Source organism: Microbispora sp. GKU 823 (assembly GCF_002027145.1).
Lineage (GTDB): Bacteria > Actinomycetota > Actinomycetes > Streptosporangiales > Streptosporangiaceae > Microbispora > Microbispora siamensis.
On sequence record NZ_MWJN01000024.1, the window covers coordinates 1 to 54979 of the forward strand.

Sequence of the window (54979 nt, forward strand, 5' to 3'; positions counted from 1 at the left end):
CCGTGACCTGGCGTGGAGCCGCCGTGGCAGCTGCCGGAACCGTTGCCGCACACGTCGCCGGCGTGGTGATCGGCGCGACCACCTGGGTGCCGCTGCCGGCCGAGTAACGGCCGTCGGTGTCGTGACCGGTCGAGCCGGGACGGTGCCAGTGACCGCCTCCGTGGTGGCCCCCGTGACCCCCGTGACCGCCGTGACCGCCGTGACCCCCGTGGCCGCCGTGACCCCCGTGGCCGCCGGAGCCGCCCACGGACGAACCGCCGCGGCAGCCCGAGAACGCCTCGCCGAGGACCGCGACGGAGTTGCCGCAGACGTTGATGGGCGCCGTGATCGGCGCGACCACCTGGTTGCCGCCCAGGATCGAGCCATGGCCGCTGGTGCGGTTGCCACCGGCGCGGACGCCGTCACGACCGCCGCCGACGAAGGCGCCGCCACGGCACCCCGCCGTGGCGTCGCCGAAGACGGCGATCGAGTTGCCGCACAGGTTGATCGGCGCGGTGATCGGCGCGACCACCTGGTTGCCGCCCCCGATGCTGTGCACCCCGCTGGTGCGGTTGCCGCCCGCGTTCCCGCGCCGTCCCGAGCCCTTGACCGCCGCGCCGCCCCGGCAGCCCGCGTCGGACCGGCCGATGACGGACACCGCGTTGCCGCAGGCGTTGATCGGGGCGTTGATCGGCGCCACCACCTGGTTGCCGCCGAGGATGCTGCCCGCGCCGGAGGTCCTGTTCTGCCCGGCGCCCACGCCCGCGCCCTGCGCGGTCGCGCCGCCCAGGGAGGAGGCCCGGGAGTCGCCGACGACCGCCACCGCGTTGCCGCTGATGTCGATCGGCAGGGTCACCGGGATGTCGACCTGGTTGCCGCCGAGCACCGAGTGACTGCCGTCGGTGTCGGCGAAAGCCGTACCGCTGCCAAGGGCCATGACGCCGGCGGCCAGAAACGCCGCGGAGGCCGAGCCCTTCGCCCACGTTCGCATGATGAATGCTCCTAGTGGTTCTTCTAGGGGGTTACCTGACAGCTCGCGACGCGTGTCCAGACCGCATGAGCACAGCGGAGCGGTGGACGTCACGAGGATGGGAGATTCCGCGTCACCCGCGGGAGCCTGCCGCTCGGGCACCACGAGCGAGGGCAGGCGTCGGCACCGGTCGCCGTACGACGGGGACCGGCACGAAGGCGGGATCAGTCAGGAGAGAAAGACGGGTCGTCCGCCGCTGTGCGGACCACCGGGGGAACAACCGCCGCCAGTGGGGCGGGCAGCTTGGTGAAGCGCGGTTCGAACACATCCCGCGCGACATCCCCGAACAGGATGTTTCCACCGCTCGACTGCGGGACCAGGCCCTGGTCTGCGGGCGCGTGGTCCGCGGTGGAGGGCGGAGGGAGCAGAGGCTTCGACTGGCTGGTGAGCCCGTCGACCGTGCGTCCCGCCATCGCCTCGGCGTTCACCGAGACGTCGTCCGCCGCCGTGGGGAAACCGTCGGTGCTCTTCCCGTGGGACTCGACCGCGCCCGGAGAGGGCGGCAGACCGAGGTCCGGACCTGAGAAACGATCGGGAAGAACCGACCCGGCGACGTCATGTGAGGGTGCGGTCCCGGCCACGGACGTCGCCGTGCCGAAGACACCGAAGATCACGCCGAGCAGCCATCCGGCGGCGATCAGCCCGCCGATGACCAGCAGGCGGCCCAGACGGGAGCCGGCCGCGAACCGCGCCATCCGGCTCCGCTCCGCAGAGCCGGGAGACGTGACGCGCACGCCGGGAACGGCGGCGGGCGAACTCGCCCTCCGCTGCTCCTGCGACGTGCGCGTCACGCGACCTCCCCAAACCGCTGAGTCAACAGTCCGCTGGGTCCACCCGGTGCGGATCCAACCCCCAACGGAGAGTTACTGTAGCGGCACGGCACGTGATCGCAAGGGCTTTCTCAGCAGTATTCGAGGAAACGGTCAAGGACCCGGACGCCAAACCGGAGCGAATCAACCGGAACGCGCTCGTCGACGCCATGGAACATCCCGGAGAAGTCCAAGTCTTCGGGAAGCCGGAGGGGCGCGAAGCCGTACCCGCTGATGCCGAGCCGGCTGAAGGCCTTGAGGTCGGTGCCGCCGCTGAGCGTGTACGGAACGGCCCGGGAGCCCGGGTCCTCCTCCTGCAGCGCGTCGGCCATCGCCTTGACCAGCGGGCCCTTGAAGGGGGTCTCGACCGCCACGTCGTGGTAGACGAACTCCCGGGTGACGTTCGGCCCCAGCAACTCGTCCACGGTCTGGAAGAACTCGTCCTCGTACCCCGGCAGGAACCTGCCGTCCACGTGCGCGGTCGCGATCTGGGGGATGACGTTCGCCTTGTAACCGGCCTGGAGCATGGTCGGGTTGGTCGTGTTGCGGAGAGTGGCGCCGATCATCCGGGCGAGCGGCCCGAGGGTGGCAACCGCCGCCTCCGCGTCCTCCGCCTTGACCTCCGTGCCGAAGACCTCCTCGAAGAACGCCTGCACGGTGGGCGTGAGCCGCACCGGCCACTTGTGGCGGCCGAGCCGGCCGACCGCCTCGGCGAGTTCGGTCACGGCGTTGTCGTCGTTGAGCATCGAGCCGTGCCCGGCCCTGCCCTTGGCGGTCAGGCGCATCCAGGCGATGCCCTTCTCCGCCGCCTCGATCAGGTACAGCCGGCCCTTCTCGGTGGTCACGCTGAAGCCGCCGACCTCGCCGATGGCCTCGGTGCAGCCCTCGAAGACCTCCGGATGCCGCCCGGCCAGCCACTGGGCGCCGTAGTGGCCCCCGGCCTCCTCGTCCGCGGTGAAGACCAGGACGACGTCCCTGGGCGGCCTGCGCCCCTCGCTCAGCCGCCGCCGCACGACGGCGAGGATCATCGCGTCCATGTCCTTCATGTCGACCGCCCCACGGCCCCAGACGCAGCCGTCGGCGATCTCGCCGCTCAGCGGATGGTGGGTCCAGTCCGCGGCGTCGAACGGCACCACGTCCAGATGACCATGGAGGACCAGGGCGTCCCTGCTCGGGTCGGTACCCTCGACCCGGGCGACCACGTTCGCCCGTCCGCGGTCGGACTCGAGGATCCTCGGCTCCAGGCCGACCTCCGACAGCTTTCCGGCCACGTACTCCGCGGCCTCGCGTTCCCCGGGCCCCGCGTTGTCCCCAGCGTTGACCGAGTCGATGCGGATCAGGTCGCGGCACAGCTCGGCGACCTCGTCCTCCCCGTAGCGTGGGGTCATTACGCCTCCTCCTGCCGGGCGGGCCCGTCAGTGGCCCCGCCCTCTACGTCGTACGGCTCGCGCCTCCATCCTGCCGCCGTACAGGCGTGACGTTCACCCCCGGGCTGCCGCGAGCCGATTCTCGGTATGAAGCACGGCCGAGAGAGTGCTAACCTGTATCAGCCGACGCGGGATGACGATCCCGCGTGAGGCACCACGTCCGGGTGGCGGAATAGGCAGACGCGCTAGCTTGAGGTGCTAGTGCCCAGTGATGGGCATGGGGGTTCAAGTCCCCCCTCGGACACAAAGCTTTTGCACATGTGGAGGCCAGGGATCACCTGGGCCTCCACAAGTTGTTTCTGGGGTCGGTACGTCAATCTGAGCCCTATCTGTGGGTAGATGTCGGCCTTGTCGACCGGATCGGCTTCTTGGAGAACCTTCACAAGGTCCCCGAGTGCTGTCACCACCGCATCGATCTCCTCCTTGCTCATGCGGCGTCGCCCACTCGCCTGGCGCAGCTGTGCCTGTGCGGCGACGCGCTGCGTCTGGGTCTCGGCAATCCATTGGGTGACCAGCACCGGGTCGGCTCCCGCTTCGAGCGCCGCTCGGTGCTGAGCAAGCTTGCGGTCACATTCGGCGATCTTCATTCGAGCCGTCTCGCTCACACTGTCGGGGGCGTCCTGGCCGTGGTCGGCGAGTGTCTGAATTGTCTGCTCACGCCGCTTGGGTGCGAACGCCAGTGTCAGCCAGGCATCGAGGTGATCGAGCCACGTCGGCCTCGCGTAGGTAGACGACCTTGGGGTGATCGACGTCGTTGGCCAGGGCGTACTCGGCCGGGTACCGGCAGCGGTAGTAGGCCTGGTCGTTGTTCCAGTTGCCCTGCATGCGGCGGTCGCAGTAGCCACAGAACAGTACGCCACGCAGGGCGTAGGGTCGGCGGGTCGGGTGGGGCCTATGGGCGGTGGGACCGCGTCCCCGGCTGGCGAGGATCGCCTGGGCCTGTTCGAAGTCCTCGGGGTTCACCAGCGGTTCGTGGGTGAGCCGGTCCGACCAGACCCATTGGTCGCGCGAGTTCCATCGCTGCTTGGTCATGTGACCGAGCGCGACATCCTGCACGTCGATGAGCACCTCGTCCTTGCGCTGCGCTGTTTGTTCCACACCTGACGGCCCGTGTAGCGCGGGTTGGTCAGGATCACGCGGATGGCACTCTTGGACCAGGCCATCGTGTTGCGATGGCGGTTCCTACCGGGATCGTAGGCGGACGGCGAGGGGATGCCTTCTCGGGTGAGGTCTTCCGCGATGGCGTAGATCCCCTTTCCGTTGATGAACTCGGCGAAGATCCTGGCCACGACCGCGCTGGTGTAGGGGTCGGGTTCGAGCCCGTGGAGCCGCTTGCCATCGAACGCCTTGGTCGGGTTGGGGTGCGGGCCGAGATCCTTGAGGCGATAGCCGTACGGCGGCCGACCTCCGAGGAAGCGCCCTTCCACCTGTGCGAGGGCGGTCATGGACGACCTCACTCGGATCTTGATCCGGTTCCGCTCCCCTTTGCTGATGCCGCCGAACATGGACATGATCAGTTCGTGGGCCTCGTTCGCGGGGTCGATCGGACCGCCCACCTCTGGCACCCACAGCGGCACGCGGTAGTGCTCGAACAGCGGGAAGGTCAGCCCGAACTGGTTGCCGTAGAACGCGCGTTGCGGCTCTCCGACGACGACCGCGTCGAAACCGCGGTCGGGATTGGCCAGGTCCGTCAGCAGCAGACTCGCCTGTGGCCTGCGAGCAGGCGGAATGGACCTCGATTTGTCCACATCGAAGTACTCGACCACGATCGTCCCGCCTCGCGGTTCGACCAGTGCCCTCGCCCGGCTCATCTGCCATGCGCCAGCGAGAGGTGACAGTCTCGCAGCCCGCACCGTCAGCTCCGGCGATGAGCATGTGCTACTTCCAGCGCCAGTCAGCCTGAGGTCCAACCGGCGACACCTTGGGCTTACACAGGCACTGCACCCCAAGCCTGCCGCCGTTGTGCATCAGAGTCACGGCCTGCGCGACGACGTTGCCGTTCGCCTGCTTGACTTGATAGATCTTCTCCACGGAGGCCAGGGTGGAGTACCTTTGGCCGTTGAAGGTCGGCGCGCCCTCCCTGGAGCGAGCCAGCCCCTCGGCCTGAACAACGCTGTACGCCATGGCATCCCGCGCGCCATGGCCGGCGTCGGAGGCCGTCTGACCGCCTTCATCCTTCTCGTGGGCCTGGTCGTGGCAGGGCTCGGCGCAGCCCTGGCGGCCTCGATCGCCGCGCTGACTGTGACCAAATGGGTCGGCGTGGCCTATCTCGCCTGGCTCGGTCTCCCTAGCCTGCGCAGTGCGCGGCGAGCGCGCTCCGGCGGCGCCTCCGCTGCGACTCCCGTCGTCCGCAAGGGGCTGTGGCCGCTCGTCGTCAACGAATTCGCCGTCGGGATCAGCAATCCGCAGGCCCTGCTGCTGTTCGCCGCACTGCTCCCGCAGTTCGCCGACGAGACGGCGGACGGGTTCGGCCTGCAGATCACCCTGCTTAGCGCGGCGTACGTGCTCATCGAGTTCATCCTCAGTCTGGCCTATCTCGCGGTCGGCTGCCTCATCGGCGCAACCGCCTTCTCCGCGCGCGCTGCGCCGCGTCGACGCCGCCAGCGGCATCTGCTTCCTCACCCTTGCCGGCCTGCTCGCGCTGGACGAGGCCGTCCCGGGCCCATGAACGCGACTGCGGGACCACATCACCTGCCCTCGCAAGTCCGATGGGTGGATGTGACACATACCGGACAGCGAATGAACTGTTGTGTGAGCGATGGAACGGCGGATCCTCTCTCAGGCACCTGGCACGCGCCGCACCTGCCCTGAGCGGAGGCGAATGATGACGAAGGAGGCTGCGCACCTCACGGACATCACGCAGTGACGCGGTCTCACGAGGCATCCCCGTCCGTCCCGCCGTCCAACACGGCGAGGGGGCGGACGGGAGCGCCCGTCGCGCCGACGACGGGGAGCGGGGCACATACGAACAGGAACTCCGTGGCCCCGCTCGCGCCGAGCTCCTCCAGGTTCATCACCTCGATGAGGTTGATGCCTCGCTCCGCCAGCAGGATGCGGTGCACGGGCAGCATCGAGTGGCCGGTCTCCGCCTCGATGCGCTCCAGGGCGATGGTGTCACCGCCGACGGCGCGTACGCCGCGCTCGGCGAGCCAGTTCGCGCCCTCGGGGACCAGTCCTGGCACCCCGGTGCCGGTCCCGACGTACGCGCAGGGGTCGTGCCACAGTTGCGGCCAGCCGGTACGGATCAGCGCGACGTCTCCTGGACGCGGCTCCACTCCGGTCGCCACCAGGTCCGCCTCGGTGACGGCCTCTGCGGGGGCGAGCCGGGCGACCCGCCGCAGGCGCGGGATGTCGAAGAGCACTCCCCGGCACACCATGGGAGGAACCTGGTCGATCCCGTGGACGCGGTACCGCCCGCCGGTCACGGCGGTCGCCGCCTCGATCCCGCCATACATGAGGCCGTCGGCGGCGACGTGGCACAGGGCGTCCATGTGCGTGCCGACGTGTCCGCCGAGCACGATCAGCTCGGCCGAGCCGGTGATACCGTCGGGGCGCGGCGGCCCGTCGCCGTGGCGCTGGGTCAGCGCGAGATGAAAACCCGGGTGGGTCGGTGAGCACGGCATGCCCGCCTGCAAGGGTTGCGCCAGGTCGATGACGGTCGGTTCGCCCTTAGCGAGGACCTCCAGCAGTTGCATGTGATCTCCCGTGGCCTCAGCTCAGGTCCTTGGCCCGCGTCTCCGGCAGCGTGACGACCGCCACGCTGGAGGCGACGAGCATGAGCACGACGTAGGCGGTGAACACCGATCTGCCGACATGCTCGCCAACCCATGTTTGCAGATAGGGTGCGGTGCCGCCGAAGAGGGCGACCGCGACGGAGTACGGCACCGCGAGCCCGAGCGTGCGGATCCTGGTCGGAAACATCTCGGCGTACACGGCGGGCAGGATCGAGACGCCCGCGCCGATGAAGACCATGGCACCGGCCATGGCGAGGCCGAGCTGCCACGCGCTGTCGCGGACGAACGCCTGCAAGGGGAACAGCAGCGCGGCGGTGCCCACAGTGGAGACGAGGAGCACCGGTTTGCGGCCGACGCGGTCGGACCACCGGCCCCACAAGGGCATCACGGCCATGAACAGCACGCTGGCGCACACGCTCGCCAGCAAGGCCGCGCTGGAGGGGATGCCAAGCGAACTGATCGCGTAGGCGGGGGCGGAGATGACCCAGGCGTAATACACCACGGTGAACCCGACCGACAGGCCGACCACCTGGAGCGCCTGCTTGCGGTACCGCACGATGTCCCGCCACAGTCGAGGCCGCTCGGCCTGGTCGCGCCGTTGATGGGTGTACGTCTCACTCTCCTCCATCGTGCGGCGCATGTAGAACGCGACCACACCGAGCAGTCCCCCGAGGATGAACGGGATACGCCAGCCGAAATCGCTCATTTGCTGGGGCGTGAGCGTGAGTGACAGCAGGAGCCCCAGCAGCACGCCCACGGTGTTGCCGAAGACGCTGGCGATGTAGATCAGGCTCGACCACTGGCCGCGCCGCTCGGCGGGCGCCGACTCCGACAGGTAGGTCTGCGCCGAGGGCAGCTCGCCCCCGCACGCCAGGCCCTGCGTGACCCGCGCCAACAGCAGGATCAGCGACGCCCATGCGCCGATGGCGGCGTAGGTCGGTGCGATGCCGATCACCAGGCTCCCGGCCGCGATGCCACCCACAGTCAGCGACATGGTGAACCGTCGGCCGGCGCGGTCGGCGAGCCAGCCGAACAGCAGCCCGCCGACCGGCCTGGCGACGAACCCGGCCGCGAACACGGCCAGGCTGGACAGCATCGCCGACAGCTCGTCGCCCTGGTCGAAGAACTGGGTGGCGAAGAACGGCACGAAGATCGCGTAGATGCCCCAGTCGTACCACTCCAGCGCGTGTCCGAGCCCCGTGCCGACGAGCACTCGGTTGCGGGCGGCGGAAGAGGGAGTGGGCCGTGCGGCAAGGTCGGTCATGGCAGGTCCTTGGAAGAAGCGGGAACGCGGTCGAGCCGGTGCCGGGCGAGTTCGGCCAGCAAGGCGGCTCCGTCGGGCACCACGGCGTCGTCGAACACCGCGCGCGGGCTGTGGTTGAACGGTGCCGTCTCCGGGTCGGCCCCGGGAGGCAGGGCGCTGAGCGCCAGGAAGGCTCCCGGCACCTCGGCGAGCACCCGTGAGAAGTCCTCCGACCCGGCGATGGGGTGTTCCATGGCGACGTGCCGCGCGCCGTCGAACGTCTCGGCGATGACGTCACGGGCGAACCCGGTCTCCACCGGGTCGTTGACGGTCGGCGGTCGTTCCGGGATGTACTCCACCTCGGCGCCGACCCCGTGCGCGTCGGCGATGCTGGTCAGCAGCCGGGGCACGAGATCGCGCGCGCGAGCGGCGGCGTCGGCGGAGAAGCTGCGGATCGTCGCCTCGAACCGGGCGGTCTCCGGGATGACGTTGCGCCGGCTGCCTGCCTGCACCACGCCCACGGTCAGCACGACCGGGTCGAAGACGTCGAATCGCCGGGTGACCATCGTTTGCAGGGCCGTGATCATCTCGGCGGCCGCGGCGACGGGGTCGTGCGCCCGGTGCGGTGTCGAGCCGTGGCCGCCCTCACCGCGCACGGTCACCAGCAGTGACGCCGAGGCCGCCAGCATCGTCCCTGGCCGGCTGGCGAAGCTCCCCGCCGGCGCGAACGCCGGGAAGACGTGCAGCGCGTACGCGGCATCGGCACGGGCTCCGGCCGCGTCGAGCACGCCCTCGTCGATCATGGCTCGAGCGCCCTCCCAGCCTTCCTCGCCGGGCTGGAACATGAACACCACGTCGCCCGCGACGCGTTCCCGGTGCGCGCAGAGCAGCCGTGCCGCGCCGACCAGCATCGCGGTGTGCAGGTCGTGCCCGCAGGCATGCATCGCGCCGTCCACCGTCGACGCGTAGGGCAGCCCGGTCGCCTCGTGCACCGGCAAAGCGTCCATGTCACCGCGCAGCAGCACCACACCGCCGTCGGCGCCCGCCTTGTCCGCGCCCGCCTTGTCCGCCTGCCTCGCCCTTCCCGCTCGGCCCCGCAGCACCGCCGTCACCGACGTCGTCCGGCGCCCGGTCGTGATCTCCAGCGGCAGCCCCGCCAGCGCCGCGAGCACCTTCTCCTGCGTCCGCGGCAGATCCAGCCCGACCTCCGGCTGCCGATGCAGCTCACGCCGCAGCCGGACCAAGTCGTCCACCATGTCTCGGGCATCCTCGACCAGCGACAACCCACACCTCCCTCAGTAACTCACCGCACATGAGTGTGCGATCCTGACCGCAGCAAGCCCGAAAATCACATGATTCGTGCATCAGAGGCGAGAAAGGAGGTCGATCCGTGCATTCCGTAGACCTCGACGAGCGCGACCTCGAGCTGCTGCACGGCCTGCAGATCGCGCCCAGGGTCGGCTGGGCCGAGGCGGCCCGCATCCTCGGCACCACCCCGGCGACCCTCGCGGCGCGGTGGCGACGGTTGCGCTCGGCCGGTCTCGCCTGGGTCACAGCGCATCCCGGCGGCGACTACAGCCGGGTCGTGCTCGCCCTGATCGAGGTCGACTGCCTGCCCGGCGCGCGGGCCGAGGTCGTACGCGCACTGTGCCTCGACCCGCGCGCGGTCACCGTCGAGGAATCCACCCGTGGCCGCGATCTGCTGCTCACGGTCATCACCCCCGACCTCGCCGCCCTGGCCACCTTCACCCTCGACGACCTGGACCGGCTGCCCGGCGTCGAACGGCAGCGCACCCACCTCGTCACCGCCGTGCATCGAGACGGCGGTGCCTGGCGGCTGAACGCGCTCAGCCGCCCGCAACAGCAGGCGTTCGCCGCCGCGGCGGCGGCGACGCGACCGATCCCCGGCGTCACCCCGCCGCCGAACGCCGGGCCGCTGATCGAGGCGCTCGCCCACGACGGCCGCCGCACTGCCGCCGACCTGGCCGCGCTCACCGGTCGTAACCCCGCGACCGTACGCCGCCAGCTCGGCCGACTGCTCGCCTCCGGTCTGCTGTCGTTCCGCTGCGAGATCGCTCAGCCGGTCTCCGGCTCCCCAATCAGCTGTACGTGGATGGGCCGGGTCGCCGCCGCCGAGCACGAGCGCACGGTCGCCGCGATCGCCACACTGCCCGAGTTGAAGATGTGCGTGTCCACCACCGGTGACACCAACATCGCGTTCACGGTGTGGGCCCGGTCGGTGTCCGACCTGCTGCGGCTTGAACGCCTCATCGGCGAGAGGCTCCCCTGGCTCCGGCTGCACGAGAGCGGCGTCAACCTGCGCACGCCCAAACGCATGGGCTGGCTGCTGAACGCGGCGGGCCACGCGACCGGCGAGGTGGTGCCTCCCGCCGGCCACTTCAGCCTGGGCGCGGGGTGACGTGATGAAGGTGGTGGCCTACCTGGTGTCCAGGTCGCCCCAGAACACGACGTCATCGATGAGCCGGTCGCTTCCACCGTCGTCGGTTTCCTCTCGCGCGTAGCCCAAGCGGTGAAACTTCGCCCTGTTGTACGAACTGTTCAGATAGAGGGCCAGGTGCTCGCGAACCACGGCGCGGGCTCTGGCCGGGGCGGTCTCGAACAGCACCGCGTGCTCGACGGCCAGGAATGCCTCCGTGTATCCGGCCTATCGTGTCGCCGTCGTGATCACCGCCCTCGTCACGGTGACTCTGGCCCGCGAGCTCTTCCCGATCTCGGTGGGGCAGCTGCTGGCGAACCTGACGATGTTCCAGGCCGTGCTGGCCGTGCTCGGCGATGGCCTCCACCTGCCGGTGCACCATGACCTCGCCGAGCTCGTACCTGGCCATCACTCCTGGAACTCACAGTGCCACAGGTCTTTGCAGATGCGGTCGATGCCGGCGGTAGGAGGTGAAGGGCAGCCCGAGCCCCTCGGCCGCGATCTCCTGGGCGGGCGCGCCGCGCAGGGACGTGACGGACAGGGCGCGGTGGAGCCTGTCCGCCCGCGGAATCGCCTCGCAGAGCCTCGATCGTCAGCTCCGCCGGCATTTCCCTGATCATTTCGAGCGAAGCGGTCGACGGTTGCGACTCGGCGAGGCATCTCTCAGGCGTCGGCACAGTCGTGGTCGCTTCGCTCTCCGCTGCGCGGGAGCGAGCTGCTCTCCGGGACGGGGACGAGCGGGACGGGGACGAGCGGGACGGGGACGAGGCGGTGGACGTCGCCGTACGACTGCACGTGCCCGGCGGTGGGCGGAGGGAAGTGGGTGCCCAGGACCAGGGTGCCGGTGTCGGCCAAGGAGGCGAGCAGTGACCGGCGGGTGGCCTCTGCTCGCGCGGGGTCTATATCCACACAGCTTCCGATCCACGGATAGGGCATCTGGACGGGGTGGTGGACGCAGTCGCCGGTGATCAGCGCCGTCTCCGTACGGCTGCGCACTTCCACCGCCACATGTCCGGGCGTGTGACCGGGCGTGGGCAGCAGGCGCAGGCCCGGAGCGACGTCGACGGCCCGGTCCTGGACGTCGACGAGGTTGAGTAGCCCCGCCTCTCGGATTGGCTGCACCGAGTCGCGGAACATCTGCCGCCGCGGTTCGTCCATGTCGTATCCCGCCCAGAAGTCCCACTCCGTTTGGGTGGCGAGGTAGCGCGCGTTGGGGAAGGTCGGCACCCAGGTGGTGCCGTCAGCGCGGGTGTTCCAGCCGACGTGGTCCGTGTGCAGGTGGGTGAGGATCACCAGGTCCACCGACTCCGGCGGGAAACCGGCGCGGTGGAGCCGGTCCAGGTAGCCGGTGTCCAGGTCGTGCCAGGCGGGGTTCGCTCGTGGCTTGCCGTTGCCGATCCCCGTGTCCACCAGGATCCGCATGCCGTCCACCGTCAGGGCGAAGCTGTGGCTGCTCAGGCGAAGGACCCCCTGGTCGTCGGCGAAGTCGGGGGCCAGCCACGTCTGCCCCTCCACGACCTGCCTGGTGGCCCCGGGAAGAAGCCACGGTCCGGTCTCGGGCGGAAGGATGATCTCGTCGACCCGGTGGACGACGACGTCACCCACGTTCCAGGTCGAAGCCTCCGGATTGTGCGCGCGCCTCATCTGATTCTCCTTACTTGCAGGTGGCGGGAAGTGATTTGCCGGCGACGCGAAGACCGGCCGCGACCGGCGCGGCGCGCGGGGGGGCGCCGGCGTGTTCCTCGGCTGGGACGGACGAGTGCCGCAGCGCCGCGAAGAGCCTGGCCGCCGCGGTCACCGAGAGCAGGACGACGACGGCCGCGTACAAGTGAGCCGCCGTCCGCAGCCCGTAGAGTTCCGTGAGGAGACCGACGCCCACGGCAGGCAGACTCATCGCCACGTAGCTGAGCACGTAGTACGCGGCCAGCGTCGCGCTGCGGCCCGGCTGTGGAACCGGTGCGAGCACCAAGCGCAGCGAGCCCTGTGACACCGCGCCGAAGGCGACCCCGGCCAGTACGGCCGCGGTGAACACCGCGACCAGGCTCGCCAGGTGCATGCCGGCCAGGGACAGGGCCATGGAAAGGGGGGCGGCACAGCAGCCGAGGAGAGTGGCGGTCACCGGGCGCAGCCCGCGCGTGGTCCCCATGGTGACGGCCGCGGACAGGGCCAGGGTGAAGAAGACCATGCCACCCGCCGCCTGCGGAGAGCCGGGAGCCGCCAAGTGGACGAAGGCCGGTCCCAGAGACGAGTAGAAACCGCCCAGCGCCCAGACCGCGGCGACGCCTCCGCCGCAGAGCAGCAGGGCGCGGCGGGTCGCAGGCGGCATGGCGACGCGCGGGCGCAGGGAGCGCCATGCGCCCGGGTGAGGGCGGGCCGTCTCGGGGACGGAAAAGACGGCGATGGCCTGCGTGACGAAAAGGATCATCAGGGAGACGTACACGGTGACGGTGGGGCCGGGCGCGTAGCGCACGAGCAGTGTGGCCGCCAGGACTCCGGTAGCCATGCCGGCAGCCGGGGCGACGCTGTTGGTCAAGGCGGACCGGCCGGGCCGTACCGGGTCGTCGAGATCCACCAGCACGGCACCCGCCGCGCTGGTGGCCCCGCCGGTGGCGGCTCCCTGCAGGGCGCGGGCGGCGATGAGCGCACCCGTACCGTCGGCGGCGGCGAAGGCGGCCATCGAGGCCGCTTCGAGGACCAGCGCGCCCACCAGGACGGGGCGCCGTCCGACATGGTCGGACAGGCCTCCCGTGGTGAGCAGGGCCGCCAAGAGGGCCAGGGCGTACGCACTGAAGACCAACGTCACGGCCAGGGCCGACAGCCCCCAACGCTCCTGGTAGATGGGGTAAAGCGGAGTGGGCGCACTGGAGGCGGCCAGCAGGGTGACCAGGATCGATGCGTACAGGACGAACGGCAGGCGCGTCGCGGTGCGGGTGCGTTGCACTGGTGCGCCCGTAGGAGCGCTGTGCATGAGACTCCTCACTTAAAGCAATTTGTTTGCGTTAAGTGACGGTAGGCCCTATCGTCAGCTAAAGCAAATCCTTTGCTTTAGCGTGTGATGCCGCCGCATGGGACGCGAACAGCTCCCGCGCGGCGCACCCACCCGACAGAGAGGGCGTACATGACCGCCACCGATCTCACCCCGCAGGAGGCCGCCCGCTGGGCCCTGCGGGCAGGACTTCCACTGGGGCACGAACGCCATGCCGAGGTGGCCGCCACGGCCCAGCACATCCACAACATCATCGGCATCCTGCGAGAACTGGACTTCGGGGACGCGCCACCTGCGGCGGTCTACTGCCCCGGCTCCTCCACCCCGCCGGGGACAGGCACGTCACCGGAGACGGGCAACCGATGGGGGACGGGCGACCCGTCCACACCGCGGGACGGGCACGACTGGCTGTACGGATCCCAGGCGAAGGCGACGAGAGGACGGGAGCAGACGGATGCAGCCGTATGAAATGACCATCGCCGGCGCCTCGGCGGAGGTGCGGTCCCGGCGACTCTCACCCGTGGAACTGGTGGACTCGGTGCTCGACCGGATCGAACAGGTGGAACCTCGTCTTCGGGCCTACACCACCGTGACCGCCGACCGCGCACGCCAGGCGGCGCGCCTGGCCGAGCGCGAGGCGGCGGCTGATCGGTTCCGCGGTTCGCTGCACGGCATCCCCATGGGCCTGAAGGACCTGATCGACGTCGCCGGTCTGCCCACTACGGCGAGTTCCCTGGTCAGGGCGGACCACCTGGCGGTTGCCGACAGCGCCGTCGCCTCCCGGCTAGCCGACGCCGGCGCGGTCCTGGTGGGCAAGACCCACACCCACGAGTTCGCCTACGGTCTGATCACGCCGCAGACGAGCAACGCCTTGGACTACGGCCGCATCGCCGGTGGATCGAGCGGAGGCTCGGCCGTGGCTGTCGCCGCCGGCGCCGCGATGTTCGCCCTGGGCACCGACACCGGTGGGTCGATCCGCGTCCCCGCCGCGCTCAACGGCGTCGTCGGACTCAAACCGACCTACGGCCTCGTCCCCCGGCACGGCGTTACCTCGCTGTCCTGGTCCCTAGACCACGTCGGCCCCATCACCCGGACCGTCGAGGATGCGGCGCTGGTGCTGCCGGCCCTCGTGGGACACGACCCGCGCGACCCGGCCAGCCTGCGGGCGCCTGCGACGTCCTACGAGCCGCACGCGGACCCCGACCTGAACGGGCTGCGGGTCGGCGTCCCCCGCAACTACTACTTCGACCGGGTCGACCCCGAGGTCGAGGCGGCCGTACGGCGCGCGATCGAACAACTCCAGAGCCTGGGAGCGGAACCGGTTGAGGTCGAGATCCCCATAACCCGCTACATCCAGGCCACCCATTGGGGCCTGATGGTCCCCGAGGCGGCCTCCTACCACGAGCGAACGCTGCGCTCGGCCGCCGAGCTGTACGGCCCGGACGTCCGCGTGCTCCTGGAAGCCGGCGAGCTGGTCCTCGCCGGCGACTACCTCCGCGCTCAGCGCGCACGGACCCTCATGCGTGAGGCCTGGATGCGCATGTTCGACCAGGTCGACGTGATCGCGGCCCCCACGGTCCCGGCCACCGCGGCTCACGTCGGCCAGGACGCCGTCACCTGGCCGGACGGCGTCACGGAGAGCCTCGCCGACTGCTACGTCCGCCTGTGCGCACCGGCCAACATCGCCGGGGTGCCGGCACTGACCCTACCCGTGGGCAGCGACCAGGGGGGAATGCCGATCGGGATGCAGCTGATAGGCAGGCCGCTGGACGAGACCACTGTGCTACGCGTCGGCCACGCCTACGAGCGAAGCACCACCGCCACACCAGCCTCCCCGGCGGAGGCTCGTCCGGAACCTCCGGCCGGCCTCGCCCCCGCGGCCGGCGACCTCACCCCCACGGCCCGGTGACCACCCCCAGGGTGAGGCGCACACCTATGGGCGGGTCACCTCGCGCCCATAGCCCAGTGAACGAGGGGTGTGGCGTCCCGCCCTGCCAGGACGCCACACCCGTCGGAGCCGGTCCTCCCGGATGCCGCGAGCCACTCCGCGCGTTCTCCCGCGCCATGCACCCTCCTCCCGCGCGCCGCAGCGAGGAGGCACGGCGAAAATCCGGCCCGTCCACACAGCCGGCGCCCCGGCGACCGGTGACACACAACACTAGACGCAATGGCTTTGCTTTAAGGTGTGAGTTATGGGTCGCAAACCGAGCGTACGTCCCGGCGGTCGCAGCGCCCGCGTCCAGGCGGCGGTCCACGCCGCGGTGCGCGAACTCGAGGCGGAAGTGGGACGCCCGGCGCTGACCGTCCCTTTGGTGGCCGCCCGTGCGGGCGTCACCCCGTCGACGATCTACCGCCGCTGGGGCGACCTGCAGGAGCTGCTGTCGGATGTCGCCGTCGAGCGCCTGCGTCCGGAGGCTCCGCCGGAGGACCACGGGCGTCTGTCGGCGGACCTGCAGAACTGGGCCGAGCAGTTCCTGGAGGAGATGGCCTCGCCTCCTGGCCGCGCCTACATCCGTGACGCGCTGCTCGGGGATCCGGACGGTGACAATGCAGGCCAGTGCTCCGCGTACGCGGCGGAACAGATCGGGATCATCCTGGCCCGGGCTGCCGAGCGCGGCGAAAACATCCCGGATGTCGAGACGGTGATCGACCGGGTCGTGGCGCCGATGATGTACCGCATCCTCTTCCGCCCCGGCAACCTCACGGCGGCATACGCACACACGCTGGTACGCGAGACGCTGGACGAAAGCGTTGCATCCCGCTGATCGTCGGGCACGGTCGCCGGATGTGGACGCGGCGCTTCGTTAAAGCGAAATCTCGGCACGTCCGCACAGTGGCGGCACGGGAGGCGTCTTGACCTTCGCACTGCAGATTGACCTCGAGCTGATCCACCACACGGTCTATCTGGCTGGCCCTTGGAAAATGAAGACTGTGTCGGCTTTTACTGCACTTGCATGCCCATAACCGCGGACGACAACAGACTCTCCGTCGTCGATAAGGTAGGGATCTCGGGGAATGATCACCTCGACTGCTACCGCCCCCCGGTCGTCGGCTTGAGTCGTCCTGAGGGTCTCCACTGCGTTGAAGGCGTTAGCGCGCCAGATGATGTCTACTTGTTCGCCAGGTTCGAAGCCTTCAGCTGTGAAGACTGTCTTGGTGCCGCCACGGCCGATGTCAGGTGCCAGCTTTGCAATCGGAGCGGTCTTGCTGGGCTCACTATTAGAAGGGAGGGAGTGAATAACGTTCCTCCCCGGCTCGCCGGATTCCTGCCGGGTACTCGCCGCAGTCGTCGGCGTAGCCTTTTTGTCGGAGTCCGATTCACGTCCAGAGGCCAAAGTCGCTGCAGCTCCGATGACCGCCGCTACCACCGCCCCCGCGACACCAATCCATGCCACCTTGATTGCCGTGTCGCTCGTCTTAGGCATGCCCGCTCCTCCCATCAGCAATGATGATGTCGAAGAGCAGGAAATTCTGCAATGATCTTTTCTTGTTGAGTTTCAGCTGATCCGGCCATCGTTCGAAGTGCATCAGAACGGGGGGCGGCACGGACGAGGTCGCCATTTCGGCCGGGGCTGAGCGTGGCGTGCTGGAGAGCGGTCCAGTGTTCGGCGGGGAGGGCGAAGCCCCGCTCGCCAAGACTGCGAAGCGCGCGTCGCAGGGCGTTGTGAGTGCGGTTGGTCAGCCTGGACCTGCGGCGCGTTGCCCAGCATCGACGAGCCCCACGTCGGAAAACCGTCCGTCCTCATCCCCCTCCTCCCCGCCGCTGGACGGGCTTTGTCGTTCCTGGCCGCATCAGCGGCCCGTGACACTGCTCTGATACTTCAGCTCCCAAAGCCGCTCCCATCCATGATCGCGGCGAGCTTCGCGACCGCCTCCCGCTGCCTGCGCGGCGTCCTGACCCCGTTCACGTCCACCCAGAACGTCGCACTCTCGTGCGGCGGGATCGACCTGGTCGAGGTGGTGCACCGGCATCTGCCGTTCGAGGGTTACCTGTGTATCAAGGAGGTCGCGGCTTGAGGCACATTGTCACCGAGTGGTTCCGCATCCCCACCGTGTGGTCGGGAGCGTGCTGCACAGGGGAAGAGGCCTACAGCGCGCGATCCTGCTGCACGACCATGGAATCCAAGGGCACGTACTCGCAAGCGACCTCGACCCCCGACCTGTTGGCGATCGCCACGTGTGGCGTCACCTCAAGCCCCCTGTGCAGGCCCGGTTGTCCCGCGAGGTGCACGAGGTGCTGTCGGCCGAAGGCGTCTCGGGCTGGGGTGGGGGCGACCTGGTCGCGTTTGTCATGAGGTTCTGAGCAGCCCGCAGAGGCCGGTACGGCTCGCGCCACCCTCCCGGGCGCGAGCCGTACGCTCGTCAGCTCTTCTTGAAGGACCAGACGCCGTCAGCCTTGATCGTGACGAGGATCGTTCCGTCGGGGAGCGGGACTTCACCGTGCCAACTGCCGATCTCGTTGATGAGCAGTTCCCTGCTCGACTCGGTCCAGGCCTCCACGATGAAGTTCTCGCTCCCCGAGTGCCGCGCGTTCACCGTCGTGAGGCCGGAGCTCTGCGGCGAGACGATGGCCACCTCGTCGCCCCGACCCGTGAGCGAGTCGCCAGACCAGACGCGGGCCATCGACAACGGCTTCAACGTGATCGTCCACGCCCCATCGGCCTGGATCTTCAGCGCGGCGGTCTCCTTGCCGTCGTCCTCGTTGAGCAGGACGCTCCCCTTGTAGTTGCCGATCTCGTTGACGATCGCGCCTTGCTCTGCGCCGCCGGAGTCGAGCGGGGAGACGATGAAGTTCGAGCCTCCGCGATGGGTGAGGGTAACCAGCCATACGGCCGACCAGTCGCTCTTGCGCAGCTTGAGGACCTTCGCCCCGGTGCCGCTGTAGGTGCGCGGCTTGGGCTCCGGGCTGGGCGTCGAGGATGGTTCCTCGCTCGCGCTGGTCTCCTCGGCCGACGTGGCGTTGGAGTCGGCCGGCGCGCTCGACTTGCGGGCCTTCGCGACGGGGCTCGTCGTGCTCGACGTATTGGAGGCGAGGGAGCCGATGGTGGCCATGCAACCGAAGAGGAGGACGAACGGCAGCCCGATCACCAGTAGCCAGAAGACGGGCCCCTTGCCCTTCTTCCGGTGAGGGGGTGAGGGTTGCCAGGCGGGCGGCTGCTGAGCAGGCCCGCCGTACGGAGGCTGGTGGGGATGTCCGCCGTATGGGTGCTGGCCGGCGGGTGGTCCGTAGGGACCGTTCGGGGGGCTGGGCTGCTGGTGCATGCCGTTACTCCAGAGGCTCGGGTTGCTCTGTGCGGTAGGGGACGTGCTCTCAACGGGGAGGGTTGGCGGCCGAGATTGGACCGTTGCAAAACCTCGTTGAGCGCCGCCCGGGAGCGCACGGAACGGGGGGAATGTCGGGAACGGGTCGAGTGCGGCCTGCTCGAGGCGTCCTCGACGGGCTGCTCGTCGAGGACGCCTGCCCTGACCCGATCGGCCGCAGGCGGGAAGTCGCCCTCGGCCGCCCAGCCGTAGAGCGGCGTAACACCAGGCGACACAACCACGGGCGTCGCTGCGGCGATTGCCTGGGGACGCTCAGGGGCGCGTCGAGGGCGCGAGTCCGTCGCCGAAGGCCACGCGGTCACGTACGAGCGGCGCGGGCGGCCTCAGCCGAGCGCCAGCTCGGCGACCCGGCGGGCCAGCAGGCGGGCGGGATCGACGACGGGGACGGGGACGCGGGAGCCGTCCAGGGCCAGGACGATCTCGGTGCACGCGGCGACGACCCGCTCGGCGCCGCGGTCCGCGAGGGCGCGGGAGACCTCCTCGAGCGCTCGCCGGTGGGCCGGGCCCGCGGCGCCGCTCTTGACCGCGCCGATGGCCGCCATGACCCGCCGCTGGTCGGGCTCGCCCGGCTCGATCGCCGCGACGCCGCGACGCCGCAGCGCCTCCGCGTACAGGCCCGCGCGCAGGGTGCCGGATGTCGCGAGCACGCCCGCCGCGCGTACGCCGTCGGCGGCGAGGGCGTCGGCGGTGACCTCGATGATGCTCGCCAGTTCCAGCCCGGCCTCGTCCGCGAGGCGGGGGACGAACGCGTGGGCGGTGTTGCACGGCACGGCGAGCACCTGGCACCCGGCCCGTTTCAGGCCCTCGATGCCGCGTCGCAGGTAGGGGGTCGGGTCCTCGCCGTCGCCGACCAGGCTCAGGGAGCGGTCGGGGACGCGGGGGTCGCCCCAGATGACGACGGGTACGTGCCCCTGGTCGCAGGTCGCCGGCGTCTCCTCCACGAGCTTGCCGTAGAAGTCGACCGTGGCCGCCGGTCCCATGCCGCCCAGGACGCCGACCAGACGGGCTCCGCTCACCGGCCGCCTCCGGCCGCGCCGCGGACCCGCCGGGTGCCGCAGAACCGAGTCATCGAGATTCGTCCTCATCCCTCGTGCCGCCCCGAAAGGCCCCTTCGCGCCCGGAAGTCCGGACGGCCGGCCGGGACGGCTGCCCGCACAAGGATCGATCTATAAGGTGATTTCGGCGTACGAACGCAGCAAACAGCCATCGAAGGGGTGATTGTGCAGGATTCCGGCACAGAGTCGCCTCGGTTGCTGTCGGAGGCCGACCTCGAACTGATCGACGCGCTCCAGATCAACCCGCGCGCGAGCTGGGTGGACATCGGGGCGGCGATCGGCGCCGACCCGGTGACGGCCGCGCGCCGCTGGCAGCGGCTGAACGCCTCGGGCGAGGCGTGGACCACCGTCGCCCTCGGGCAGCGCCAGATGCACGCGATGAGCATGGCGTTCCTGGAGATCGACTGCGAGGCGGGAGCCGCGGTCGAGGTGGCCGAGCGGCTCGCCACGGCCGGCCACCTCATCACCGTGCAGCACGTCGCCGGGGGCCACGACCTGTTCGTCATCGCCGTGGCCGCGTCGATGCCGGCGCTGGCGGACTACCTGCTCACGGACCTGCCGCGGGTGCCGGGCGTGGCGAAGGTGCGCACCCACGTCGCGACGCGCGTCTTCGAGGCCTCGTGCCGCTGGCGGCTGCGGGTGCTCCCCCCTCGTGCGGCGGCCGCGCTGGCGCGGCGGCCCGGCCCGCCGGAGTCGACGCGGCGGATGGACGCGCTCGACCGCCTGCTGTTCAAGGCCCTGCTCGCGGACGGCCGGGCCGGTTACTCCGAGCTGGCCCGGACCGTCGGCGCGTCCGAGCGCACGGTGCAGCGCAGGCTGTCGCGGCTGGTCGCGACGGGCGACATCGACTTCCGCTGTGATCTCGCGCGCTCGCAGGCGGGCTGGCACTCCTCGGCGATCCTGTGGCTGCGGATGCCGGACGGCCGGTTGGAGGAGACGGGCCGGGCGCTGCTCGGCTGGCCCGAGACGCGCACCTGCGCGGCGCTCGCGGGCACCCGCAACATGCTCCTCACCGTGGGGCTGCACGGGGTCTCGGACCTGCACCCGCTGGTGGTCCGCCTGGAGGAGCGGTTCCCCTACGTCAGCGTCGCCGACCGGCAGATCGTGCTGCGGCAGACCAAGCTGTACGGCCGGGTCCTCGACCGGCTCGGCCGCTGCACGGCCGTCGTCCCGGTGGACCCGTGGACCCTGCCGCGGCACGCCTGAAGGGTCAGCGAGGCTCGGGGACGCCGCCGCCCCGCGCCTCCCGGCAGAGCCCGGCGCGCAGGACGTCCGCCTCGCGGCGTCCCACCATCTGCAGGTCGCCGACCGCCAGCGCGGGCAGGCCGAGCGCGGACACGACGGCGGTGAGGCGGCCGACCTCGCCGCGTACGGCGGCCTCGTCGCACCCGAAGCGGGGCGCGGGTCCGCCGAGCGTCGGCATGATCAGGAGATCGACCCCGGACATCTCCGCGGAGAACCGGGCCCGGATCGCGGCGAGCTCCTCGACCGCCCGGCGGTACTCCCGGTGGCCGATCCCCGCGGCGCGGTCCAGCTTCCGCCGCACCCCCTCGCTGTAGCTCTCGGCCGCCCTCGGATAGGTGGCCTCGTGCGTACGGCGGGCCTGCGCGCCCACGATCGTCCAGTACGGCGGGAGGATGTCGTACGGCAGCGCGATCTCGCGGACCTCGGCGCCGAGGTCGGCGAACTCCCCGGCCTGCGCGCACCCCTCGGCGACGCCGACGACCAGCCCCGGCAGCGAGTCCGGCGGCTCGACCGACTCGCCGGAGAGCACCCGCCACACGCGGGCGCAGTCGGCGACCGAGGTGGTCATCGGCCCGACGACGTCGAACATGGGGGCGAGCGGCGCCACGCCCTCGGACGGGACGGCGCCGGCTCCGGGGCGCAGGCCGACCACGCCGCAGCAGGCCGCCGGGATCCGTACGGAACCGCCGGTGTCGGTGCCGAGGCCGAACCGGGCGATGCCCGCGGCGAGCGCGGCAGCCGTGCCGCCGCTCGATCCGCCGGGAGACAGGTGGGCGTGGCGCGGGTTGCGCACGTCGCCCCAGTGGGGATTCTCGCTGGTGACACCCCAGGCGAACTCGTGCTGGTTCGCCTTGCCCACCAGCAGTGCCCCCGCGCGTTCCAGCGCCTCGACGCAGGGGGCGGTGGTCAGCGCCTCCTCGCTCCCGTACAGGGCGGAGCCGCGGGTCGTGGGAAGCCCGGCGACGTCGATCATGTCCTTGACGACGAACGTCCAGGCCCACAGCTCCGGCGGGACGTCGGGGGCGGGGCGATCCTGGCCCGCGAGCCGCTCGATGACCGGCTCGGCGCCGGCCTCGATGAGGATGGCGTGCCCGCTGTGCTGGCGGATCGCCTCGGCGGACCGGGCGATCGCCGCCTCGCGTGCCGCGGCCGCCTCGGCGGATCCGATGATCGCCGCCTCGCGTCCCATGGCCGGGGACCTCCTCACACCTGCTCCGGGAGCTGTCCGGTGGGGACGGCGCGGCGGTCCTCGCCGGCCGCGCCCACGATCCGGCAAATGGTGACAGATCCCCCGTTCCGCGTCGAGCCCCCGGGAATGCCGCCGTACGGTCAGACCGCGAGCGCGTCCAGCAGAGACAGCAGGCGGGCGGTCTCCCGCTCAGGGCGGGCGAGGGCGAAGATGCTGCGGCTGGTGTTCAGCCAGGCCACGTCGGCGACCACGACGCCCGGGCCGTGCCCGCGCAGCGCGAGGTCGGGAATGAGCGCGGCCCCCATCCCCGCCTCGATCATCCCCAACGTGATCTTGAAGTCGTCGGAGTAGCCGGCCACCCGGGGGTGCAGGCTCCAGCGGGCGAACACGCCCTCGAAGAAGGAGGCGTCGCTGCTGCCCGGGTGGTGCATGATCCACGGCAGGTCGACGAGCTGCTCGGCCCGGTACGGCGCCAGGTCGCCCCAGCGGGCGGGAAGGACGACCTTGTAGCGGTCCTCGGCGATCCAGCGGCGGCCCAGCGCCGACGGCCACGAGAGGCCGGAGTTCCCCACCTGGTAGACGATCGCCGCGTCCATCTCGCCTCCGGCGCCGAGACGCGGGATGAGCTGGGAGGACTCGCCGACGGTGACTCTGACGCCGGCCCGGTCCCTGTCCTCCATCCGCCCGAGCACGCCGGTCAGCATGTCGGCGAAGCTGGGGAAGATCCCCAGGTGGATCCGCCGCGAGCTGTTGCGGTGCACGGCCTGGACGGTGGCGATCATGCGTTCCATGTCGCCGAGCACGGTCGCCGCGTGCCTTGCCAGCACCTCGGCGGCGCTGGTGGGCAGCACGCTGTGCGCGGACCGCTCGAACAGCCGCACGCCGATCTGCCGTTCGAGCGCGGCCATCTGCTGGGAGACGGCCGACGAGGTGTACCCCAGCCGGTTGGCCGCGGCGGCGAAGGAGCCGAGCTGAACCACCTCGCGCAGAGTGCGGAGGTGTTCCGGCTTGAGCATCAGCGTTCCTTGCTCTCAGGGCTGCTAAATGTCGTGTTTATAGCGCTTCCGCCTTTTTTTCGCCACTCCTACAGTGATGGACCACCGTTCTCCGAACCCCTTTTGAGAGTCACATGAGCATCCGCGTGTACCGCAACGCCGCCATCCACACGGGAGCCGGCGGCACGCCACCCGCCCAGGCCATGGCCGTGGACGGCGAGACGCTGCTCGCCGTCGGCACGGAGGCGGAGGTGCGCGAGGCCGCGGGCCCGGGAGCGGAGCTGATCGACCTGGACGGCGCCGCGGTGCTCCCCGGCCTCTACGACGCGCACATCCACACCGCGCAGTACGCCCAGAGCCTCGGCGCGGTGGACCTGCGCGACGTGCGGTCCCTGGACGAGGCCCTCGCCGCGGTGGCCGCGCACGCGGCGCGGCTGCGGCCGGGCGCCTGGCTGTTCGGCGGCCGGTGGAACAGCAACACCTGGGATCCACCCGCCCAGCCGGACCGGTACGCCCTCGACTCGGTCTGCCCGGACCTGCCGGTCGCGCTGCCCAGCGTGGACGGCCACACCGTGTGGGCCAACTCGGCCGCGCTGCGCCTGGCCGGCATCGACGCGGGCACGCCGGACCCCGTGGGCGGCGAGATCGTCAGGGACGCGAGCGGGGAGCCCACCGGCATCCTGCGCGAGGCGGCGTCCTACCCGCTGCGCGACCTCATGGTCTCCCCCGACCTGCGCGACCTGCTCCGCGCGGCGCAGGAGGAGCTGCTCGCGCTCGGCCTGACCAGCGTGCACGACATCGACGGCGAGGACTGCCGGGCCGCCTACCTGGAGCTGCGCGACGCGGGCGAGCTGAAGCTGCGCGTCCACAAGGCGATCCCGATGGTCCACCTGGAGGCGGCGATCGCCGAGGGCCGCCGCACCGGGCAGGGCGACGACTGGTTCCGTACCGGCCCGGTGAAGATCTTCAGTGACGGGGCGCTGGGCTCGCACACCTGCCACATGAGCGAGTCCTTCGCCGGCGAGCACGGCAACACCGGCATCGCGGTCACGCCGTACGAGGAGCTGGTCGCGCTGTTCTCCCGGGCGGCGGGGGCCGGCATCGCCGTGGCGACGCACGCGATCGGCGACCGGGCCAACCACCTGGTCATCAACGCGTACGAGGCGGTCGGCCCCACGCCGGGGCTGCGGCACCGCATCGAGCACGCCCAGCACCTGCGGCCCGGCGACCTGGCGCGCATGGCGCGGCTGGGCATCGTCGCCTCGATGCAGCCCGTGCACTGCACCAGCGACATCGACCTGGTGGACCACCTGCTGGCCGGCCACGAGCTGGCCTCCTACGCCTGGCGGGGGATGCTGAACGTCGGCGTGGCGCTGGCCTTCGGCTCCGACGCACCCGTCGAGCACCCCAACCCCTTCGCCGCGCTGTACGCCGCGGTGACCCGCACCCGGACCGACGGCACCCCCGCCGGCGGTGGCAGCCGGAGCAGCGGCTGAGCATGGCCGAGGCCGTCACCGCCCACACCCTGGGCGCGGCCTACGCCGCGGGCGAGGAGGAACGCAAGGGCGTCCTCGCGCCCGGCAGACTCGCCGATTTCATCGCGGTGGACACCGACCCCTACCTGGAGTCGCCCGAGGCGGTGCTGCGCACCAAGGTTCTGACCACCGTCGTCGGCGGCGAGGTCCGCTGGCGGCGAATCTGAAGGAGCACCCCCCTTTGAACACCCGGATCCTCACCATGCTCGCCGTCGGCGGGCTGCTCACCGCGACCGCCGCCTGCGGTGCCCAGTCCCTGGACGCCGGAGACTCCGGCGACTCCGGCGCGGCGGCCTCGGCGCCGGCCGTCGTCCTCGACCAGGCCCCCGCCGAGGAGAAGGCGGCCGACGTCATCAACGCCATCACCCCCGACCAGGAGCTCGCGGCCAAGGCACCGGCGAGCCTGAAGTCCGGCGGCCTCAAGGTGGTCTCCTCGATCGGCTACCCGCCCATGGAGCTGTACGCGAGCGACGGCAAGACGCCGATCGGTTTCGACCCCGCGCTGGCGCGTGCCATCGCGAGGAAGCTCGGCGTCAAGGTGACCATCACCGACGAGGAGTTCAACTCGCAGATCCCCGGTGTGCTCACCGGCCGCTACGACTTCGTCATCTCCTCGATGAGCGACACGCCCGAACGGCAGGGCCAGGTCACGTTCGTCGACTACGTGCAGGCCGGCGCCGCGCTGCTGGTCAAGAAGGGCAACCCGGCGGGCATCACCGGGCCCGGGGACCTGTGCGGCAAGACGGTCTCCGTCGTCGACAACGGCTCCTCGATGGAGCTGGCGAGAGCTACGACGCCGCCTGCAAGAAGGACGGCAAGCCCGCCGCGGACATCCTGAAGTTCCCCGGCGACACGGAAGCCATGCTCCAGGTGAGCAACGGCCGCGCGCAGGCGAGCGTCACCGACTACGTGGTCGCCGCGTACAAGGCGGCCGACCCCAAGCTCGCCATGGAGGCGATCAGCCTCGACGGGACCGCGAGCCCCTGGGGGATCGGGATGAAGCCGGACAACAAGCAGCTCATCGACTCCGTCAAGGGCGCGCTCGACTCCCTCATCAAGAGCGGGGAGTACGGCAGGCTGCTCAAGGCGTGGAACCTGGACGCCCTGGCCGTCGAGTCGGCCGTGGTCAACGGCGGTAAGTGACGTGCGCACCGAACCGATCGCCGACGGGTCCGGCACGCCGGTCCCCGTCGCGCGCACCTGGCACTGGGGCCGCTGGCTCGCCGCGGCCGTCGCGCTCGTGGTCGCCGGCTGGCTGGCCTACCTGGTGGTGGTCAACCCGCGCCTGGACTGGGGCAAGGTCGCCGAGTATCTGTTCAACGAGCGGATCCTGTCCGGCGTCTGGGTCACCATCGAGATCTCCGTGCTGGCGACGGCACTCGGGCTGGTGCTCGGCGTCCTGGTCGCGGTCATGCGCCTCGCGCACAACCCGGTGCTGAGCGGGCTGGCCACGTTCTACATCTGGTTCTTCCGCGGCACGCCGGTGCTGGTGCAGCTCATCTTCTGGTACAACCTGGCGTTCCTCTTCCCCGAGCTGGTGCTCAAGATCCCGTTCACGATGATCGGGCTCAAGTGGGACACCAACCAGGTGATGACCGGCTTCACCTCGGCCATGCTGGGGCTGGGATTGAACCTGGCGGCGTACTTCGCCGAGACCGTGCGCGCCGGGATCCAGGCGGTGGACCGGGGCCAGACCGAGGCGGCGTACGCGCTGGGCATGACGCCGGCCAAGCGGATGCGGGTCATCGTGCTGCCGCAGGCGCTGCGCATCATCATCCCGCCGACCGGCAACGAGTTCATCTCCATGCTGAAGACCACCTCCCTGGTGTACGTCGTCGCCGGGCACGACCTGATGACCAACGCCAGCCAGATCTACAAGGCGAACAACCGGATCATGGAGCTGCTGATCGTGGCGAGCGTCTGGTACATGGTCATGACCGCCGTGGCGACCTTCCTGCAGGGGCGGCTGGAACGCCGCTTCGGCTCCGACGCCGTACGGCTGGTGCGCGGCGGCGGGGTCGCGGCCCGGGTCCTGCCGAAGGTGGCCGCGTGAACGCCGGGACGGCCCCCGTGGTGGTGGCGACGGACGTACGGATGGGCTACGGCGGCGTGCAGGTGCTCAACGGGGTGGACTTCACCGTGGCCTCCGGCGAGGTGAGCTGCATAATCGGGCCGTCGGGCTCGGGCAAGTCCACGTTCCTGCGGTGCCTCAACGGCCTGGAGCCGGTGCTGGGCGGCAGCCTGCGCGTGCTCGGGGAGGAGGTCGGCCACACGCTGCGGGACGGCAGGTATCACCCCTGGACGCCCAAGCAGTTCGCCGCCTTCCGCAGGAACATCGGCATGGTGTTCCAGCGATTCAACCTGTTCGCCCACCAGAGCGCGCTGGAGAACGTCGCCTGCGGCCCCGTCCACGTGCTGGGCACGCCGCCGGACCGGGCTCGTACGCTGGCGATGGAGCACCTGGATCGCGTGGGCCTGGCCGACCACGCGCACAAGAGGCCCCACCAGCTGTCGGGCGGTCAGCAGCAGCGGGTGGCCATCGCCCGGGCGCTGGCGATGAACCCGGCGCTGATGCTGTTCGACGAGCCGACCTCCGCCCTCGACCCCGAGTTGGTGGACGAGGTGCTCGAGGTCATGAAGGGCCTGGCCGCCGAGGGAATGACGATGATCGTGGTGACCCACGAGATCGCCTTCGCCCGCGAGGTCGGCGACCGGCTGGCCTTCTTCGCCGACGGCGTGGTCGTCGAAGAGGGCCGCCCCCGCGAGGTGCTCGCCGCCCCGGAGCACGAGCGCACGCGCGCGTTCCTGTCCAGCGTTCTCGGCGCCCAGGAGGGCCCCTCCACGAAGTGAGCGAGGGCCACGTGATCGTGGCCGGGCGGAGGTCCGGGCGCAGGCGGCGGGCGTCGCGAGGCCGTTCGGCAGCCGGGGGATCCTCTCCGTTCCGGGGAAAAGCGCGCTGCTAACCTAAGTCAGTCACTTGATTTAAATACGCGCACCCACCCCGACCGCGCACCGGAGACCCGCGCATGTCCCCTACCTCCGTCGCTCACGCGAGAACGGCGCGCAGGCTCAGAAGCGCCGCCGCCGTCGGCGTGGCCGGAGTGGCGCTGTTCGCCCTCAGGGACAGGGTCCCCGACCCGGACGCGGTCTGGGCTTCGGTCCGGAGGGTGAACCCGGGATGGCTGGCCGTCGCCGTGCTCGCCGAGGGCCTCTCGATGAGGCTCTTCGCGGGGCTGCTGCGCCGCCTGCTCAGGAGCGGCGGCATCAGGCTCACCCGGCCGCGCTCGATGGCCGTCACGTACGCACGCAACGCCGTGTCCGGCTCCCTGCCCGCCGGACCGGTGCTCTCGGTCGCCTTCACCATCCGTGAGCTCGGCCGGCTCGGCGCGTCGAAACCGCTGTCGGTCGCGACACTCGTGCTCAGCGCGGTGTACTCGACCGCCACCTTCGCCGTGCTGGGGCTGGTCGCGCTGCTGAGCGGCGACGCGACCCGGGTTCCCGCGCTGATCGCGCTGGCCGCCGTCGTGGTGGCCGTCCTCGCACTGGTCCGGCTGTGCCGGCGGCCCGGCGGACGTCGTTCCGGCGCCTCCCGCCGCATCCTCGCGGCCAGGGACGCGATCAGGCCGACCGGCAGGGACCGGCTGGTCCTCGCCGTCCTGGCGCTGGCCAACTGGCTTCTCGACGTGGCCTGCCTGGCCGCCGTGTGCGCGGCGGCGGGGGTCGGGCTGGGGCCGCACACCGTGCTGCTCGGCTACGTGGCGGGCAAGATCGCGGCGACGATCGCCGTCATCCCCGGCGGGCTCGGCGTCACCGAGCTCGGCATGGCCGCCACCTTCGTCGGAGCGGGTGTCACCGGCAGCGTGGCGGCGGCCGTCGTCACGCTCTACCGGCTGATCTCGTACTGGGCCGTGATCGCCGTCGGCTGGGTCTCCTGGCTGCTGCTCCGCGACGGGGTCCAGGCCCGGCTGGCCGCGGCCGGGCGGTGGCTGCTCGGCGTAATCGGCCGCGGTGAGGACGAGGCGGACGTGCGCCCGGCGGGGTGAAGCTCACGAGTCGCCGGAGACGGGTGCCAGCCACAGCCCGACGAGCGCGTCGATCAGCCCGGTCGCCGTGTCGCGCCAGCTCGATCTGGGCGTGGGGGCGCCTTCGGCGAGGGCGCGCTCGCGTTCCGCGCACACGTGCGTGATCAGCTGGCGCGCCATGTCGCTGCGCTCCGCCCGGACCTCGGCGGGCAGTTCGGGCAGACAGCGGATGAAGCCGTCCATCGCCCGTCGCAGCGAGGCGTGCGTCTCTTCGGCGATGACCGCGCGCAGCGAGGGATCGGTCACCACCTGGGCGATGAAGCGGGCGTACCAGGTCGGGTTGCCCTGGGCGGCCAGATGCTCGGTGACCGGGCGGACCAGGCAGGCCACCCAGTCGCGTACGTCGGCGGAGTCGCCGATGTCGGCCAGCATCTGCTCGCGTATCCGGTCGACCGGCTCGGCGTGCCTGCGCGCGATCGCGCGTACGAGATCCGCCTTGGTGCCGAAGTGGTAGCCGACCGCGGCGTTGTTGCCCTGCCCCGCGGCCTCGCTGACCTGGCGGTTGGACACGGCGAACACCCCGTGCTCGGCGAACAGCCGCTCCGCCGCCGACAGAATCCGCTCGCGGGTCACGCTGACCCGTTCGGCTCGCAACTTACCGGTCATCCTCACCAGCGCACCGGAATCGATGCGGTAAGTCAAGCAATTGATTTAGAACGTCTCCCGGCGCTCGCGGGCGCGGGTCGCCAGGGTCACGGGTATGGCGTGGCCCAGCACTCCGACGCCCCAGCCCAGGATCGGCCAGATCGGCCACGGATACCAGAAGTCCGTCGCCCGCCCGACGACCAGCCAGACGACCACCATGAGAAGCGAGGTGCCGGCATAGACGCCGGCGTGGATGCGCACTCCGAGCCTGGCCGCCCTGGCCTTGCGGGCCCGGCGCCGCGCCCGGTCCCTCGACGTACGCAGCTTGGGCGGCAGGTCGTCGAGGAGGGCGTCGAGCTCGGTGCGGTGCCGCGCTCGCGCGGCGACGTCCAGGCGCTCGTCGAACTCCTCTTTGGTCAGGTAGCCGGCGCCGAACGCGTCGCCGAGCAGCTCCACGGCACGGTCACGCTCGGCGGCGCCGACCCGGGGCGCGGCGGCCGGGGCGCCGGCGGGCCTGGAGTCCAGCGCGGTGCCGGAGTCGATGCTCAAGGGGGCCTCCAGGGGATCGGGCGGACGATGACCGCGCGAATACAGGTAACAGGAGCGTCGCATAGACGCGTTCGCTAATGCAAGACGCTACAGTTAACAGGTGACAACACACGATGGGAGACAGACCGATGGAGGCGTCCTCGACGGCCAGTCCTTCACGACGCCAGAGGGTGCGTGACGCGACGCTGCGCGAACTGATCTCGGTGAGCCGCGAGATCCTGACGACCCAAGGTGTCGAAGCGCTGACGATCCGGGCGGTCGCCCGGGAGATGGGGATGACCCCGCCCGGGGTCTACCGCTACTTCGACAGCCACCGCGCCCTCCTCGACGCGGTCATCGTGGCGATCCTGGACGAGCTCACCGAGTTCGTCGCCGCCAGGGTCGGCGAGGTGGACGAGGCGGACACGGCGGGCAGGCTCGTCGTCGCCAGCAGGGCGTTGCGGCGCTGGGGGGTCGACCACCCCCGGGAGTTCCACCTCTCCCTGGTCGTGTCGCCGCCGGAGGAGGAGAGCCAGGCGGTCGTCCGGAGGCGAGGCCAGGTGGGCAGGCTGTTCGGAGACATCTTCGCCGGAGTCTGGCGGGACTACGGCCGCACCTCCTCCGCTCCCTGGCTCCGCGAGCCGCGGATCGAGCCGCTGGCCGAGCGGCTCGTCCAGATCCTGGAGATCACGATGCCCTCCACCACCGCCGCGACCGCCTTCACCCGCTGCTGGATGCGGCTCTACGGAATGGTCTGCCTGGAGTCGCTCGGCCTTCCGCGGATCATCGGCGACGAGGCGGGCGATCTGTTCGAGGCGGAGCTGGCCGACCTCGCGCGGGCACTCGGCCTTCCCGAAGCCGCCTTGAACAGCGGTCGCTGACGTCCCCCCCACCACCGTCCCCACCAGGAGTGCCCAATGACCCCTCTGCAGCTCGGTCAGCCGACCCAGTTGATCGCCGGAGCCGTCCTGCTGACCGTCGTGACCATCGAGTTCGGCGGGTGGTTCCTCACCCGGATCGTCCGCGGCGCGGTGCCGATGACGCCCTTCCAGCAGACGTTCGCCCGCGCCGGGCACGCGCACGCGGGGGTGCTGGTCACCCTCGGGCTGGTGTGCCTCCTTTTCGTCGACGCCACCGGCCTCGACGGCGTCGCACTGTGGACCGCCCGGCTCGGCGTGCCGGCCGCCGCCGCGCTGATGTCCGCCGGGTTCTTCCTGTCGTCCCTCGGACGGGACGTGACCCGGCCGAACCGGCTGATCATCCTGCTCTGGCTCGGCGCGCTCTGCCTGGCGGCGGGCGTGCTGACCCTCGGCATCGGCCTGCTGACGAGCTGACCGGGCACACCGGCTGTGCATGAGACCGCTTTCCAGGGGTAGGCGAGAGCGGGAGAGTGCGCTACGGGGCCCGTGCGGGACGGCGGCGGACAGGTCATCCGTCACGTCCCGCACGGGCCTCGCTCACCTGTCGTGGACCGTGACCGCGTACCCGTCGGGGTCGCTGAAGGAGAACGTCCGGCCGAACGGCCCGTCGACCGGATCGGACAGGATCGGCACCCCCGCCGCGGCGAGCTCGTCATGGAGCCGCTGGGCGTCGTCCGTCTTGAACCACAGCGCCACCCCGAGGCCCGGACGCGGGACCGACTCCAGGTCGACGCCGGGCAGCGGCTCGCGTACCGCGAACGGGATGGGCTCGGTGGCGAACACCACGGCGTGCGGCGGCCCGGCCGGGTTACGCCGCAGCCCGAGGCGCTTCTCGTAGAACGCCGCCGCCGCCTCCAGATCGCGCACCTGCAACGCCACGAAATCCACTCCGGTCATGGTGACGACCGACCTTCCTATGTCAGGGGTTTGACATTAGGACCCTATGTCAGACTGTTGACATGAGGCAAGTGAGCAATGGCGCGGACCTCGGCCGCCTGGTGGGCTACCAGTTGAAGAGGGTCCAGGCGGCCCTGCGCTCGGCCATGGACGCCGCGCTGCGCCCCCACGACCTGACCACTCCGCAGTACGCCTGCCTGGAACTGCTCGACCAGCGGCCGGGGCTGTCCAACGCCGAACTGGCCAGGGGCGCCTTCGTCACCCGCCAGTCGATGAACGTGTTGCTCCGCAATCTCGAGGACGCCGGGCTGGTCGAGCGACCGGCGTCCGCGCCGCAGGGCAGAGCCCTGCCCACCACGCTGACGGCGGAGGGCAGAGCTCGGCTCGTCGCCGCGCGGGGCGACGTGCTCGAGATCGAACAGCGGATGACCGCCCACCTGGACGCGGAGCAGGCCGACCTCCTGCTTGGCCACCTGGAGCGGATGACGGACGCCTTGGACCCCCGCCCTCGGGATTCACCTAATCTGACGTGAGAGTAGGGTGATTCCGGTCACGTGGCTCTCCCGGCCGACGCGCAGCCGTCCCGCGACATCCCCGCGCCCCGCGTCGTGGCCGCCGGGAGGCCAGGGATCCGGGCGGCCTCGCCGCTCGCGACAGCCGTCGCGCGCGGCGGATTTCTCCGCGGCGGGTCCGGCCACACGAGAGACCGCACGTGGAAGAGGGAGGACGATGTCCGTCTACCGCGTCAGGATGTACAGCGGGTTTCAGCGCACCCTCACCGCCGACCGCGTCGTCGTCAACGGCGACAACATCTGTTTCGAGCGGAGCAGGAACGGGTCCTGGGTGGCGGCGCTCCAACTGCCGACCCAACTGGTCACCCGGGTCCGCCGGCGGTGCGTCCAGCCGGACGGCACGGTGACGTGGAACGTCGAGAGACCGGGGCCCAGCACCTACTGACCTCGAGCGCCCGCTCCCGGCCGCCAATGGTTATTGCTCTATAACCTTCCGTGAGAGTAGAGTCTGCCCCGCTTGCGGTGGGACTCCGCTTCGCCGCGTGCTCGCCCATCGCAGGCGTCAACGCCACCGGACGGCCCGCCTGGCCCTTCCCCCTCGCCGGGCGCGCCGTCGCGGTGGGAGCATGCGCTGCCGCCTGGCTCCGCCGGGGTGAGCCCTGAGCCTTATGCTTGTCCTCCCCTCCAGCCGGACTCCCGGACGAGAGGTATCGTCGCCGAAGAGTTCCAGGGAGCTGTTCTGCGAAACCCTGCCCTCACGTGAGGGTAGGCCGCGAGTGGTGACGGTACCCGCACGGGCGCGGTGACCACGGGGTAGGAAAGGTGAGCGGAGCGATGCCTGAAGGTCGGGTGCAGATCGGCGAGGTCGCCGAGCGGCTCGGGCTGTCCCTGCGCACCATCCGCCATTACGAGGAGGTCGGCCTGGTCGTGCCCGCCCGCACGCAGGGCGGCTTCCGGCTCTACAGCGAGGAGGACGTGCAGCGCCTGGCGCTGATCAGGCGGATGAAACCGCTGGGGTTCACGCTGGAGGAGATGCGCGACCTGCTGGAGATCACCGACCGGCTCGCCCGCGGTGACGACGACCCCGGCCTGCTCACCCGGCTGCAGCTGTTCGAGAAGACGGTGGCCGAACGCGCCGACAGACTGCGCGAGCAACTCGCGATGGCCAGGGAGTTCGCCGAGCAGCTCCGCCGCCAGCGGATGAACGGCCCGAAGGCCGTGTCAGCCCGCTGATCTGTTCCTCCCCGTCAGCCCGCTGACCTGTGTCTCCCCGTCAGCCCGCTGACCTGTCTCCCCCGTGCCCAAGTCCGTCCCAAGTGCCGGCTAAGCCCTGGCGCCTAATTTCACCGGCGTAAGGAATTCCGCAGCGAGGGAGCTTGGGATGTCCCTGTCGCCCACGTCCGGCACGGCCGGGCGCACGAACTGGCCCGCCGAGATCCTGCCGGTGATCGAGAACGCGCTGACCTGCGAGTACGCCTCGCTCACCCGCGCCGGCGCGCCGATCACCTGGCCTGTGGGGCCCTACGTCGCCGAGGACGGCCGTACGGTCGACGTCTCGACGGGCCTGACCTATCCGTCCAAGGCGGAGCGGGCCAGACGCGACCCCAGGGTCGCCCTGCTGTTCTCCGACCCCACGGGGTCACCCGTCTCCGATCCTCCCGTCGTGCTCGTCCAGGGCCTGGCCACCGTGCGGGACGCGGACCTGCAGGCCAACACCGATCTCTATCTGCGGCGGACGCTGGCGAAGTATCCGCAGGCGGTCGCGCGGCAGCCGTGGTTCCTCCTGCGGCGCCAGGCCTGGTACTGGGCGAGGATATGGATCGGGGTCACTCCGCTGCGCGTGCTGTGGTGGCCGCACGGGCGGCTCGACGCGCCTCCTCTGCACTGGGAGGCGGCGCCGGAGGTGACCGCGCCGCCGTCGGACCCCGCCCCCACCGGAGCCGGCGCTCCGGGATGGCTGCAGCCGCCCGCCGACTGGCGCCTGCGCGCCGACTACGCCGTCCGCCTCGGCGACCCCGTGCTGACCGTGACCGGCGAGGACGGCTGGCCCCTGCCGCTGCGTTCGCTGGGCGCGACCCGCGTGGACGACGGCTTCCTCGTACGGACCGGCCCGCCCGGCGTCCTGGCGCGGGGACGGGCCTGCCTGACCTTCCACACCCACGGCGCCGACATGAGCGGCCAGGACAACGTCGTGCTGGTCGGCGAGGCCACGCCCCTGCCCGACGGGGTCCACGTGGGGGTCGAGCGCGCGCTGGCCGACTTCAGCCTCAGCGGGAGCCGCTTCGGACAGGTGCGGAAGATGATGCGGACCGCTCGCGGCCTGGCACCGCGACTCGAACGGGAGGCCGCGCGGCGCGGGCAGCCCGTTCCCGTGCTCCGGCGTCCCGGCTGATCACAGGCGTGCGAGCGCGTCACGAGCCGCCTTCTCCCAGTGAGGAGAGCCGACCTGCCGGGCGACCTGTGCCGCACGGCCGTAGTGTCCCGTCGCGGCCTCGGATCTGCCGAGGAAGACGGCGAGGTCGCCGAGCGTGTGGGCCACCGGGCCGAAGGTGACCGACGCGGTGCTCATCCCGGCCATCTCCCCCTCCACGGGGAGGAGCTGGTGGTAGCACTCTGCGGCCGCCTCGCGCTCCGCCAACGCGATCGCGGTCGCCGACCGCGCCGCCATCATGCCCACCCAGGAGAAGTCACGGCGCGGGAGGGCCGCCGGCCACACGGCCCTGGCCTCCTCCAGGCGGCCGGCCGCCACGAGCGCGCGGGCGTACAGCTCTACGACCTCCTGCGGGATCCGCTCCCACACCGGGGCGAGCGCCTCCACGCACTCGTCGAAGCGTCCGGCCGCGAGACGGACCGCGAAACAGCCCACGGCGCCCATGAGGGACGATATCGACGCCCCCGACTCCGCCATCCGCTTGCCCAGCGTCGTGTACGCCTCCTCGGCCTGCTCGAACTCTCCCCGCAGGAGCAGATGCAGGGCGTCGAGGAACGCGAGGATGCCGAGGGCGTGGCCGAGCTGGCCGCTCGTCGAGTGCTCCGCCGCCTGGTCGGCGTGGTGCCGGGCGCCGGCCCAGTCGTTTCGGCTCAGCGCGACCATGCAGAGCGCCGCGTGGCCGAGCGTCTGGTAGCCGAGCAGCCCGGCCGACGAGGAGATCCGGAGCAACTCGTGCCCCAGTCCTTCCAGCTCCTCGCGCCTGTCGGGGGCCTGGCAGGCCCAGTAGCGGGCGTTCAGCGCCATGCACAGCAGGTGCGGGTCGCCGATGCCGCGGGCGATGGCGACCGCCTCCGTGCTCGCCGTCTCCACCCGGGCGGCGTCGTGTCCCTCGACGGCGTGGCACAGCGTGACCAGCAGAAGGCAGCGCAGCTCGCCCGTCTCCCGGGGGAGGGCGTCCTCGACGGCGTGCACCAGATCGCGATCGAGCCTCCGCTCCGGCTGGATGGTCCAGATGACGGGCGCGTCGAAGGCCACCGCGGCCCGGGCGACGGCCTTCGGATCGGCGGTTCTCCGGGCGACGGTCAGCGCCTTCGCCCGGGCGTCGAGCGCCCTCTCCACCTCACCGGCGTGCGCCAGCGCCGACACCAGGCGGCACATCAAGTCGAGTCGCAGCGCCTCGGGCGGGTCGGGCGCGAGATCGAGCGCACCCAGCGCGCCGTCCAGGAAGGCCGCCGCGTCCCGGTGGGCGTACAGGGCGGACGCCTGGGCCGCCGCACGCGACGCGTACTCCGCCGCGGCCGGCGCGGTGGCGGTGGTCGCGGCGGCGAGGGCGTGGTGCCCCAGGGCTCCGACGTCCCCGGGCCGCACGGTCTCCAGGGCCGTCACGACCTTGCGGTGCATCCGGGCGCGCCGCAGCCGGGGAATGTCCTCGTAGAGGGTCTCGCGGACCAGCACGTGGGCGAAGCGGACCCGGCCCGGCCGGGGCTCCTCGAGCAGCCCGGCCAGCACCCCCGCCTCCAGCCCGTCGAGCACGGTCTCCTCGTCGCCTCCCGGCATCGCGATGAGCACGTCGGCGTCGACCTCCCTGCCGAGCACCGCGGCGTTGCGCAACGTCACCTGGACCGCGCCGGGGAGGCGGGCGACCCGCCGCCGGATCAGGTCCCGCACCCCGGGCGGCAGCACGTTCACCGCGGAGGGGCCGTCGATCGCGAGCAGCCGCGCCGTCTCGCTCACGAACAACGGGTTGCCGCCGGTGCGCTCGCTGACCTTCCGCGCGGTCGCCCGATCCACGTCCATGCCGGACCGCTCGGTGAGCAGCCGGGCGACCTCGTCCGGTGCGAGACCGCTCAGCTCCAGGTTCTCCACCGTCTGGACGGCGAGGGCGGCAGCGGTCGCCATCAGGTCGGCGCCCGACTCCCCGGGCCGGTGCGTGAGCAGGACGAGGACGGGTGTCGCGGCCAGCCGTACGGCCAGATGGCGCAGCAGCTGAAGGGTCTCCTCGTCGGCCCTGTGGACGTCCTCCAGCACGATCAGCAGCGGCCCCGGCACGCCGTCCACGTAGTCGCCCACGGCCCTGGCCAGCCAGAACTGGCCGACCGGCGCGGCGTCGTCGGTCAGCAGCGGCGCCAGCCGCGCGGCGGTCTCCGGCGGGGGCGGCGTGGTCGCCGCGAGATCGCGCAGCACCTCGCTCCACGCCCACGCGGGCGGCACCCCGCCCGTCGTCTCCGGGCACCGGCCGACGACGGTCCGCCAGCCCCGCGCCGACAGGTGCCCCACCAGGGCGTCGGCCAGGGTGCTCTTGCCCAGCCCGGCCTCCCCGCCGAGCCACGCGACCCGGAACCCCTCCCCGGCCTGCTCAGCGGCGGCGACCAGGCGGGACAGCTCCCTCGTACGGCCGACCATCCTGCCGGGAGCCGGCGGGCGCGGCCGGTCGGGCGGCACGACCAGCGGCGTGGGCGCGGGCTCCCGGACGATCAGGTCGAGCGAGGGGGCCTGGGCGAGGATGTCCGCCTCCAGGCTCCGCAGCGCGGGCCCGGGATCCACGCCGAGCTCATCCGCCAGCAGGGCCCGGGTGCGGCGCAGGACCGCCAGGGCGTCTCCCTGACGGCCGGCGCGGTAGTACGAGAGCGCGAGCAACCGGACCGCGTTCTCCCGCAGCGGCTGGGCGGCGACGTGCCGTTCCAGCTCGGGGACCAGTTCGGCGTGGCGGCCGAGCGCCAGGCCCGCCTCGGCGCGGTATTCGATCGCGACCGCCCGCAGCTCCAGCAGGTGGCCCACCTCGGGCACGGCCCACTCCTGGTCGGCGAACTCCGCGTACGCCTGGCCGGTCCACAAAGACAGCGCCTCACTGATCGTGTCGAAGGCGCCGGCGGGATCGCGCCGGGCGAGGAGGCCGGCGGCGGCGTCGACCAGTTTGGGGAAGCGCCAGGCGTCCACGTCCTCGGTGTCGAGTGCGAGGCGATATCCGGGCGGCGCGCTCACCAGCACGCGGGCGGCGGACCGCGGCGCGCGATCGGGCTCAAGGACGCGGCGCAGATTCGAGACGTACACCTGGAGCGCGCCGAGCGCCTTCGGCGGCGGCTGGCCCTTCCACAGGTCGTCGATGAACCGGTCGGTGGACACGATGTGCCCCTGTGCGCAGACCAGCCGGGCCATCACGGCCCGGTGGAGTGACGTGCCGAGCTCGACAGGGCGGCCCGCCACCTCCGCGCCGATGTGGCCCAACACCAGAACTCGCACCATAGCGGGTAAAGCATAGGTCTGTTTCCTTTTACGTCGACGGCTCATTAGGGTGAGCGCTCGATTCCCGATCGATTTCCTCCTCGATTTCCTGGATGACTCCGTGCGCCACTATCAGTGGGGTGTTCCCGCCCTGGTCGCCGCCGCCGGATATGGCGCGGTGGTCGCAGTCGCCGCCGCGGTCGCGACGGCCCGCGGCGACATCGGGTTCCTCTGGCGGTCGACCCTCTTCGCGGAGGTCAACGAGGACGTCACGGCCGTATGGCCGAACGCGCTCGTCCTCCTCGCGGCGGGCGGGCTGTGGGGGCTGGGCGCTGTGGCAGGGCCTGCGAGGCCCGGTCGCGGGGGCGACCGCCGGTGACGGACCGCGGTGTGCTGCGGTTGCGCGTGGCGTTTTACGCCGCGGCGGGGTCCTGGATGGTATGCGCGGTCGCACCGGCCTGGCCGTGGTGGGCGGTGGTGATCGACTCGCTGGTCATGTCGACGCTCGTGGTGCTGTTCCACCCGGTGCTGCGCCGCACCGTGGGGTTCACCGGGCTCGCCCTGGCCGCGGGCCTGCTGAGCAACACGAGCACTGCCGCCGTCGAGGTGTTCGACGTGCTCGACTGGCGCGAGGCGCGGCGAGTGGCCGACATGCCCGATCTCAGCGCCCTGGCGGGCCTGATCTGGACGGCACTGGTGTTTCTGACGCAGTGGCGGGACGGCCGCTGGCGGCGGGCGACCGTCGGGTACGGCATCGCCTCCCTGGTGGCGCCGCTCGTGCTCCTGCTGATGGCCGTCCCGCTGGAGATCGCCGGGATCTCCGGGGGCGTCTACGTCAGCGCGATCACGGCGACCGACGCCCTGTCAGTGATCTGGCTCGCCCGTTCGGCCCACGAACTCACCGACCCATCCGCCTCACCCGCCCCGATCGCCCCGGCCGGACCGCCGCCCGCACAGGCGTCCGGGTAATGGTTCGTTATGCGGATACCCGCCCTCGCCTTGGGGATAGCGAGCCTTCGTATGGCCTGCATAATCTGCGATAAGTGACGCTCTTTCCGACCGTATGACGCGCAGCGTACGGAGCGTCGGGGCGCTTCTCGACAAGAGTCCCCGCCCGCTGGTGACCAAGGAGCACGACACGATGAACTCGCAGACCATGGACCGCGCGGACGTCTGCACGCCCGAGGCGGTCGTTTCCGAATACACGTGTCCGGTGCCGCACACTCCTCAGGCGGTCGGCGACGTGCGACACCGTGCGCTCGGCGTGCTGACGGCCTGGGGTACGCCCGGGGCCGCCGCGCAGGAGGCCGTGCTGGTGATCTCCGAGATGGTGACCAACGCCGTACTCCACGCCCTGCCACCGGCCGAGCTCCGGCTCCTCCTCTGCTCGGAGGATGACCGCGACGTCATCCGGGTCGAGGTCACCGACGCCGGCGAGGCACCGGTGTGGCCGGGGACCGGGACATGCCCGGACGAGAGCGGGCGCGGCGCCCTCGTCGTCGACGCCCTCGCCCTCCGGCACGGCTCCCTGAGCCGTCCCTGCGGGACCACCACCTGGTGGGCGGACCTGCCGGCCCGCTGAGCCGGCCGTACGCCCGCGGGCTCAGCGGCGCAGGGTCTCCGACGGCGACTCCCCGAAACGCCGGCGGTAGGCGAGGGCGAACCGCCCGAGGTGGACGAACCCCCAGCGGTAGGCGACGTCGGTGACCGTGGTGGCGCCCGGATCCTGGACCGTGAGTTCGGCACGCACCCGATCGAGGCGCACCTCCCGCAGATAGCTCGTGGGCGTCGTCTCCAGCTGACGCCGGAACCCCTCCTGAAGCGCCCGCGCGCCGACGCCCACCGCCTCGGCGATCTCCTCCACCGTGAGCGGTTCCGCCGCCCGCGCCTCGATCAGGTCCACGGCCCGTTCCACCGCCGTCGGCGCGACGCGGGGCTGCCCGCCCGTCAGCGCATCGCTGTAGTTGCTGGGCTGGGCCAGCAGCAGCTGCGTCATCAGCAGCCCCTCCAGCTGCCTGAGTGCGATGGGCTGCTCCAGCATGGCGCCGCCGGTCTCCGCCTCCCGCCTGAGCAGGTCGACGACCGAGAGCCACGATCGGACGGGGGGGCCGGGTCAGGTCCATGCCGAGAGAGAAGGTGAGCGGCCTGCGCGGCGTGCGCCCCATGAGCTTGGCGAGGTGGGCTTCGAGCGCGGCACGGTCGAAGCGGGTGATCAGCGACGCGTGCCCGGGGGGCCACCGCATGCACATGGGCCGCGTCAGCGACAGTACGGCGGCGAGTTCCGGCGTCGCCGTGATCCGTTCGCGCCCGTGGGACACCTCCGCGGCGCCGGTCAGCGGCATCTCGACGAGCAGGTAGCTGTCCAGCGGCTGCGGCGTGATCAGCACCTCCGTGCCGTAGCCGAGGGAGTACAGCCCGATCCCGTCGAGCGTCACCCCGTTCATGCGGACGTCGAGCCGGCCCTCCGGATTCACCGGGCGCAGCCCGTGGTCGCCGAGGTCGTTCCCGACCCTCTTACGGGCCTCGTCGACGTCGTGCGTGTGCAGCCGCTGATGTGCGGCGAAAGGTAGCGAGTGTTCGGCCATTTTCGCCTCCCCAAGCGGGCAGGCCCCCCGTTCCCGCAGCTGGCGGGCGTGATACAAGCCTACGACCCTCCCGGCGGCACCTCGCCGGGTGAGGACCGGGCCGGACGATCAGATCAGGCGGCGGGAGACGATGCCGGTGCCGACATCGTGGCCGCACCAGAGGCGGAACCGTTCCCCGGGGCGCAGATACTCGACGGCGTCGTCGTCGGTGGTCGCGATGGTCACCACGTGCAGCCAGTCTCCGGGGGACAGCGGCTCCTCGTCGTCCGCGGTGATCGCCACCTGGAACGGCCGGCTGGGCCCCTCGCCGTGCTCCCCGGTGCCGGCGCAGACCACCAGCGACTGCGTGCGGAAGGGAAGTTCGTGCGGCAGACCGCCCTGGTCGGAGGGCAGGAGCGTGATCAGTGCCTTTGCTTGGACGGTCATCGAGACCACCGACTTTCACGCGTCAGTTGCACTGCGTTCTATTGCATTGTGCAACGTTCGACCCGGCCGTCTGCTTCCCCAGGCCTCACCCTCCAGTGTGCGCCGGTGCGGTCGAACCGCGCACCACCAGTTCCGTCGCGAGTTCGACGTGATGCGACTCGATCTGCTCCCCGGCCGCCAGGCGCAGCGCCGTACGCACCGCGACGGCGCCCATCTCCCGCAGCGGCTGCCGCACGGTGGTCAGGGGCGGCGAGGCCATCCGGGCGACCTGCGTGTCGTCGAAGCCCACGACGCTGAGGTCCTCGGGCACGCGCAACCCCCGCGCCCTGGCCGCCTCCAGCACCCCGAGGGCGATGTCGTCGCAGCCCGCGAAGATCGCCGTCGGCGCCTCGGGCAGGTCGAGCAGGGCCGCCCCGCCCGCCACGCCGTCGTGGTAGTGGAAAGTTCCGGTCCGCACGTACCCCGGCAGGACGGGCGCACCCGCGGCCTCCATGGCGGCTCGGTAGCCGTGCAGCCGGGCCTGGTTGCAGGCCGCGGTGGCCGGGCCGCCGAGATAGGCGACGCGCCGGTGGCCGAGCGCGAGCAGGTGCTGCGTCGCGGCCATGCCACCGGCGAAGTTCGTCGAGCCGACGCTGGTCACCCGGGCCCGCGGCAGGTTCAGCGGGTCGATCACGACCAGGGGCAGCCGCGCCCGGGCCAGGGCGGTGAGCTGCCCGGAGGTCAGTTCGCCGGTGACGGCGACCAACGCCCGCCGCCCGGCCGCGACCAGTTCGCGCGCCCACCCTCCCGTGCGGTCGGCGTTGCGCCGGATGCTCACCACGACGGCCACGTCGAGATCGGCGCCGGCCTGCACCGCGCCCTGGACGATCTCGGTGGAGTACGCGTTGAGGTCCGCGTCGAACTCCACCTCGATCGTGTCGGGCGCCACCTCACCGCGGCGCTGCGGCGGCGCGACGTAGTCGTGCTGCTCCAGCAGCGACAGCACCAGGGAACGCGTCTCCGGCGCGACGTCGCTGCGGCCGTTGAGCACCTTCGACACGGTCGCGACCGACACCCCCGCCGAGGCCGCGACCGTGGCGAGAGTGGCCCGCCTACGACTGGGCGGCATCTGTTCCTCCCTGCTCGGGGCCAGCCGGTCGCACCTCCACGGGAGTGACCAGCCGCCGGCCGCGGCCGACGTGGCGCAGCGGGCCGGTCAGCCGTACGCGGCCCCGGCACGGCAGGTCCGACGCGGAGGTGCCGACGAACACCTCGATGTCTCCGGGCTCGACGATCCGCCGCAGGTCGCGGCCGGTGAAGGCGGTCCTGTCCGCGTGCACGGCGAAGGTCGCCCGCGCGCTCTCGCCGGGCTCCAGCCGCACCCGGGCGAACCCGGCGAGCTGCCGCACCGGCCTGGTCACCTGGGCCAGCACGTCGTGCAGGTAGAGCTGGACGACCTCCTCGCCCGCCCGGTTCCCGGTGTTGCGCACGCGCACCGACACGGTGAACTCCCCGTCGGTGGGCACCTCCGCGTCGCTGATCTCCAGGTCGCCGACCTCGAAGGTGGTGTAGGAGGAGCCGTAGCCGAACGGGAACAGCGGCGTCGGGTCGAGGTTGCTGATGCCGTGGCTGTCGGAGCCCAGCGGCGGCTGCAGGTAGGTGCCCGGCTGCCGCCCGGGGTCCGCGGGATCTGCACCGGCAGCTTCCCGCTGGGCTGCACCCGGCCGGACAGGACGCCGGCGATGGCCGCCCCGCCCTCCTCGCCCGGCATGAACGCCTGGACGAGCGCGGCGGCCTGGTCACGCACCCGCCCCAGCGCGTACGGCCGGCCCGACACGACGACCACCACGACCGGCGTGCCCGTGGCGGCCAGCGCGAGCAGCAGGTCCTCCTGCGCCCCCGGCAGCCGCAGGTCCTCGGCGTCGCAGCCCTCACCCGAGGTGCCCTGCCCGAATAGCCCGGCGAGGTCGCCGACGACGGCCACGCACAGGTCGGACTCGCGGGCGGCCGTGAGCGCGGCGGCGAAGCCGGACCGGTCCTCGTCCCGCCAGTCGCAGCCCCGCTCGTGGACGATTTCGGCGTCCGGCAGCTCGGCCCGCAGCGCGTCGAGGAGGCTGGGCGCCTCAACGCCGAGCCCGAGGCCCGGGTGGCGCGGCAGCACGTGGTTGGGGAAGGCGTAGCAGCCCATGAACGTGCGGGGGTCGTCGGCGCAGGGCCCGACCACGGCCACCCGGCGCGGTCCCGGGCGTCCCTCCCCGAGCAGCGGCAGCGCGTCGCCCGCGTCGAGCAGCACGATCGACCGCTCGGCCAGCTCCCTGGCCAGCGCCCGGTTCGCGGGCGAGTCGAGGTCCACGGCGTCCGCGCCGGCCACCGACCCCTCCGGCGTCCAGTCCGGGTCGAGCAGCCCGAGCTGCACCTTCTGGGTGAGCAGGCGGCGCGCGGCCCGGTCCACCAGTTCCTCGGGCAGCTCGCCCCGCCGCACCCGCTCGGCCAGGTGCTGGCCGAAGCCGAGCGTGTCGGGCAGCTCGACATCGAGGCCGGCGGTCAGCGCGAGCACCCCGGCCTCCTCGTGGTCCGCGGCGACCTGGTGCATCTTCGCGAGGAACGCGATCGCCCAGTAGTCCGACACGACCGTGCCGGTGAACCCCCACTCGTCGCGCAGCACCTCGGTCAGCAGCCAGGGGTCGGCGGCGGCGGGCACGCCGTCCACGTCCGAGTAGGAGTTCATGACCGAGCGCGCGCCGCCCTCGGCGATGGCGGTCTCGAACGTCGGCAGGATCATGTCCATGAGCTCGCGCCGGCCCATCGGGACCGGGCCGTGGTTGCGGGCCGCCCGCGACGCGGAGTAACCGGCGAAGTGCTTGAGCGTGGCGATGACCCCGGCGTTCTCCAGGCCGCGCACGTAGGCCGCGCCGAGAGTCGCGACGAGGTACGGATCCTCGCCCATGGTCTCCTCGACCCGGCCCCAGCGGTAGTCGCGCACCACGTCAAGCACCGGCGACAGGCCCTGGTGGGCGCCCACGGCGCGCATGTCCCTGCCGATGGCGGCGGCCATCCGCTCCACGAGTTCGGGGTCGAAGGTCGCGCCCCAGGCGATGGCCGCCGGGTAGACGGTCGCGCCGTAGGTGGTGAAACCGGTCAGGCACTCCTCGTGGACCAGTGCGGGGATGCCGAGCCGGGAATGCTTCATCACCTCGCGTTGCAGCCGCACCACCTCCGCCGCGCCCTCCACCGCCGTCACCGGAGCGCTGCCGAAAACCCGTGTCAGGTGACCGAGCCCGTGGCGTGCGGCCTCCTCGATGGGCACCGTCCCCGAGGCGGCGAAGACGTCCTGCATGGGGGCCACGTTGTGCGCGTTGTCGGGCTCCACCTCCTCCGGGGACTGCATGTCGTTGCCGATCCACCGGCTGCCGAGCTGGCCGACCTTCTCCTCAAGGGTCATCTCCGCGAGGAGGGCCTCGACCCGGTCGGCCACGGGGAGTGCCGGGTCCTGCCACGCCCGGAGCGTCCCGTCCGCCGCGTGCGTCCGATCTGGGGCCGTCATCTGCTCTCCTCAAAAATGTTTCGAAACATTTCGGCGTCGCGGGCGGTTCTGTCGGCTTTCTTTCGACCGACCATGATCACCAGGTGAGACGCCTGTTCGTCGGTACTTTACACATGCCTCACGTTGAGCTGGAGAGGTCGTGAGAGCGCTCTTGACAGTCAGGTATCGCAAATCTAGATTGGCGTGCCACGCGGCTTGTGTCGAAATGTTTCGAACGAGCTGACTTCAAGAAGGAGTGGACAGTGGCACTGGGGTGCCGATCCACGTCGCCCCCGCCGCGTCCGAGAATTTTTCAACGAGCCGCGGCCAGCCTCGGCGTTCGACGTACGGAGATCAGCGTGGAGTCCAGGACATCATCCCGCCGCACCTTCCTCACCCTCTCCATGGGCCTCCCCCTCGGTGCCGCGTTGGCGGCCTGCGGCACGTCCGGCCCCGCCCCTTCCGGCGGGGGCGCCGGCGGCGCCACGGGCGGCAGCGGCGGCGGAGGGGCCAAGGCCACCTACTGGTTCCTTCAGGGCCCGCCCGGAGAGGCCCCCCGCACCGCGGCCGTCCAGCGGTTCAACAAGGCCAACCCCAACGGCCAGATCGAACTGACGACCATCCAGAACGACGCGTACAAGACGAAGATCAAGACCGCGATCGGGGCCAACCAGGCGCCCACCATCATCTGGGGCTGGGGCGGCGGCGGTCTGCGCAGCTACGTGCAGGCCGGCCAGGTCGAGGACCTCACCTCGTGGTTCGAGCAGAACTCCGCCGTGAAGGACCGGCTGTTCCCCTCCTCCTTCGGCGCGGCGACGATCGACGGCAAGATCTACGCGATGCCGTGCGAGACCGTGCAGCCGATCGTCCTGTTCTACAACAAGAAGGTCTTCGAGAAGGTCGGGGCGCAGCCGCCGCAGTCCTACGGCGACATCCTCGACCTGGTGAAGAAGTTCAACGCGGCGGGGATCGCGCCGTTCTCCCTGGCCGGCCAGTCGCGCTGGACGAACATGATGTGGCTGGAGTTCCTCTTCGACCGCATCGGCGGTCCCGAGGTGTTCCAGGCCGTCTTCGACGGCGAGAAGGACGCCTGGAACAACCCCGCCTCCATCGAGGCCCTGACCAAGATGCAGGAGCTCATCAAGGCCAACGCGTTCATCAAGGGCTTCTCCTCCATCACCGCCGACTCCAACGCCGACCAGGCGCTGCTGTACACCGGCAAGGCCGCGATGATGCTGCACGGCAGCTGGTCGTACGGCATCCAGCAGGCGCAGGGCGGAGACATCGTCCCCAGCGGCGGCCTCGGCTGGATGAACTTCCCGCCGGTCGACGGCGGCAAGGGCGACCCGAGCGACACCGTCGGCAACCCCGGCCAGTACCTGTCGATCTCCTCGAAGGCGACGCCCGAGCAGAAGGAGATCGCCAAGAAGTTCTTCGCCACCGGAGTCCTCGACGACCAGGAGCAGAAGGACTGGGTCGGCACCGGCGGTGTGCCGATCGTCAAGGGCTCCGACAAGCTGTTCGCCGGGTCCAAGGACGCCGAGTTCCTGAACTTCATCTACGGCGTCGCCAGCAACGCCAAGGTGTTCGCGCAGTCCTGGGACCAGGCGCTCAGCCCGACTGCGGCCGAGGTGCTGCTGGACAACATCGCCAAGCTGTTCCAGCTGTCGATCTCGCCGCAGCAGTTCGCGACGAACATGAACGCGGTCATCGGTAAGTAAGCATGTCCGCTATCTCTGCTCGAAGGACGTCGTCCGCCGCCGCGCACAAGGCGCGCGGCGGCGCCGTCCTGCCGTGGCTCGCCCTGCCGGCCCTGCTGGCCTTCGCGGCCTTCGCGCTGATTCCGCTGATCGGGGTCCTGCTGCTCAGCTTCACGTCCTGGGACACGCTGGGCGAGATCAAGCTGACCGGGCTCGAGAGCTGGCGGGCGGTGCTCTCCGACCCCGGCCTGCCGCACGCGCTGTGGGTGACGTTCCTGATCACGGCGCTCTCCTGGGCGGTCCAGACACCGGCCAGCATCCTGATCGGGGTGTTCCTGGCGGGCCGTCAGCGCTACCGCGAACTGCTCGCGGTGCTGTACTTCATCCCGCTGCTGCTCAGCTCGGCGGCCATCGCGATCACCTTCAAGGCGCTGCTCGACCCGAACTTCGGACTCGGCGCGGGGCTGCACATCGACCTGCTCAACCAGGACTGGCTCGGCACGCCCAGCCTCGCCATGGGCGTCGTGATCTTCATCGTGTCCTGGCAGTTCATCCCGTTCCACGCGCTGCTCTACCAGGGCGGCGTGCGGCAGATCCCGCGTTCGCTCTACGAGGCCGCGGAGCTGGACGGCGCGGGACGGGTCCGCATGTTCTTCAACATCACCCTGCCCCAGCTCAAGTACACCGCCATCACGTCCTCCACGCTGATGGTCGTCGGCTCCCTGACGTTCTTCGACCTGATCTTCGTGCTGACCGAGGGCGGTCCCGGCGACGCCACCCGCGCGCTCGCCCTGGACATGTACAAGCGCGGCATCCAGGCCAACCTCATGGGACAGGCCTGTGTGATCGGTGTCATCCTCGTTCTCGTGGGCCTCGCTCTGGCGCTGCTGCTGCGCCGGCTGGGCGGCCGCAACCCCAACGCCAGCCAGCTGGAAGGGGCCTGACCGTGACCGCGACCCACACCTCGAGGGCGGCCCAGCGCACTGCGGCGCCGGGGGCGCACGGACGCCGCCGGCCGAAGACGACCTCCCAGCGCCCCAACTGGCTTGCCGGGCTGATGGGCTGGCTGTGGCTGGCCGTGGTGATCATTCCGATCTACTGGATCGTGATCACCAGCTTCAAGACGCAGTCCAACTACTACATCACCAACCCGCTGGTGCCGCCCAGCGATCCGACCCTCGACAACTACCGGCTCGTGCTCGACCTGGACTTCCCGCTGTACTTCCTCAACAGCCTCCTCGTCGCCATCGGCACGGTCATCCCTTCGGTCCTGTTCGCGTTCATGGCGGCGTACGCGATCGTCCGGAGCGCCGGCGCCAGCCGCTTCCTCCGCGGCGTGAACTCGCTGTTCCTCATGGGTCTGGCCATCCCGCTGCAGGCGACGGTCATCCCGGTCTACCTGCTGATCATCAAGCTGCACCTCTACGACTCGCTGACGGCGCTGATCCTGCCGTCGGTCGCCTTCGCGATCCCGCTGTCGGTGCTGGTGCTGGCCAACTTCATCAGGGACGTGCCCAAGGAACTGTTCGAGTCGATGCGGATGGACGGCGCGACCGAGTGGAAGACCCTGTGGGGCCTGGCCTTCCCACTCACCCGGCCGGCCGTGGTGACGGTGTCGATCTACAACGCGCTGCAGGTCTGGAACGGGTTCCTGCTGCCGCTGATCCTCACCCAGAGCCCCGACAAGCGCACGCTGCCGCTGGCGCTGGCGGCGTTCCAGGGCGGGCCGTACGGCGTGAACGTGCCCGCCGTGCTGGCCTCCGTCGTGCTGACCATCCTGCCGATGCTGATCCTCTACACGGTCGGCCGCCGTCAGCTGCTCAGCGGCCTGACCGCCGGTTTCGGCAAGTAGACCGAGGGTTTCACGCCCCGCCGTACAGACGGCCCAGGTCGACGAGTTCCACGTCGGGCCGTCTGTCGGCGAGGCGGACCAGCGCGGCCGAGAACCCCGAGCGGGCGAACAGGAGCAGCTTGGGCAGGGCAGTGACCTTGCCACTGGGCAGTAGTCCGCGCAGGTGTTCCAGGCGTTCCAACTGAGGGACGTCGACAGGGGCTTCGGTGCTCTTGGCCTCGCCGATCGCGGTGATCCGGTCGGCGGCGAACGAGGCGGACTCCGTGACGACGACGTCGAGCTCATGTCCCCGGCGGTGCTCCCGGCACGGAAGTTCCGTCGGACGCACCGCGCTCGCGACCCCGCCGAGGGTGTCCGGTGAGGCGTGCTCGAAGCACCACTGCCGCGCGAGGTCCTCGAAATGCGCGCCGTAAATCTGCGAGGCGACGGTGTCCGCGTTGGCCTTCCAGACACGCTCGGCCCGCCCGGCGACCAACTCGGCCTCGTGGCGTTGGATGACGAGCTGGTGCAGGCGCACGACGGGCTCGGCGATTCGGTAGACGCTGCGCTTGCCCCGCAGGGCGTCGTCGATGTGCTCGATCAGCCCGATGTCCTCGAGGCCGGACAGCAGGTGGGCGAGGGCACTGCTGGGCCGCCCCAGCGCCGCCGCTATCTCCGAGCGCCGATGGTTGCCGGCGCTGATCGCGCTCAACGTGGCCGAGTACGAGGTCGGATCGGCGATTGAGGGCTCCTCCCGAAGCAGCAGTCCGCCTTCGCGGAACATCGCGGAGGCCGGGTTCAGCAGGCGCCGCTGAACCCAGCGGTCGAACTCGGCGATTCCGGCGGGCCCGGATCCCCCACTCATCTCCAGGTAGGCAGGGGTTCCACCGAGCAGGGCGTGCAGCCGGAACGCCAGCTCCGGATCGTGATCCACCCCCCAGAACGCCGCGGCCTCCCGGAACCTGAAGGGGCGGACCACCAGCTCCATGGCGGCACGGCCACGCAGGGGCGCACCCCCGGAGAGCAACTGCGCCATGGTCGTCAACGCGTTGCCGCACAGGATCATCCGGGTCCGGGTGTGCTGCTTCGCGTAGCTCAACGGGCTGAGCGCCTGCTGGAGGTAGGAGGGCAGCGCGGGCGTCGCCGAGACGAGATAGGGGAACTCGTCAATGATCAGCGGGGCGGCCTGGTCCTCCCCGAGCCGGAGTAGCTCCTCGATGGCTTCACGCCACGTGCGGAAGGCGACGGGCTGTCGCAGGCCACGATGAGCGGCATAGGCCGCCCCGAGGTCGGCGAGGTTCTGCGCCTCGGTCTGCTGCGTCGCGCCGAACAGGAACCCGCCGGTCTGCTGGGCAAGCAGTTCGAGCATGAGGGTCTTACCCTGACGGCGGCGGCCGTAGACCAACCCGAGCGTCGCCCCGGGCATGGGGGACGCGACGAAGTCGGCGAGATTCTCCCACTCGTTGTCCCGGCCGAACAGGCGTTCCGGCTTCTCCAGCAACGGCTGCTCCTTACAGGGAACGCTAATGATAGCTGTAACTATCATAGGCGCAGCTATCATTCCTTCCCCGCCCTGCCCCTTTTGGGTCTTGTACGGCCGTCTTTCCGGGGCTACGCTCGCCCAAAACTATTAGGAAACTTTCCTAAGGAAGGGAAGGCCACGCGACCGGCCGTCGTGTCACCCGACGCCTCCTCGCGGACGCCGATCGGCACCCCGGAAGGACGGCATTGATGAAGAAACGGCTGCTCAGCGCGCTGTTGCTCGCGTTGGGTCTCTGTCTCGCAGGAGTCGGGGCGGGCCCCGCCCCAGCGTCGGCGGCGTCCAGTGCGATGCTCGCGTACGCCGCCTGGGCGCCCAACACCTATTACGCCACCGGGACGCGGGTGACGTACAACGGCGTCGACTACGAGTGCATCCAGGCGCACACGTCGCTGACGGGGTGGGAGCCGCCCAACGTCCCGGCGCTGTGGAAGGCGCTCGGGAGCGGGGGCGGCGACACGACGGCCCCGTCCGTCCCGGCCGGCCTGCGGGTGACGGGCACCACGTCGAGCAGCGTGTCGCTCGCGTGGAACGCCTCCACCGACGACGTCGGCGTGACCGGCTACCAGGTCTATCGCGGCTCGCAACTCGTCACCACCGTGACGGGGACGACGTACACCGACGGCGGCCTGGCCTCGGGCACGACCTACGGCTACACGGTCAGGGCGCGGGACGCGGCGGGCAACGTGTCGGCGGCGAGCGCCGCCGTCTCGGCCACGACCGCCACCGGTACGGGTACGCCGGGGCAGCCCGGCGCTCCCACGGTGACCGGCAGCACCGACACGTCGATCTCGCTGTCGTGGACCGCCTCCAGCGGCACCGTGACCGGCTACCGCGTCTACGAGGGCACGACCCAGCGCGCCCAGGTCACCGGCACCACCGCGACCATCGGCTCGCTCGGCGCCTGCACCACCCACACCTACACCGTCAGGGCGTACAACTCCGCGGGCGAGTCGGCGGCGAGCGCGGCCGTCACCGGCACGACCACCGGCTGCTCCTCGGGCGGGGCGCTGCCCAAGCACATCCTCACCGGCTACTGGCACAACTTCGTCAACCCCGCCGTCGAGCTCAAGCTGTCGCAGGTGCCGCAGGACTACGACGTGGTCGCGATCGCGTTCGGAGAGGCGACCAGCACGCCGGGCCAGGTGACGTTCGCCCTCGACTCCGGCCTGTCCACCGCTCTCGGCGGATACACCGAGGCCCAGTTCAAGGCCGACGTGCAGGCGCTCAGGCAGCGCGGCCAGAAGGTCATCCTCAGCGTCGGCGGCGAGGCGGGCCACGTACAGGTGGCGAGTTCCGGGGCGGCCACGGCGTTCGCGAACTCGGTCTACTCGATCATGCAGACCTACGGGTTCGACGGCGTCGACATCGACCTGGAGAACGGCCTCAACGCCACCTACATGGCCCAGGCGCTGCGCGAGCTGCGGGCGAAGGCGGGCTCCGGGCTGATCATCATGATGGCCCCGCAGACCATCGACATGCAGTCGACCGGCATGGAGTATTTCAAGCTCGCGCTGAACATCAAGGACATCCTCACCGTCGTCAACATGCAGTACTACAACTCCGGCGCGATGCTCGGCTGCGACCAGAAGGTCTACAGCCAGGGGACGGTGGACTTCATGACCGCGCTGGCCTGCATCCAGCTGCAGAACGGCCTGCGCCCCGACCAGGTCGCGCTCGGCCTGCCTGCCGGTCCAGGCGCGGCCGGCGGCGGCGTCGTCTCCCCCGGCACGGTCACCAACGCCCTGAACTGCCTGGCGCGGCGCACCAACTGCGGGTCGTTCGTCCCCTCGCAGGCCTACCCCGACATCCGGGGCGCGATGACCTGGTCGATCAACTGGGACGCCTCGAACAACTGGAGCTTCTCCAGGACCGTCAAGCCGTTCCTCGCCACCCTCCCCTGAGCCACTGGACGCCCCGCACTCGGGGGTGCGGGGCGTCCAGTCGAAGCGTCAGGCGTAGAGGAACCAGAAGTTGCCCCCGCCGGTTCCCCACTCGCAGCGGAAGGAGGTCCACCACCCCCACTGGATGCCGAGGTTGCCGCCGTTGTAGCAGTCCGACTGGTAGTAGTAGGCGTACCGGATGCTTTCCGCGTGTGCCGGCGCCGTGGTGACGGACACCAGGCCGGCGGCCAGGGCGGCGGAGACGAGTAGAGCCCGTACCGTACGCATGCGATCCTCCCGGGATAGACGCCCACAGGGCGAGCGGCACCCGCACTATCGCATCGCTGATCACGAGCGGCCAGGGAGCGCCGGAGGACACGGCCCCCACCTGCCCGGCCGCCGGGGCGCGGCTGAAAGATTCACGAACCCCTGATCACAGGGCCACGGTGCGGAACCCGGCGTTGGCCATGGAGGAGTCGGGGGTGTTCGACGACCGCGCCGAGTTGCGGTAGCGGTTGCAGTAGGAGTCGTGGCACAGGAACGAGCCGCCGCGCAGCACCCGGGCCCCGCCGCGCAGCGGACCGCGCGGGTTGTCCGAGGGCGAGTAGACGTAGTAGTCGGGCGCGTACCAGTCCGCGCACCACTCCCAGACGTTCCCCACCGTCTGCCACAGCCCGTACGCGTTGGGCGCGAACGTACGGACCGGGGCGGTCGTGAGATGACCGTCGTCCAGGGTGTTCTCCGTGGGGAACACGCCCTGCCAGATGTTCACCCGCCACTCGTCCTGAGGCAGGTCGTCTCCCCAGGGATAGCGGGCGCCGTCCAAGCCGCCCCGGGAGGCGTACTCCCACTCGGCCTCTGTGGGCAGCCGCCGGCCCGCCCACGAGCAGTACGCCATCGCATCGTTCCAGCTCACGTGGACCACCGGGTGGTCGGGCTCGGCCTCCGACAGCCGCCCGGCGGGGTGACGCCAGTCGGCGCCGCGCACGCCCACCCACCAGGGGGTGCCGGGCACCGGCCCCATCACGTCGTCGGGGTGGGCGCGCATCGCCAGGTGGAATACGGCGGAGAAGCCGTACTCCTCCGCCTCGGTGCGGTAGCCGGTCGCGTCGGCGAAGGCGGCGAAGTCGGCGACCGTCACGGTCGTGGCGTCGATCGAGAACGGCGCCACCGTGACGGCGTGGACGGGCGTCTCGCCGTCGCCCGGGTTGCCGTCGCCGGTGGCGTCGCCCATCCGGAACTCCCCGCCGGGCAGGCGCACCTGCTCGATCCCGTGCCGGCCCTCCGCCGTGAAGCGGACCGGCTCAAGGGGCTGTCCCGGCGTGGCGGGCGTGCAGCAGCTCCCCGACATGGTCAGACCCCCGTGTTTTCCAGCGATTGGGGCACCGGCTGGCTCGGGTGCGGCTCGTCGCCGAGGGCCGCCTGGGCGTGCCACATGCGGACCTTCATCTCCTCGCGGACCTCGCGGTACGCCGGGTCGTCGTAGACGTTGCGCAACTCCTCCGGGTCGGCCTCCAGGTCGTACAGCTCCCACTCGCCGGGGTAGGTGAACGCGCCCGTGCCGGGGATGCCCATGCCGTCGTTGTAGAAGTAAATGATCTTGTAGCGGGACGTCCGGTAGCCGTAGTGGGCCGGCGCCTTGTGGAAGACGTCGTCGTGCTCCCAGTAGCGGTAGTACATGCCCTCCGCCGGAGGCGGGCCCGGCTCGCCGGTCAGGTCGGCGAGGAAGCTGCGGCCCTGCATGCGGGGGTGGTGCGCCACCCCGGCCGCGTCCAGCACCGTCTGCGCGAAGTCGACGTTCGTGACGATCCCGGTGTGCACCTGGCCGGCCGGGATGCGCCGCGGGTAGCTCAGCACGAGCGGCATCCGCAGCGACTCCTCGTACATGAACCGCTTGTCGAACCACCCGTGGTCGCCCAGGAAGAAGCCCTGGTCGGAGCAGTACATCAGCAGCGTGTCGTCGAAGTCCCCGCGCTCGCGCAGCCAGTCGACCACCCGGCCGACGTTGTCGTCCACCGACGCGACGACGGCCAGGTAGTCCTCCATGTAGCGCTGGTATTTCCACAGCGCCAGTTCCTCGTACGACAGCCCCTCGGGCGGGTCCTGCTTGAGGTCCTCGGCGTTGAGGTGCTCGGCGATCCGCATGGCGGCCCGCCGGGCCGACGACGAGCGCGTCGCGTAGTCGTCGTCGAACGTCGAGGGCACCGGGATGGGGTCGGTGTACATCCCCGCGTGCTTGTCGTCCGGCTCCCACGGGCGGTGCGGCGCCTTGTGGTAGATCAGCAGGCAGTAGGGATCGTCGCCGTCGAGCGAGTCGGCCCAGCTCAGCGCCATGTCCGTGATGAGGTCGGTGGCGTAGCCGGGGACGGTCCTCAAGCCCTCCTCCGAGAGGAACGAGGGGTCGAAGTACTCCCCCTGCTCGATCAGCACGTCCCAGTAGTCGAACCCCTGCGGGTTGTGCCCGGGGCCGTCCCCCATGTGCCACTTGCCGACGATCGCGGTGCGATATCCGGCCGCCTTCAACTGGCTCACGAACGTCGGCTGCGCCGCGTCGATCGGCGTGACCAGCGTCGAGACGCCGTTCACGTGCGAGTACGTGCCGGTCAGGATGCTGGCCCGGCTCGGCGAGCACAACGCGTTGGTCGCGAAGCAGTTGTCGAACCGGACGCCGAGGTCCGCGATCTCGTCGATCCGCGGCGTCCGGTTGACGACCGAGCCGTACGCGCCGACCGCGTGCGACGCGTGGTCGTCGGTCAGGATCATGACGATGTTCGGACGCCTGCTCACCGGTAGGTCGCCTCGTCCAGTCCGCTCAGCGTCGGGTCGTACGACACGTCGCCGACGTCGTACATCGAGGTCATCCAGTGGTAGAAGTTGTCGCCCCGGTCGCGCAGCACCTGGTAGAGCCGCCGCATCAGCCGCCCGCGCACCTCCGCCATCTCGGGGTGGCCGTAGACGTTGAGCAGTTCGTCCGGGTCGGTGAACAGGTCGTACAGCTCGTTGGTCGAGTCGGGGTTGACGACCAGCTTGTAGCGGTCTGTCCTGATCATCCGCTGCGGGTACGGGAAGTGGTGCCCGTGGAACTCGCAGACGATGTCCTGCTCCCACGGCACCTCGTGGGTGGACGCGAGCGGCAGGAGGCTGCGCGAGTCGACCGCGGGGGCGGGGTCGATCCCGGCCAGCTCCAGGATGGTCGCCGTGCAGTCCAGCAGGCTGACGAACTCCGTGCGGACCACCCCGGGCTCCTGGCCGGGGATCCGCAGCAGGCCGGGCGTGCGGTAGATGTCCTCGTACATCGCCGGGCCCTTGTCGTGCAGCCGGTGGGCGCCGGTGAACTCGCCGTGGTCGC

60 protein-coding genes, 1 tRNA gene and 1 pseudogene (1 of these 62 cut by a window edge) are annotated in these 54979 nt (G+C 70.9%); 30 read left to right on the top strand and 32 right to left on the bottom strand.

The annotated features are described in order from the left end of the window. The 3 genes from B1L11_RS50840 to B1L11_RS15105 form a co-directional block, all read right to left on the bottom strand. Positions 1-970, bottom strand: a 970-nt coding sequence (locus tag B1L11_RS50840; RefSeq protein WP_079315067.1) for a chaplin family protein, incomplete at its 3' end; no start/stop codon positions are given. 203 nt (positions 971-1173) lie between these two features. Further along, positions 1174-1800, bottom strand: a complete 627-nt coding sequence (locus B1L11_RS15100) for a hypothetical protein (protein ID WP_079315068.1) — start codon at positions 1798-1800, stop codon at positions 1174-1176. A 110-nt stretch (positions 1801-1910) separates the two neighbouring features. Beyond that, complete coding sequence (locus B1L11_RS15105; RefSeq protein ID WP_079315069.1) at positions 1911-3206, bottom strand: M20/M25/M40 family metallo-hydrolase; 1296 nt, start codon at positions 3204-3206, stop codon at positions 1911-1913. Between the two features lie 197 nt (positions 3207-3403). On the opposite strand from B1L11_RS15105, the gene B1L11_RS15110 reads away from it, so the two are divergent. Further along, a tRNA-Leu gene (locus B1L11_RS15110) sits at positions 3404-3489 on the top strand. Positions 3490-3899: 410 nt separating this feature from the next. Here B1L11_RS15110 and B1L11_RS48300 read toward each other — a convergent pair. From B1L11_RS48300 to B1L11_RS46835, 3 genes are all read right to left on the bottom strand, one after another. Further along, the gene (locus B1L11_RS48300; RefSeq protein ID WP_218671136.1) at positions 3900-4277 is read right to left on the bottom strand and encodes a zinc ribbon domain-containing protein; all 378 of its coding nucleotides are present in this window, start codon (positions 4275-4277) and stop codon (positions 3900-3902) included. Next, positions 4274-5056: a recombinase family protein gene (locus B1L11_RS48305; protein WP_218671137.1), complete on the bottom strand. Its 783-nt coding sequence runs from the start codon at positions 5054-5056 to the stop codon at positions 4274-4276. Before B1L11_RS48305 ends, B1L11_RS48300 begins: the two co-directional genes overlap by 4 nt. A 67-nt stretch (positions 5057-5123) precedes the next feature. Continuing rightward, complete coding sequence (locus B1L11_RS46835; RefSeq protein ID WP_179155157.1) at positions 5124-5276, bottom strand: hypothetical protein; 153 nt, start codon at positions 5274-5276, stop codon at positions 5124-5126. Here B1L11_RS46835 and B1L11_RS15120 point away from each other — a divergent pair. Continuing rightward, positions 5208-6056: a LysE family translocator gene (locus B1L11_RS15120; protein WP_256862554.1), complete on the top strand. Its 849-nt coding sequence runs from the start codon at positions 5208-5210 to the stop codon at positions 6054-6056. The two genes, B1L11_RS46835 and B1L11_RS15120, sit on opposite strands and share 69 nt — an antisense overlap. 62 nt (positions 6057-6118) lie before the next feature. On the opposite strand, the gene B1L11_RS15125 is transcribed toward B1L11_RS15120, so the two are convergent. Genes B1L11_RS15125 through B1L11_RS15135 form a run of 3 tightly spaced genes read right to left on the bottom strand, consistent with a single transcriptional unit; the run spans position 6119 to position 9478 of the window. Continuing rightward, the gene (locus B1L11_RS15125; RefSeq protein ID WP_079315071.1) at positions 6119-6940 is read right to left on the bottom strand and encodes a cyclase family protein; all 822 of its coding nucleotides are present in this window, start codon (positions 6938-6940) and stop codon (positions 6119-6121) included. Positions 6941-6956: 16 nt separating this feature from the next. Next, positions 6957-8243, bottom strand: coding sequence for an MFS transporter (locus B1L11_RS15130; protein WP_079315072.1), 1287 nt, complete (start codon positions 8241-8243; stop codon positions 6957-6959). Continuing rightward, positions 8240-9478 (bottom strand): M20 family metallopeptidase, encoded by a 1239-nt coding sequence (locus B1L11_RS15135; protein ID WP_218671138.1) that lies wholly within the window; start codon positions 9476-9478, stop codon positions 8240-8242. The genes B1L11_RS15130 and B1L11_RS15135 overlap by 4 nt, the downstream gene beginning before the upstream one ends. Before the next feature lie 134 nt (positions 9479-9612). Here B1L11_RS15135 and B1L11_RS15140 point away from each other — a divergent pair, with 134 nt between their 5' ends. Then, entirely contained in the window at positions 9613-10641 is a 1029-nt protein-coding gene (locus B1L11_RS15140) for an Lrp/AsnC family transcriptional regulator (RefSeq protein WP_079315074.1), read from the top strand. Positions 10642-10659: 18 nt separating this feature from the next. Here B1L11_RS15140 and B1L11_RS15145 read toward each other — a convergent pair whose 3' ends face one another. Beyond that, a complete protein-coding gene (locus tag B1L11_RS15145) occupies positions 10660-10848 on the bottom strand; it encodes a hypothetical protein (protein WP_079315075.1) in 189 nt (62 codons plus the stop codon). Between the two features lie 28 nt (positions 10849-10876). Between B1L11_RS15145 and B1L11_RS15150 the strand changes: the two genes are divergently transcribed. Further along, entirely contained in the window at positions 10877-11275 is a 399-nt protein-coding gene (locus tag B1L11_RS15150) for a hypothetical protein (protein ID WP_143737286.1), read from the top strand. A gap of 47 nt (positions 11276-11322) precedes the next feature. Here the strand turns inward: B1L11_RS15150 and B1L11_RS15155 are convergent, their stop codons facing one another. Together B1L11_RS15155 and B1L11_RS15160 are read right to left on the bottom strand one after the other, a co-directional pair. After that, positions 11323-12303, bottom strand: coding sequence for an MBL fold metallo-hydrolase (locus tag B1L11_RS15155; protein WP_079315077.1), 981 nt, complete (start codon positions 12301-12303; stop codon positions 11323-11325). A gap of 10 nt (positions 12304-12313) precedes the next feature. Continuing rightward, positions 12314-13600 carry an MFS transporter gene (locus tag B1L11_RS15160; protein ID WP_256862555.1) on the bottom strand — a complete coding sequence of 429 codons (1287 nt, stop codon included), beginning with the start codon at positions 13598-13600 and terminating at the stop codon, positions 12314-12316. Between the two features lie 177 nt (positions 13601-13777). On the opposite strand from B1L11_RS15160, the gene B1L11_RS15165 reads away from it, so the two are divergent. The 3 genes from B1L11_RS15165 (at position 13778) to B1L11_RS15175 (ending at position 16410) form a co-directional block, all read left to right on the top strand. Next, positions 13778-14113, top strand: coding sequence for a hypothetical protein (locus B1L11_RS15165; protein ID WP_079315079.1), 336 nt, complete (start codon positions 13778-13780; stop codon positions 14111-14113). After that, positions 14100-15554 (top strand): amidase, encoded by a 1455-nt coding sequence (locus tag B1L11_RS15170; protein WP_079315080.1) that lies wholly within the window; start codon positions 14100-14102, stop codon positions 15552-15554. Before B1L11_RS15165 ends, B1L11_RS15170 begins: the two co-directional genes overlap by 14 nt. A gap of 352 nt (positions 15555-15906) precedes the next feature. Continuing rightward, on the top strand, positions 15907-16410 hold the full coding sequence (locus B1L11_RS15175) for a TetR/AcrR family transcriptional regulator (protein WP_256862556.1): 504 nt from the start codon (positions 15907-15909) through the stop codon (positions 16408-16410). Between the two features lie 135 nt (positions 16411-16545). Here the strand turns inward: B1L11_RS15175 and B1L11_RS45235 are convergent, their stop codons facing one another. Continuing rightward, positions 16546-17070 (bottom strand): hypothetical protein, encoded by a 525-nt coding sequence (locus B1L11_RS45235; protein WP_143737287.1) that lies wholly within the window; start codon positions 17068-17070, stop codon positions 16546-16548. A 421-nt stretch (positions 17071-17491) separates the two neighbouring features. On the opposite strand from B1L11_RS45235, the gene B1L11_RS46840 reads away from it, so the two are divergent. Further along, positions 17492-17662, top strand: a complete 171-nt coding sequence (locus B1L11_RS46840; RefSeq protein WP_179155159.1) for a hypothetical protein — start codon at positions 17492-17494, stop codon at positions 17660-17662. A 160-nt stretch (positions 17663-17822) separates the two neighbouring features. Continuing rightward, positions 17823-17948 (top strand): hypothetical protein, encoded by a 126-nt coding sequence (locus tag B1L11_RS50845; protein WP_256862557.1) that lies wholly within the window; start codon positions 17823-17825, stop codon positions 17946-17948. Between the two features lie 59 nt (positions 17949-18007). On the opposite strand, the gene B1L11_RS15180 is transcribed toward B1L11_RS50845, so the two are convergent. Further along, positions 18008-18697 (bottom strand): hypothetical protein, encoded by a 690-nt coding sequence (locus B1L11_RS15180; RefSeq protein WP_143737288.1) that lies wholly within the window; start codon positions 18695-18697, stop codon positions 18008-18010. 593 nt (positions 18698-19290) lie between these two features. After that, on the bottom strand, positions 19291-19983 hold the full coding sequence (locus B1L11_RS15185; protein ID WP_204051735.1) for an aspartate/glutamate racemase family protein: 693 nt from the start codon (positions 19981-19983) through the stop codon (positions 19291-19293). 234 nt (positions 19984-20217) lie between these two features. Between B1L11_RS15185 and B1L11_RS15190 the strand changes: the two genes are divergently transcribed. Beyond that, a complete protein-coding gene (locus B1L11_RS15190) occupies positions 20218-21228 on the top strand; it encodes an Lrp/AsnC family transcriptional regulator (protein WP_143737289.1) in 1011 nt (336 codons plus the stop codon). A 4-nt stretch (positions 21229-21232) separates the two neighbouring features. Here the strand turns inward: B1L11_RS15190 and B1L11_RS15195 are convergent, their stop codons facing one another. Continuing rightward, on the bottom strand, positions 21233-22456 hold the full coding sequence (locus B1L11_RS15195) for an amidase (RefSeq protein ID WP_079315085.1): 1224 nt from the start codon (positions 22454-22456) through the stop codon (positions 21233-21235). Positions 22457-22596: 140 nt separating this feature from the next. Then, entirely contained in the window at positions 22597-23472 is an 876-nt protein-coding gene (locus B1L11_RS15200; protein WP_079315086.1) for a LysR family transcriptional regulator, read from the bottom strand. 113 nt (positions 23473-23585) lie between these two features. On the opposite strand from B1L11_RS15200, the gene B1L11_RS15205 reads away from it, so the two are divergent. The 7 genes from B1L11_RS15205 to B1L11_RS15225 all read left to right on the top strand — a co-directional run bounded on the left by B1L11_RS15205 (position 23586) and on the right by B1L11_RS15225 (position 29029). Then, a complete protein-coding gene (locus B1L11_RS15205) occupies positions 23586-24947 on the top strand; it encodes an amidohydrolase (RefSeq protein WP_256862558.1) in 1362 nt (453 codons plus the stop codon). 2 nt (positions 24948-24949) lie between these two features. Continuing rightward, complete coding sequence (locus B1L11_RS50850; RefSeq protein ID WP_256862559.1) at positions 24950-25153, top strand: amidohydrolase family protein; 204 nt, start codon at positions 24950-24952, stop codon at positions 25151-25153. Between the two features lie 14 nt (positions 25154-25167). After that, positions 25168-25824, top strand: coding sequence for a transporter substrate-binding domain-containing protein (locus tag B1L11_RS15210; RefSeq protein ID WP_256862560.1), 657 nt, complete (start codon positions 25168-25170; stop codon positions 25822-25824). A gap of 23 nt (positions 25825-25847) precedes the next feature. Then, on the top strand, positions 25848-26129 hold the full coding sequence (locus B1L11_RS50855; RefSeq protein WP_372974676.1) for a hypothetical protein: 282 nt from the start codon (positions 25848-25850) through the stop codon (positions 26127-26129). Between the two features lies 1 nt (position 26130). Beyond that, entirely contained in the window at positions 26131-27039 is a 909-nt protein-coding gene (locus tag B1L11_RS15215; RefSeq protein WP_079315087.1) for an amino acid ABC transporter permease, read from the top strand. Next, the gene (locus tag B1L11_RS15220; protein WP_306291659.1) at positions 27036-27836 is read left to right on the top strand and encodes an amino acid ABC transporter ATP-binding protein; all 801 of its coding nucleotides are present in this window, start codon (positions 27036-27038) and stop codon (positions 27834-27836) included. Before B1L11_RS15215 ends, B1L11_RS15220 begins: the two co-directional genes overlap by 4 nt. Before the next feature lie 176 nt (positions 27837-28012). Further along, a complete protein-coding gene (locus B1L11_RS15225; RefSeq protein WP_079315088.1) occupies positions 28013-29029 on the top strand; it encodes a TIGR00374 family protein in 1017 nt (338 codons plus the stop codon). A 3-nt stretch (positions 29030-29032) separates the two neighbouring features. On the opposite strand, the gene B1L11_RS15230 is transcribed toward B1L11_RS15225, so the two are convergent. Both B1L11_RS15230 and B1L11_RS15235 read right to left on the bottom strand, forming a co-directional pair. Next, positions 29033-29674 (bottom strand): TetR/AcrR family transcriptional regulator, encoded by a 642-nt coding sequence (locus B1L11_RS15230; protein WP_079315089.1) that lies wholly within the window; start codon positions 29672-29674, stop codon positions 29033-29035. 45 nt (positions 29675-29719) lie between these two features. After that, positions 29720-30202 carry a DUF1707 domain-containing protein gene (locus B1L11_RS15235; protein ID WP_179155160.1) on the bottom strand — a complete coding sequence of 161 codons (483 nt, stop codon included), beginning with the start codon at positions 30200-30202 and terminating at the stop codon, positions 29720-29722. A 170-nt stretch (positions 30203-30372) separates the two neighbouring features. Between B1L11_RS15235 and B1L11_RS15240 the strand changes: the two genes are divergently transcribed. Both B1L11_RS15240 and B1L11_RS15245 read left to right on the top strand, forming a co-directional pair. Further along, entirely contained in the window at positions 30373-31062 is a 690-nt protein-coding gene (locus tag B1L11_RS15240; RefSeq protein ID WP_179155161.1) for a TetR/AcrR family transcriptional regulator, read from the top strand. A 36-nt stretch (positions 31063-31098) separates the two neighbouring features. Continuing rightward, positions 31099-31515 carry a hypothetical protein gene (locus tag B1L11_RS15245; RefSeq protein ID WP_079315092.1) on the top strand — a complete coding sequence of 139 codons (417 nt, stop codon included), beginning with the start codon at positions 31099-31101 and terminating at the stop codon, positions 31513-31515. A gap of 123 nt (positions 31516-31638) precedes the next feature. Here B1L11_RS15245 and B1L11_RS15250 read toward each other — a convergent pair whose 3' ends face one another. Beyond that, on the bottom strand, positions 31639-31998 hold the full coding sequence (locus tag B1L11_RS15250) for a VOC family protein (protein ID WP_079315093.1): 360 nt from the start codon (positions 31996-31998) through the stop codon (positions 31639-31641). Positions 31999-32060: 62 nt separating this feature from the next. On the opposite strand from B1L11_RS15250, the gene B1L11_RS15255 reads away from it, so the two are divergent. The 4 genes from B1L11_RS15255 (at position 32061) to B1L11_RS15270 (ending at position 34902) form a co-directional block, all read left to right on the top strand. Continuing rightward, a complete protein-coding gene (locus B1L11_RS15255) occupies positions 32061-32531 on the top strand; it encodes a MarR family winged helix-turn-helix transcriptional regulator (RefSeq protein ID WP_079315094.1) in 471 nt (156 codons plus the stop codon). Between the two features lie 196 nt (positions 32532-32727). Then, positions 32728-32955 carry a hypothetical protein gene (locus B1L11_RS15260; RefSeq protein ID WP_079315095.1) on the top strand — a complete coding sequence of 76 codons (228 nt, stop codon included), beginning with the start codon at positions 32728-32730 and terminating at the stop codon, positions 32953-32955. A 389-nt stretch (positions 32956-33344) separates the two neighbouring features. Continuing rightward, positions 33345-33743, top strand: a complete 399-nt coding sequence (locus B1L11_RS15265; RefSeq protein WP_079315096.1) for a MerR family transcriptional regulator — start codon at positions 33345-33347, stop codon at positions 33741-33743. A 148-nt stretch (positions 33744-33891) separates the two neighbouring features. Then, positions 33892-34902, top strand: a complete 1011-nt coding sequence (locus B1L11_RS15270) for a hypothetical protein (RefSeq protein ID WP_079315097.1) — start codon at positions 33892-33894, stop codon at positions 34900-34902. Here B1L11_RS15270 and B1L11_RS15275 read toward each other — a convergent pair whose 3' ends face one another. Next, positions 34903-38184 carry a BTAD domain-containing putative transcriptional regulator gene (locus B1L11_RS15275; protein WP_079315098.1) on the bottom strand — a complete coding sequence of 1094 codons (3282 nt, stop codon included), beginning with the start codon at positions 38182-38184 and terminating at the stop codon, positions 34903-34905. Between the two features lie 100 nt (positions 38185-38284). Between B1L11_RS15275 and B1L11_RS15280 the strand changes: the two genes are divergently transcribed. The 3 genes from B1L11_RS15280 to B1L11_RS15290 all read left to right on the top strand — a co-directional run bounded on the left by B1L11_RS15280 (position 38285) and on the right by B1L11_RS15290 (position 39745). After that, positions 38285-38542: a hypothetical protein gene (locus tag B1L11_RS15280; protein ID WP_143737290.1), complete on the top strand. Its 258-nt coding sequence runs from the start codon at positions 38285-38287 to the stop codon at positions 38540-38542. Beyond that, positions 38539-39132, top strand: a complete 594-nt coding sequence (locus B1L11_RS15285; protein WP_079315100.1) for a hypothetical protein — start codon at positions 38539-38541, stop codon at positions 39130-39132. Before B1L11_RS15280 ends, B1L11_RS15285 begins: the two co-directional genes overlap by 4 nt. Before the next feature lie 94 nt (positions 39133-39226). Next, positions 39227-39745 (top strand): ATP-binding protein, encoded by a 519-nt coding sequence (locus B1L11_RS15290; RefSeq protein WP_143737291.1) that lies wholly within the window; start codon positions 39227-39229, stop codon positions 39743-39745. A gap of 21 nt (positions 39746-39766) precedes the next feature. On the opposite strand, the gene B1L11_RS48310 is transcribed toward B1L11_RS15290, so the two are convergent. The 6 genes and pseudogenes from B1L11_RS48310 to B1L11_RS15310 form a co-directional block, all read right to left on the bottom strand. Continuing rightward, positions 39767-40204, bottom strand: coding sequence for a helix-turn-helix transcriptional regulator (locus B1L11_RS48310; protein ID WP_218671139.1), 438 nt, complete (start codon positions 40202-40204; stop codon positions 39767-39769). A gap of 64 nt (positions 40205-40268) precedes the next feature. Further along, positions 40269-40748, bottom strand: a pseudogene (locus B1L11_RS54840) (hypothetical protein); the annotation flags it as partial. Between the two features lie 108 nt (positions 40749-40856). Beyond that, positions 40857-41174: a hypothetical protein gene (locus B1L11_RS15300; RefSeq protein ID WP_143737292.1), complete on the bottom strand. Its 318-nt coding sequence runs from the start codon at positions 41172-41174 to the stop codon at positions 40857-40859. Between the two features lie 85 nt (positions 41175-41259). Then, positions 41260-42282: a LacI family DNA-binding transcriptional regulator gene (locus B1L11_RS15305; protein WP_079315102.1), complete on the bottom strand. Its 1023-nt coding sequence runs from the start codon at positions 42280-42282 to the stop codon at positions 41260-41262. Next, positions 42266-42643, bottom strand: coding sequence for a fibronectin type III-like domain-contianing protein (locus B1L11_RS50860; RefSeq protein ID WP_256862563.1), 378 nt, complete (start codon positions 42641-42643; stop codon positions 42266-42268). The genes B1L11_RS15305 and B1L11_RS50860 overlap by 17 nt, the downstream gene beginning before the upstream one ends. Beyond that, entirely contained in the window at positions 42571-44697 is a 2127-nt protein-coding gene (locus tag B1L11_RS15310) for a glycoside hydrolase family 3 protein (RefSeq protein WP_256862564.1), read from the bottom strand. Before B1L11_RS15310 ends, B1L11_RS50860 begins: the two co-directional genes overlap by 73 nt. A gap of 338 nt (positions 44698-45035) precedes the next feature. On the opposite strand from B1L11_RS15310, the gene B1L11_RS15315 reads away from it, so the two are divergent. The 3 genes from B1L11_RS15315 to B1L11_RS15325 are packed head-to-tail and all read left to right on the top strand — an operon-like array spanning position 45036 to position 48228. Beyond that, complete coding sequence (locus B1L11_RS15315; protein WP_256862565.1) at positions 45036-46397, top strand: extracellular solute-binding protein; 1362 nt, start codon at positions 45036-45038, stop codon at positions 46395-46397. Between the two features lie 2 nt (positions 46398-46399). Next, on the top strand, positions 46400-47320 hold the full coding sequence (locus B1L11_RS15320; RefSeq protein ID WP_079315104.1) for a carbohydrate ABC transporter permease: 921 nt from the start codon (positions 46400-46402) through the stop codon (positions 47318-47320). Positions 47321-47322: 2 nt separating this feature from the next. Then, positions 47323-48228, top strand: a complete 906-nt coding sequence (locus tag B1L11_RS15325) for a carbohydrate ABC transporter permease (protein WP_372974677.1) — start codon at positions 47323-47325, stop codon at positions 48226-48228. Positions 48229-48238: 10 nt separating this feature from the next. Here B1L11_RS15325 and B1L11_RS15330 read toward each other — a convergent pair whose 3' ends face one another. Continuing rightward, the gene (locus B1L11_RS15330) at positions 48239-49708 is read right to left on the bottom strand and encodes an ATP-binding protein (RefSeq protein WP_079315105.1); all 1470 of its coding nucleotides are present in this window, start codon (positions 49706-49708) and stop codon (positions 48239-48241) included. A gap of 230 nt (positions 49709-49938) precedes the next feature. Here B1L11_RS15330 and B1L11_RS15335 point away from each other — a divergent pair, with 230 nt between their 5' ends. Beyond that, a complete protein-coding gene (locus B1L11_RS15335) occupies positions 49939-51651 on the top strand; it encodes a fibronectin type III domain-containing protein (protein WP_079315106.1) in 1713 nt (570 codons plus the stop codon). A 48-nt stretch (positions 51652-51699) separates the two neighbouring features. Here the strand turns inward: B1L11_RS15335 and B1L11_RS15340 are convergent, their stop codons facing one another. The 4 genes from B1L11_RS15340 to B1L11_RS15355 all read right to left on the bottom strand — a co-directional run. Then, positions 51700-51918: a hypothetical protein gene (locus tag B1L11_RS15340; protein WP_079315107.1), complete on the bottom strand. Its 219-nt coding sequence runs from the start codon at positions 51916-51918 to the stop codon at positions 51700-51702. A 145-nt stretch (positions 51919-52063) separates the two neighbouring features. After that, positions 52064-52981, bottom strand: a complete 918-nt coding sequence (locus tag B1L11_RS15345) for a formylglycine-generating enzyme family protein (RefSeq protein WP_079315108.1) — start codon at positions 52979-52981, stop codon at positions 52064-52066. A gap of 2 nt (positions 52982-52983) precedes the next feature. Beyond that, complete coding sequence (locus B1L11_RS15350; RefSeq protein WP_218671140.1) at positions 52984-54417, bottom strand: sulfatase; 1434 nt, start codon at positions 54415-54417, stop codon at positions 52984-52986. Continuing rightward, positions 54414-54979: the end of a sulfatase-like hydrolase/transferase gene (locus B1L11_RS15355; protein WP_256862566.1), read on the bottom strand. 904 nt of this gene lie beyond the right edge of the window; only the last 566 of its 1470 coding nucleotides appear in the window; the start codon falls outside the window, past its right edge; the stop codon is at positions 54414-54416. Before B1L11_RS15355 ends, B1L11_RS15350 begins: the two co-directional genes overlap by 4 nt.

Bases quoted from the DNA above. Each gene is read 5' to 3' on its own strand.
- B1L11_RS15105 (WP_079315069.1), bottom strand. From the start codon at position 3,206: ATGACCCCACGCTACGGGGAGGACGAGGTCGCCGAGCTGTGCCGCGAC.
- B1L11_RS48300 (WP_218671136.1), bottom strand. From the start codon at position 4,277: ATGACCAAGCAGCGATGGAACTCGCGCGACCAATGGGTCTGGTCGGAC.
- B1L11_RS48305 (WP_218671137.1), bottom strand. From the start codon at position 5,056: ATGAGCCGGGCGAGGGCACTGGTCGAACCGCGAGGCGGGACGATCGTG.
- B1L11_RS15125 (WP_079315071.1), bottom strand. From the start codon at position 6,940: ATGCAACTGCTGGAGGTCCTCGCTAAGGGCGAACCGACCGTCATCGAC.
- B1L11_RS15130 (WP_079315072.1), bottom strand. From the start codon at position 8,243: ATGACCGACCTTGCCGCACGGCCCACTCCCTCTTCCGCCGCCCGCAAC.
- B1L11_RS15135 (WP_218671138.1), bottom strand. From the start codon at position 9,478: ATGGTGGACGACTTGGTCCGGCTGCGGCGTGAGCTGCATCGGCAGCCG.
- B1L11_RS15155 (WP_079315077.1), bottom strand. From the start codon at position 12,303: ATGAGGCGCGCGCACAATCCGGAGGCTTCGACCTGGAACGTGGGTGAC.
- B1L11_RS15165 (WP_079315079.1), top strand. From the start codon at position 13,778: ATGACCGCCACCGATCTCACCCCGCAGGAGGCCGCCCGCTGGGCCCTG.
- B1L11_RS15170 (WP_079315080.1), top strand. From the start codon at position 14,100: ATGCAGCCGTATGAAATGACCATCGCCGGCGCCTCGGCGGAGGTGCGG.
- B1L11_RS45235 (WP_143737287.1), bottom strand. From the start codon at position 17,070: ATGCCTAAGACGAGCGACACGGCAATCAAGGTGGCATGGATTGGTGTC.
- B1L11_RS46840 (WP_179155159.1), top strand. From the start codon at position 17,492: ATGATCGCGGCGAGCTTCGCGACCGCCTCCCGCTGCCTGCGCGGCGTC.
- B1L11_RS15180 (WP_143737288.1), bottom strand. From the start codon at position 18,697: ATGGCCACCATCGGCTCCCTCGCCTCCAATACGTCGAGCACGACGAGC.
- B1L11_RS15195 (WP_079315085.1), bottom strand. From the start codon at position 22,456: ATGGGACGCGAGGCGGCGATCATCGGATCCGCCGAGGCGGCCGCGGCA.
- B1L11_RS15200 (WP_079315086.1), bottom strand. From the start codon at position 23,472: ATGCTCAAGCCGGAACACCTCCGCACTCTGCGCGAGGTGGTTCAGCTC.
- B1L11_RS15205 (WP_256862558.1), top strand. From the start codon at position 23,586: ATGAGCATCCGCGTGTACCGCAACGCCGCCATCCACACGGGAGCCGGC.
- B1L11_RS50850 (WP_256862559.1), top strand. From the start codon at position 24,950: ATGGCCGAGGCCGTCACCGCCCACACCCTGGGCGCGGCCTACGCCGCG.
- B1L11_RS50855 (WP_372974676.1), top strand. From the start codon at position 25,848: ATGCTCCAGGTGAGCAACGGCCGCGCGCAGGCGAGCGTCACCGACTAC.
- B1L11_RS15225 (WP_079315088.1), top strand. From the start codon at position 28,013: ATGTCCCCTACCTCCGTCGCTCACGCGAGAACGGCGCGCAGGCTCAGA.
- B1L11_RS15230 (WP_079315089.1), bottom strand. From the start codon at position 29,674: ATGACCGGTAAGTTGCGAGCCGAACGGGTCAGCGTGACCCGCGAGCGG.
- B1L11_RS15245 (WP_079315092.1), top strand. From the start codon at position 31,099: ATGACCCCTCTGCAGCTCGGTCAGCCGACCCAGTTGATCGCCGGAGCC.
- B1L11_RS15250 (WP_079315093.1), bottom strand. From the start codon at position 31,998: ATGACCGGAGTGGATTTCGTGGCGTTGCAGGTGCGCGATCTGGAGGCG.
- B1L11_RS15255 (WP_079315094.1), top strand. From the start codon at position 32,061: ATGAGGCAAGTGAGCAATGGCGCGGACCTCGGCCGCCTGGTGGGCTAC.
- B1L11_RS15260 (WP_079315095.1), top strand. From the start codon at position 32,728: ATGTCCGTCTACCGCGTCAGGATGTACAGCGGGTTTCAGCGCACCCTC.
- B1L11_RS15265 (WP_079315096.1), top strand. From the start codon at position 33,345: ATGCCTGAAGGTCGGGTGCAGATCGGCGAGGTCGCCGAGCGGCTCGGG.
- B1L11_RS15270 (WP_079315097.1), top strand. From the start codon at position 33,892: ATGTCCCTGTCGCCCACGTCCGGCACGGCCGGGCGCACGAACTGGCCC.
- B1L11_RS15275 (WP_079315098.1), bottom strand. From the start codon at position 38,184: ATGGTGCGAGTTCTGGTGTTGGGCCACATCGGCGCGGAGGTGGCGGGC.
- B1L11_RS15290 (WP_143737291.1), top strand. From the start codon at position 39,227: ATGACGCGCAGCGTACGGAGCGTCGGGGCGCTTCTCGACAAGAGTCCC.
- B1L11_RS48310 (WP_218671139.1), bottom strand. From the start codon at position 40,204: ATGCTGGAGCAGCCCATCGCACTCAGGCAGCTGGAGGGGCTGCTGATG.
- B1L11_RS15300 (WP_143737292.1), bottom strand. From the start codon at position 41,174: ATGACCGTCCAAGCAAAGGCACTGATCACGCTCCTGCCCTCCGACCAG.
- B1L11_RS15305 (WP_079315102.1), bottom strand. From the start codon at position 42,282: ATGCCGCCCAGTCGTAGGCGGGCCACTCTCGCCACGGTCGCGGCCTCG.
- B1L11_RS15310 (WP_256862564.1), bottom strand. From the start codon at position 44,697: ATGACGGCCCCAGATCGGACGCACGCGGCGGACGGGACGCTCCGGGCG.
- B1L11_RS15320 (WP_079315104.1), top strand. From the start codon at position 46,400: ATGTCCGCTATCTCTGCTCGAAGGACGTCGTCCGCCGCCGCGCACAAG.
- B1L11_RS15335 (WP_079315106.1), top strand. From the start codon at position 49,939: ATGAAGAAACGGCTGCTCAGCGCGCTGTTGCTCGCGTTGGGTCTCTGT.
- B1L11_RS15340 (WP_079315107.1), bottom strand. From the start codon at position 51,918: ATGCGTACGGTACGGGCTCTACTCGTCTCCGCCGCCCTGGCCGCCGGC.
- B1L11_RS15345 (WP_079315108.1), bottom strand. From the start codon at position 52,981: ATGTCGGGGAGCTGCTGCACGCCCGCCACGCCGGGACAGCCCCTTGAG.